This window comes from Stenotrophomonas sp. (assembly GCF_059505245.1).
This window is the reverse complement of record NZ_JCACKF010000042.1, coordinates 261,564-306,670: the sequence shown is the minus strand read 5'-3', so window position 1 is coordinate 306,670 and position 45,107 is coordinate 261,564. Positions and strand designations below refer to the sequence as shown.

Sequence of the window (45,107 nt, the reverse complement as noted above, 5' to 3'; positions counted from 1 at the left end):
GGGGGGTGGGGGGGGTTGGCGGGGAGGCGTAAACCCCAGCCGGGGGGGCTGGGCCGGGCCACCATGCGGGCGCCCCCCCCCCCCCCCCCCCCCACCCCGCCTTCGACAGTTTCCCGGTGACGGTTGGTGGGTGTCGACCTTGCTCGACACGGTAGATCCACGCCATGCGTGGATGAGATCTCTCGGATCGAAGTGGGGCAGGGCACGTGGTATGCCGCTTTTGCTCTTGCTCTTCTTTTTTCTTTCCGTGGCGGGCGGAACCGCCGGAATGTGTCGGAGGCCGGGCGGTTGGGGATGACGGGGGTGTCCGCGGCATGGATGCCGCGGCCAAGCCCCCACGGACGGGTTTACGGCGTCCCCCGCCATCCCCACCCGCCCGGCCAAGCCCACCAATCCAACCGGGCTTTCCGCGACCAACCCCAAACAAACTCCCGCCACGAGGGGCTGCGCCGTTGGCTGAAAATCCATGTAACCGCTTACAAGGAAACGGATTTTTGCCGCAACGGGTATCATGACCGGCTGACTTCACACAGGAGCCACCCGCTCATGCGCCGCAAGATCGTCGCCGGAAACTGGAAGCTGCATGGCAGCCGTCAATTCGCCAATGAACTGCTGGGGCAGGTGGCCGCCGGGCTGCCGCTGGAGGGGGTGGACGTGGTGATCCTGCCGCCGCTGCCGTACCTGGGCGAGCTGGTCGAGGACTTCGGCGAGACCGGCCTGGCCTTCGGCGCGCAGGACGTGAGCAGCAACGAGAAGGGCGCCTATACCGGCGAGGTCTGCGCGGCCATGCTGGTCGAGGTCGGGGCCCGCTATGGCCTGGTCGGGCATTCCGAGCGCCGCCAGTACCACCATGAAAGCAGCGAGCTGGTCGCGCGCAAGTTCGCCGCCGCCCAGCATGCCGGCCTGGTGCCGGTGCTGTGCGTGGGCGAGACCCTGGAGCAGCGCGAGGCCGGGCAGACCGAAGCGGTCATCGCCAGCCAGCTGGCGCCGGTGCTTGAACTGGTCGGCGCGGCCGGCTTTGCCAAGGCCGTGGTCGCCTACGAGCCGGTCTGGGCCATCGGTACCGGCCGTACCGCTACAAAGGAGCAGGCACAGCAGGTGCACGCGTTCATCCGTGGCGAAGTTGCGCGCTTCGATGCTAGAATTGCTGATTCACTGCCCATTGTTTACGGCGGTAGCGTGAAGCCCGACAATGCCGGGGAACTGTTCGCGCAGCCGGATGTCGATGGTGGGCTGGTCGGCGGCGCCTCCCTGGTGGCCGCGGACTTCCTGGCCATCGCACGGGCGGCGGCCGCGAACTAATCCTAGAAGTATTGTCCGAGGGCGGTTTCCAATGCTGATGTTGATCCTCAATGTCGTCTACGTGCTGGTCGCTGTGGCCATGATCGCGCTGATCCTGATGCAGCGCGGCTCGGGTGCGGCGGCGGGTTCGGGCTTTGGTGCCGGCGCCTCGGGCACGGTGTTCGGTGCGCGTGGCGCCTCGAACTTCCTGTCCAAGTCGACCAAGTGGCTGGCCGTCGTGTTCTTCGGCATCAGTCTCTTCATGGCCTGGTATGCCGGTCACGGCACCCGTCCGGCGGCCGACCAGGACCTGGGCCTGATGTCCGCCCCGGCGGCCAGCGCGCCGGCGGCTCCGGCGGGCGAACTGCCGGCCGTTCCGAAGGCCGATCCGGTCCCGGCCGCCCCGGTTCCGGCGGCGAATGTGCCGGCTCAGGCGGAATCTTCGGTTTCTGGTGAAGAAAAGCCTTCGGAAGGCTCCCAGAAACACTGAAGCCGGTTACAATACGCGTCGCATCGGGAAGATAGTCTGATGTGATCGTTTGCCCAGGTGGCGGAATTGGTAGACGCACTACCTTGAGGTGGTAGCGACGCAAGTCGTAGGGGTTCGAGTCCCCTCTTGGGCACCATTTGTAAGTAAAGCGGGTTCGTCTGGCGCGCAAGGCGCCGGGCAGGTTCCCGTCCACTCCCCCATGCCAAAGCGCCTGCAGGCGCGGCGGCAGAGGCAAGAGAGAATCGCTGTGCTGGCCGAATATTTGCCTTCTCTGCTGTTTCTGATCGTTGCCACCGGTATCGGCATTACGCTGATGCTGGTTGGTCGATTCCTCGGTCCCCGCCGCCCCGATCTGGAAAAGCTGTCGCCGTACGAGTGCGGCTTCGAGGCCTTCGAAGACGCGCGCATGAAGTTCGACGTGCGCTACTACCTGATCGCGATCCAGTTCATCGTCTTCGACCTGGAAATCATCTTCATCGTGCCGTGGACCCAGGTCTTCATGGAGCTGGGCGCCCGTTCGCTCATCACCATGGGGCTGTTCGTCGGCATGCTGTTCCTCGGTTTCATTTACGTCTGGAAGAAGGGAGCGCTGGAATGGGAGTGATTCAGACTCTCGATGGCCTCATGAACAACCCGTCGCCGGAAGGCCGGGTTGATGACATCCTGCGGCCGGAAGGCGACAACCCGCTGCTGGAAAAGGGCTTCGTCACCACCAGCGTCGACGCACTGCTGAACTGGGCGCGCACCGGCTCGATGTGGCCGATGACCTTCGGCCTGGCCTGCTGCGCGGTCGAGATGATGCACGCCGGCGCCGCGCGCCTGGACCTTGACCGTTACGGCGTGGTGTTCCGCCCGTCGCCGCGTCAGTCCGACGTGATGATCGTGGCCGGTACCCTGGTCAACAAGATGGCCCCGGCGCTGCGCAAGGTCTACGACCAGATGCCGGACCCGAAGTGGGTCATCTCGATGGGTAGCTGCGCCAACGGCGGTGGCTATTACCACTACTCCTATTCTGTCGTGCGCGGCTGTGATCGCGTGGTGCCGGTGGACGTCTACGTCCCGGGCTGCCCGCCGACCGCCGAGGCGCTGGTGTACGGGATCCTGCAGCTGCAGAAGAAGATCTGGCGTACACAGACCATCGCCCGCTGACCCCTTCACCTGACAAGAGCGCGCCAAGCCCCCATGGCAGAGCAAGCATCCTTCATCGACCGACTCTCCGCACGTTTCGCTGGTGCGAAGGTCATCGTGGTCGAACCCCGCGGCGAAGTGACGCTGGAAGTGCCTGCCGCCGAGTGGCACGCCACCGCCCTGGCGCTGCGTGACGAGTTTGGTTTCGAGCAGGCCGTGGATCTGTGCGGCGTCGACTACCTCGGTTATGGCTCCGACGAATGGGACACCGCCGACGTGTCCTCGCAGGGCTTCAGCCGTGGCGTCGAAGGCAAGGCCCAGGGCCGCTTCGCGTGGGGCGAGTTCCCCACCGAGGAAAACGGTGCCGACGGTGCCCGCCCGCAGCACATGCCGACCCAGCGTTTCGCCGTGGTCGCCCAGCTGCGTTCGTACCAGCACAACCTGATGATGCACCTGCGCTGCTTCGCCCCTGACGAAGCGCTGCCGGTGGTGTCCTCGCTGACCAGCGTGTGGCCGGGCCTGAACTGGTTCGAGCGCGAAGCGTTCGACCTGTACGGCGTGATCTTCGAAGGCCACCCGGACCTGCGCCGGATCCTGACCGACTACGGTTTCGTCGGCCATCCGTTCCGCAAGGACTTCCCGCTGATCGGCAATGTCGAAGTCCGCTACGACGAAGAAAAGAAGCGCGTGATCTACGAACCGGTCACCTCGGTGGAGCCGCGTGTCGGCGTGCCGCGCGTGATCCGTGACGACGCCCGTCTGCAGACCGCAGCCGGTGAGCGCGCGCAGGAGGCAGTGAAGTGAGCCACGTACACCAGGCCGGCGAAGCGTTCGCCAGCAACGCCGCCGAAAGCCGGCAGGAAATCCGCAACTACACCATGAACTTCGGCCCGCAGCATCCGGCCGCTCACGGTGTGCTGCGCCTGATCCTGGAAATGGACGGCGAAACCATCATGCGTGCCGACCCGCACGTGGGTCTGCTGCACCGTGGCACCGAGAAGCTGGCCGAGTCCAAGCCGTTCAACCAGTCGATCGGCTACATGGATCGCCTCGACTACGTGTCGATGATGTGCAACGAGCACGCCTACGTGCGCGCGATCGAGACCCTGATGGGCATCGAGGCGCCGGAGCGTGCGCAGTACATCCGCACCATGTACGACGAGATCACCCGCATCCTCAACCACCTGATGTGGCTGGGCTCCAACGCGCTCGACCTGGGTGCGATGGCCGTGATGCTGTATGCCTTCCGTGAGCGCGAAGAGCTGATGGACTGCTATGAAGCGGTCTCCGGCGCGCGCATGCACGCGGCGTACTACCGCCCGGGCGGTGTCTACCGCGACCTGCCGGACCACATGCCGAAGTACAAGGAATCGCGCTGGCACAAGGGCAAGGCGCTGAAGCAGCTCAATGCTTCGCGCGAAGGCTCGCTGCTGGACTTCCTGGAGAACTTCACCGTCGAGTTCCCCAAGCGCATCGACGAATACGAAACCCTGCTGACCGACAACCGCATCTGGAAGCAGCGTACCGTCGGCATCGGCGTGGTCACTCCGGAACTGGCGCACCAGTGGGGCATGACCGGCGTGATGCTGCGTGGCTCGGGCGTGGCCTGGGACCTGCGCAAGAAGCGCCCGTACGCCAAGTACGATGCTGTCGATTTCGACATCCCGCTGGGCAAGGAAGGCGACTGCTACGACCGCTACCTGGTCCGCGTCGCCGAAATGCGCGAATCCAACCGCATCATCAAGCAGTGCGTGGCGTGGCTGAAGGCCAACCCCGGCCCGGTCATGGTCAAGAACTTCAAGGTCGCTCCGCCCAAGCGCGAGGACATGAAGGACGACATGGAAGCGCTGATCCACCACTTCAAGCTGTTCAGCGAAGGCTATTGCGTACCGGCGGGTGAAACCTATGCGGCCGTGGAAGCGCCCAAGGGCGAATTCGGCTGCTACCTAGTCTCCGATGGCGCCAACAAGCCCTTCCGCGTGCACCTGCGCGCACCGGGCTTCGCCCACCTGTCCTCGATCGATTCGATCGTGCGCGGCCACATGCTGGCCGACGTGGTGGCGATGATCGGTACCTATGACCTGGTGTTCGGCGAGGTTGACCGGTAATGCCGTCCGCCACGCCAACGCCCGCTGCAGGCAGCCGGCGCAAGCCGGCGCCGCAGTTTCTGGAATTTCACGTTATGCATTTCGCTGAGGTCGGCCGATGAAGGCGACAGGTAATTTCGAGGCGGCGCGCGACGTCGACCCGATGGTGGTGCTGAGCGACAAGACCCGCGCTCACATCGATCACTGGCTGTCCAAGTTCCCGCCGGACCGCAAGCGCTCTGCCGTGCTGCAGGGCCTGCATGCGGCCCAGGAGCAGAACCAGGGCTGGCTGACCGACGAGCTGATCGCCGCCGTCGCCAAGTACCTCGACCTGCCGCCGGTGTGGGCCTACGAGGTCGCCAGCTTCTACTCGATGTTCGAGACCGAGAAGGTGGGCCGCAACAACGTGGCCATCTGCACCAACATCAGCTGCTGGCTCAATGGCGCCGAGGACATCGTCCGCCATTGCGAGAAGAAGCTGGGCATCAAGCACGGTGAATCGACCCCGGACGGCCGCGTCTACCTCAAGCGCGAGGAAGAGTGCCTGGCCGGTTGTGGCGGCGCGCCGATGATGGTCATCAACGGTCACTACCATGAGCGTCTGACCCTGGAAAAGGTCGACGAGCTGCTGGACGGGCTGGAGTAAGGGCATGGCACATCACCACGAATCCAAGGGTCCGGTCGGCCCCGCGCCGCTGCCGCACCAGGTGGTTTACACCACCCTGCATTACGACACCCCGTGGTCGTACGAAAGCTACCTGAAGACCGGTGGCTACGCCGCCCTGCGCAAGATCCTCGAAGAGAAGATCCCGCCGGAGCAGGTCATCGAGATGGTCAAGGCCTCGGGCCTGCGCGGCCGCGGCGGCGCAGGCTTCCCGACCGGCCTGAAGTGGTCCTTCATGCCCAAGGGCAACATGCAGAAGTACATCCTCTGCAACTCGGACGAATCCGAGCCGGGCACCTGCAAGGACCGCGACATCCTGCGCTACAACCCGCATTCGGTGGTGGAAGGCATGGCGATCGCCTGCTACGCCACCGGTTCGACCGTGGGTTACAACTACCTGCGCGGTGAGTTCCACCACGAGCCGTTCGAGCACTTCGAGCAGGCCCTGGCCGACGCCTATGCGAACGGCTGGCTGGGCAAGAACATCCTCGGCAGCGGCGTAGACATCGACATCTACGGTGCGCTGGGCGCCGGCGCGTACATCTGCGGCGAAGAAACCGCGCTGATGGAATCGCTGGAAGGCAAGAAGGGCCAGCCGCGCTACAAGCCGCCGTTCCCGGCCAATTTCGGCCTGTATGGCAAGCCGTCGACGATCAACAACACCGAAACCTACGGTTCGGTGCCGGCGATCATCCGCAACGGTCCGGAGTGGTTCAAGGGCCTGAGCCTGACCGCCAACGGCGGTCCGAAGTGCTTCTCGGTGTCCGGCTGCGTGCAGAACGGCGGCAACTTCGAAGTGCCGCTCGGCACCAAATTCCACGACCTGCTGGAAATGGCCGGTGGCCTGCGTCCGGGCCGCACGCTGAAGGGCGCGATCCCGGGCGGCGTGTCGATGCCGGTGCTGACCGCGGCCGAGCTGGAGGACCTGCCGATGGACTACGACACCATCCGTGCACTGGGCTCCGGCCTGGGTTCGGGCGCGATCGTGGTGCTCGACGACAGCGTCTGCTGCGTCAAGTTCGCCTGCCGCATCAGCCAGTTCTTCCACAAGGAATCCTGCGGCCAGTGCACCCCGTGCCGTGAAGGTACCGGCTGGATGCACCGCGTGCTGGAGCGCATCGTCGCCGGCAAGGCCACGATGGAAGACCTGCACCAGCTGAAGGCGGTGGCGGGGCAGATCGAAGGCCACACCATCTGTGCGTTCGGTGAAGCGGCTGCATGGCCCATCCAGGGCTTCCTGCGCCAGTTCTGGGACGAATTCGAGTACTACATCGTCAACGGTCATTCGATGGTTGACGGCAAGAAGGTGGAGGCAGCCGCCGCATGAGCGCGCAACCCGTAAACCCGAACGTGCCACCGGATCACGTGACCATCGAGATCGATGGCAAGTCGCTGGTCGTGCCCAAGGGTTCGATGATCATCCAGGCGGCCGACAAGGCCGGTATTCCGATTCCGCGCTTCTGCTACCACGAGAAGCTGCCGATCGCCGCCAACTGCCGCATGTGCCTGGTGGACGTGGAGAAGTCGCCGAAGCCGGCGCCGGCCTGCGCCACCCCGGTGATGGACGGCATGAAGGTCGCCACCCGTAGCGAGAAGGCACTGAAGTTCCAGCGCTCGGTGATGGAGTTCCTGCTCATCAACCACCCGCTGGACTGCCCGATCTGCGATCAGGGCGGCGAGTGCGAGCTGCAGGACGTCTCGTTGGGCTATGGCCGTTCGGTCAGCCGCTTCAACGAGCGCAAGCGCGTGGTGCCGGACGAGGACATGGGCCCGCTGGTCGCCACCGAGATGACCCGCTGCATCCAGTGCACCCGCTGCGTCCGCTTCACCGCCGACGTTGCCGGTACCTACGAACTGGGTGGCATGTACCGCGGTGAGAACCTGCAGATCGGCACCTTCGACGGCAAGCCGCTGACCACCGAGCTGTCCGGCAACGTCGTCGACGTCTGCCCGGTCGGCGCGCTGACCAACAAGGTGTTCCAGTTCCGCGCCCGTCCGTGGGAACTGACCGCGCGCGAATCGCTGGGCTACCACGACGCGATGGGTTCGAACCTGTTCCTGCACGTGCGTCGCGGTGAAGTGCTGCGCACCGTGCCGCGCGACAACGAAGCCGTGAACGAGTGCTGGCTGTCCGACCGTGACCGCTACTCGCACCAGGGCCTGTACAGCGAAGACCGTGCGGTCAAGCCGCTGCGCAAGGTCAATGGCGAGTGGAAGGAAGTGAGCTGGGCTGAAGGCCTGGCCGCGGCCGCCGAGATCCTCAAGGCCAACCAGGGCGACAACCTGGGCGTGCTGGTGCACCCGTCCACCTCGAACGAGGAAGGCGCGTTGCTGGCCCGCCTGGCCAAGGGCCTGAGCACGGGCAACATCGACCACCGCATCAACAACCGCGATTTCTCCGACGCCGCAACCGCCGAAGTGTTCGGCCTGCCGCTGGCCGAAATCGAGGGCGCTGACCGCATCGTCGTTCTGGGCAGCAACATCCGCCACGAACTGCCGCTGCTGCACGCCCGCCTGCGCAAGGCGCAGACCACCAAGGGCGCGAAGATCCATGTCGTCAACCCGGTGGACTTCGACTTCGCCTTCAGCATCGCCGGCAAGCAGATCGTCGCACCGTCGAAGTTCGTCGACGCGCTGGCCAACGCCGAGCTGCGTTCGGCAGTGCAGGGCGGCAACAACACCGTGCTGATCGTCGGTGGCATCGCCGAAAACCACCCGCAGGCTGCCGCGATCCGCGCTGCTGCGCGTGAGTTCGCCGCCGCCACCGGTGCCAAGCTGTGCCGCATCCCGCAGGGCGCCAACGCCGTTGGCCTGACCCGCGCCGGTGTGCTGCCGGCTGGCAAGGACGTCGCCGCGATGCTGGCGCAGCCGCGCCAGGCCTATGTGGTGTACGGCCTTGAGCCGGGCCTGGACTTCGCCGATGCACCTGCCGCGCGCAAGGCGCTGGCCGGTGCCCAGGTGGTGGCTTTCAGCCAGTTCGCCTGTGCCTCGACCCGCGACGTCGCCGACGTGATCCTGCCGATCGGTGCGCTGCCGGAAATCGACGCCACCCTGACCAACCTCGATGGTCGCGAGCAGTCGGCCCGTGCCGGCGGCAAGCTGCCGGGCGAGGCCCGTGAAGGCTGGCGCGTGCTGCGCGCCCTGGGCGGCGAGCTGGCCGTGGCCGGTTTCGACTTCACCGACCTGGCCGGCCTGCGCGCCAGCCTGGCCCCGGTACCGGTCACCGTTGCCGCTTCGGCGCAGCCGGTGGTTGCCGGCGAAGGCCTGGAAGTGGCTTCGACCGCCGCGATCTACCGCACCGATGCGGTGGTCCGTCGCGCGCCGGCACTGCAGTCGCATCCGCTCAACAACGCCCCGCGCATCGTGCTGAACGCTGAAGATGCCGCTCGCCTGCAGCTGCAGGAAGGGCAGATGGCCAAGGTCGGCACCGATGCCGGCAAGGCCACCCTGCCGGTGGTGGTCGACGCCCGCGTCGCTGCGGGTTCGGTCTGGATTGAATCGGGCCACGGCGCGACCGCGCCGCTGGGTGCCGCTCGCGTAACGGTGGTGGCTGCATGAACGAATTGCTGTTGAACGCGGTCGACCCGCTGCACCAGTGGCTGCTGGGCCTCGGTGACATCGGCGCGCTGATCTGGATCATCCTGAAGATCCTGGTGATCACCGTTCCGGTGATCATTTCGGTGGCCTTCTACGTGGTCTGGGAACGCAAGCTGATCGGCTGGATGCATGTCCGCCACGGCCCGATGTACGTGGGCATGGGCATCTTCCAGGCCTTCGCCGACGTCTTCAAGCTGCTGTTCAAGGAAGTGGTCCAGCCGAGCAGCGCCAACAAGGCGATCTACCTGCTGGCCCCGCTGATCACCCTGGCCCCGGCCTTCGCGGCCTGGTCGGTGGTGCCCTTCGATTCGCAGATCGTGCTGTCCAATGCCAATGCCGGCCTGCTGTACCTGCTGGCGATGACCTCGCTGGGCATCTACGGCATCATCCTGGCCGGTTGGGCGTCCAACTCGAAGTATGCGTTCCTGGGTGCGATGCGCGCCTCGGCGCAGATGATCAGCTACGAAATCGCCATGGGCTTCGCCCTGGTCGGCGTGATGATCGCCTCGGGCAGCCTGAACCTGAGCAACATCGTGATGGCGCAGGCCGGCAGTTCCGGCTTCTTCGACTGGTTCCTGCTGCCGCTGTTCCCGCTGTTCGTCATCTACTGGGTCTCGGGCGTGGCTGAAACCAACCGCGCGCCGTTCGACGTGGTGGAAGGCGAATCGGAAATCGTCGCCGGCCACATGGTCGAATACTCCGGCGGTGCCTTCGCCCTGTTCTTCCTGGCCGAATACGCGAACATGATCCTGATCAGCTTCCTGATCTCGATCTTCTTCCTCGGCGGCTGGCTGAGCCCGGTCCAGGGCTGGGTCAACTTCGGCGATGTCTCGCCGCTGGTCGACTGGATCTGGAAGGGGGGCGCGCCGTGGCTGTTCGTCAAGGTGTTCTTCTTCGCCAGTGCCTACATCTGGTTCCGTGCCAGCTTCCCGCGCTTCCGCTACGACCAGATCATGCGCCTGGGCTGGAAGGTCTTCATCCCGCTGGCCATTCTGTGGATCGCGGTTACCGCCGTCATGGTGTTCTTCGGCGTGATTCAAAAGGGCGTCTAAAGTGATGAACAGGATTACCCATTACTTCAAGAGCCTGCTGCTGCTCGAACTGCTGGCGGGCCTCTGGCTGACGCTGAAGTACAGCTTCAAGCCGAAGTACACGATGATGTACCCGATGGAGAAGTTCCCGCAGTCGCCGCGCTTCCGTGGCCTGCATGCGCTGCGCCGTTATCCCAACGGCGAAGAGCGCTGCATCGCCTGCAAGCTGTGCGAAGCGGTGTGCCCGGCGCTGGCCATCACCATCGACTCGGCCAAGCGCGAGGACGGCACCCGCCGCACCACGCGTTATGACATCGACCTGTTCAAGTGCATCTTCTGTGGCTTCTGTGAGGAAAGCTGCCCGGTGGACTCGATCGTCGAAACCCACATCCTCGAGTACCACTTCGAGAATCGTGGCGAAAACATCGTTACCAAGCCGCAGCTGCTGGCCCTGGGCGACCGTCTCGAAAACGAGATCGCCGAGCGTCGCGCCGCCGATGCCGCTTACCGCTGAGGTCGAGAGATGGATTGGGTAAATATCGCTTTCTGGGTGTTCGCCATCGCGGCAACGGTTTCGGCCGGTGCGGTGATCAGCGTGCGCAACCCTGTTCACGCCGTGCTCTGCCTGGTGCTGACCTTCTTCTCCATCGCCTGCGTGTGGCTGCTGGTGGGCGCCGAGTTCCTCGGTGTGGCGCTGGTGCTGGTCTACGTCGGTGCGGTGATGGTGCTGTTCCTGTTCGTGGTGATGATGCTGGACATCGACCCCACCAAGCTGCGTGAGGGCTGGGTGCGCTACCTGCCGGTTGGCCTGATTGTCGCGGTCGCGATGCTGGCGCAGATGCTGATCCTGATCGGGGTCAAGGCGCGTTCGGTCACGCCGTTCCCGGCCGACAACGCCGCTGCGGTCGCCGCCGACAGCTCCAACATCACCTGGCTGGCACGCACGCTGTTCACCGAGTACCTGCTGCCGTTCGAGTTCGCCGCCGTCATCCTGACCGTGGCCGTGGTTGCCGCCGTGATGCTGACCCTGCGTCGCCGTACCGGCGTGAAGAGCCAGAACCCGGGCCAGCAGACCATGGTCAAGGCCGGCCAGCGCCTGCGCATGGTCAAGATGGGTGCCGAAGCACCGGTCGTGCACAGCAACAGCAAGCCGGTCGCCGGCGAGGAGACCCAGCCGTGATCACCCTTGGCCATATCCTCGCGCTGGGCGCGGTGCTGTTCGCCATCAGCCTGGCCGGTATCTTCCTCAACCGGAAGAACGTCATCGTCCTGCTGATGTCGATCGAGCTGATGCTGCTGTCGGTGAACATCAATTTCGTCGGCTTCTCGCGTCAGCTGGGCGATCCGTCCGGCCAGCTGTTCGTGTTCTTCATCCTGACCGTCGCCGCCGCGGAAGCCGCCATCGGCCTGGCGATCCTGGTGACCCTGTTCCGTACACGCCGCACGATCAATGTCGGCGAAGTCGATTCGTTGAAGGGCTGATCCACAGATGGAAATCACTCTCTCCAAGAGTCTGTTGATCGCAGTGGTGCTCGCACCGCTGTTCGGCAGCATCATCGCCGGCCTGTTCGGTCGCCAGGTCAAGCGCTTCGGCGCGCAGACCATCACCATCCTCGGCGTCGCGGTGGCCTGCGGCCTGTCGATGTATACGCTCTACCAGCTGCTGTGGGGCGGGGCGCAGCCGTTCAACCAGAACATCTACACGTTCTTCGAAGTCGGCCAGTACTCGGCCCACGTCGGCTTCATGGTCGACAAGCTGACCGCGATGATGATGGTGGTGGTGACCTTCGTGTCGCTGCTGGTCCACATCTACACGATCGGCTACATGCAGGACGATCCGGGCTACCAGCGGTTCTTCAGCTACATCTCGCTGTTCACCTTCTCGATGCTCACCCTGGTGATGAGCAACAACTTCCTGCAGCTGTTCTTCGGCTGGGAAGCGGTGGGCCTGGTGTCGTACCTGCTGATCGGCTTCTGGTTCAAGCGCCCGACCGCGATCTTCGCCAACATGAAGGCGTTCCTGGTCAACCGCGTCGGTGACTTCGGCTTCCTGCTGGGCATCGCCGGCGTGCTGTGGGTGTTCGGCACCCTGGACTACTCGCAGGTGTTCTCGCAGGCCGGCATGCTGGCCGACCCGCGCGCCCAGCTGCAGATCTGGGACGGCACGCTGCTGGGCATGCAGCTGCTGAACGAGCCGGTGATCTGGTCGATCGCCACCGTCATCTGCATCTGCCTGTTCATCGGTGCCATGGGCAAGTCGGCCCAGGTCCCGCTGCACGTGTGGCTGCCGGACTCGATGGAAGGCCCGACCCCGATCTCGGCACTGATCCACGCCGCGACGATGGTGACCGCCGGTATCTTCATGGTCACCCGCATGTCGCCGCTGTTCGAGCTGTCGCAGACCGCGCTGAACTTCGTGCTGTTCATCGGCGCCACCACCGCGTTCTTCACTGGCCTGATCGGCATCGTGCAGAACGACATCAAGCGCGTGGTCGCGTACTCGACCCTGTCGCAGCTGGGCTACATGACGGTTGCACTGGGCGTGTCGGCCTATTCGGCTGCCGTGTTCCACCTGATGACCCACGCCTTCTTCAAGGCCCTGCTGTTCCTGGGCGCCGGCTCGGTCATCATCGCGATGCACCACGAGCAGGACATGCGCAAGATGGGCGGCCTGCGCAAGTACATGCCGATCACCTTCATCACCATGTGGATCGGTACCCTGGCGCTGGTCGGCACGCCGTTCTTCTCCGGCTTCTACTCGAAGGACACCATCATCGAGGCGGCCGAGCTGCACGCGCACCTGTCCAACAGCTGGGTGGCCACCTATGGCTACTGGGCGGTGCTGGGTGGCGTGATCGTCACCAGCTTCTACAGCTTCCGCCTGCTGTTCCTGACCTTCCACGGCAAGGAGCGTTTCCGCGACGCGCATGACGATCACGGCCACGGCCATGACGATCACCACGCCGCCGACGCCCACCACGGCGATGCACACCATGGTGATGGCCACGACGACCACGGCCATGGCCACGGCCCGCACGAGCCGCACGAAACCCCGTGGGTGGTGACCCTGCCGCTGATCCTGCTGGCCATCCCGTCGATCGCCATCGGTTTCTTCAGCATCGGCCCGATGCTGTACGGCACCGACTGGGCCGGCAACCACCCGCACGATGCCATCAAGGGCCAGGCGCACACGTTCTTCACCGGCATCGTCGACTTCTACGATCCGGCCAAGAACACCATCGGCTTCCTGGGTGAGGAGTTCCATGGCCCGGTCGCCTTCGCGCTGCATGGCATGATGGCTCCGGCGTTCATGCTGACCGTTGCGGGCTTCCTGCTGGCCGCACTGTTCTACCTGTGGAAGCCGGACCTGTCGGGCAAGGCCCGCAAGACCTTTGCTCCGCTGGTGTCGGTGCTTGAAAACAAGTACGGCTTCGACAAGCTGTGGATCGATGGCTTTGCCGGTGGCAGCGTCAAGCTGGGCAAGGTCTCGCGCTGGATCGACAGCAACATCGTCGACGGCGTGGTCAATCTCTCGGCACGTGTTGTGGACGTCGCAGCCGGCGTGCTGCGTCGTACCCAATCCGGTTTCCTCTATCACTACGCCTTCGCGATGATCATCGGCCTGATTGCCCTGCTGGGCGTGCTGATGCATTACCTGCGTTGATGACCTGTACGGAATAAGAAGACGTGTCGAACTGGCCTCTACTCAGTGTCCTCATCTGGCTGCCGATCATCGGTGGTGCCCTGATCCTTGCGATCCGTGATGCGCAGACCGCCCGCTGGGCGTCGCTGGGCGTAGCGGTGCTGACCTTCGTGGCGAGCCTCTCGCTGCTGAGCGGCTACAACGCAGGCGTCGATGGTCTGCAGTTCGTCGAGACCCATGCCTGGATCCCGGCGTACAAGATCGGCTACAACCTGGGCGTGGACGGCATTGCCGTGGCGCTGATCCTGCTGACCACCCTGGTCAGCGTGCTTGCCCTGATCGGCGCCTGGAGCGCCATCGACAAGCGCGTGAACCAGTACGTGGCGGCCTTCCTGATCCTGGAAGGTGTCACCGTCGGCATCTTCGCCGCGACGGACGCGATGCTGTTCTACGTGTTCTTCGAAGCGATGCTGATCCCGATGTTCCTGATCATCGGTGTCTGGGGCGGTCCGCGCCGCATCTACGCCGCGCTGAAGTTCTTCCTGTACACCTTCCTCGGCTCGGTGCTGATGCTGGTGGCGCTGATCTACCTGTACATGAAGGGCGGCAGCTTCCAGCTGGCCGACCTGTACGCGCTGCCGCTGTCGGCCAAGGAGCAGACCTGGATCTTCTTCGCCTTCCTGATCGCCTTCGCGGTCAAGGTGCCGATGTTCCCGGTCCACACCTGGCTGCCGGACGCCCACGTGGAAGCGCCGACCGCCGGTTCGGTGATCCTGGCCGCGATCGCCCTGAAGATCGGTGGCTACGGCTTCCTGCGCTTCAACCTGCCGATCGTCCCGGACGCGTCGCAGGAGTGGGCCTGGCTGGTGATCGCACTGTCGCTGATCGCGGTGATCTACGTCGGCCTGGTCGCCCTGGTGCAGGACGACATGAAGAAGCTGATCGCCTATTCGTCGATCGCGCACATGGGCTTTGTCACCCTGGGCACCTTCATCGCCCTGTGGCTGGTGCGCGAAGCCGGCAACGCCGATGCCGCCCGCCTGGGCCTGCAGGGCGCCATGGTGCAGATGATCTCGCACGGCTTCGTGTCCGGCGCGATGTTCTCCTGCGTCGGCGTGCTGTACGACCGCATGCACAGCCGCCGCATCGCCGATTACGGCGGCGTGGTCAACGTGATGCCGTGGTTCGCCACCTTCGCGATGCTGTTCTTCATGGCCAACGCGGGCCTGCCGGGTACCAGCGGTTTCGTTGGCGAGTTCATGGTCATCCTCTCGGCCTTCCAGCGTAATCCGTGGATCGCCCTGGGCGCGGCCACCACCTTGATCATCGGCGCCGCCTACACCCTGTGGCTGTACAAGCGCATCTTCTTCGGTGAAGTGGCCAACAGCCATGTTGCCGAACTGAAGGACATCAACGGCCGCGAATGGCTGGTGCTGGGCGTGTTCGCCATCGGCGTGCTGGCCCTGGGCATCTACCCCAAGCCGCTGACCGACCTGATGGAGCCCTCGATCGCGAAGCTGGCGATGCAGATCGCATCCAGCAAGCTGCTGTAATTCCAGGATTTGATGATGACCACCTCGCCGCTGCTGCCATTGACCGCCGCTGACCTGCCACCGCTCGCTCCCGAGCTGGTGCTGATCGGCAGTGCCTTCGCCCTGATGATCCTCGACCTGTTCGTCAGCAACCGGAACAAGATCGTCACCCACCTGTTCTCGCTCGCTGCGCTGGCCGTGGTGCTGTTCATGCTGGCCACCGGCGTGGGCGGGCAGGGGGAGGTCTTCCATGGCATGTTCGTGCGCGATACCGCCGCGGACGTGATGAAGACCGGGATCGTGCTGCTCAGCGGCCTGACCCTGGTCTACGGCTGGCGCTACCTGCGTGATCGCGACCTGTTCCAGGGCGAGATCCCGGTGCTGATCCTGTTCGGCACCGCCGGCATGATGATCCTGGTCTCGGCCGGCAGCCTGCTGATGGTCTACCTGGGCCTGGAACTGCTGGCGCTGTGCTCCTACGCCCTGGTCGCCAGCAACCGCGAAAGCGGCCTGGCGTCGGAAGCGGCGATGAAGTACATCGTGCTGGGTTCGCTGGCCTCGGGCCTGCTGCTCTACGGCATGTCGCTGATCTACGGCGCCACCGGCAGCCTGCACCTGGATGTGATCCGCGAGGCCATCCCGCACTCGGAAGAGCGCGTGCTGCTGATCACCGGTGCGGTGTTCATGATCGCCGGCGTCGCCTTCAAGCTGGGTGCCGCGCCGTTCCACATGTGGCTGCCGGACGTGTACCAGGGTGCCCCGGCACCGATCGCACTGTTCATCAGCTCGGCGCCGAAGCTGGCCGCGTTCGGCATGGCCTACCGCCTGCTGGAAATGGGCGTGGGTCCGCTGTCGACCGAACTGCAGCTGCTGATTGCCGGCCTGGCCGCGGTATCGCTGGTCATCGGCAACCTGATGGCCATCGCGCAGAGCAACCTCAAGCGCATGCTGGCGTTCTCCACCGTCTCGCACATCGGCTTCCTGCTGATGGGCATCGCCGGTGGCGGTTCGCAGGGCTACGCCGCCGCGCTGTTCTACGCGCTGGCCTACGCGATCATGTCCACCGCCGCCTTCGGCGCGATCATCGCGCTGTCGCGTGCCGGCTTTGAAGCCGAGAACATCGAGGACTTCAAGGGCCTGAACGCCCGCAACCCGTGGATGGCCGGCCTGGTGCTGTGCATCATGGCGTCGCTGGCCGGCATCCCGCCGTTCCTGGGCTTCTGGACCAAGCTGGCGGTGCTGGGCGCGGCCGTCAACGGCGGCCTGCTGTGGCTGGCCATCCTCGGCGTGCTGTGCGCCGTGGTCGGCTGCTTCTACTACCTGCGCGTCATCAAGGTCATGTACTTCGATGAGCCGGTGGGCGAGGCCATGCCGCGCAGAAACGACCGCGTGCTGGGCGTGGTGCTGGGCGTGAATGCCCTGGCGCTGCTCGCGCTGGGCCTGGCCTGGAACCCGATCATGGTCTGGTGCCAGCAGGCATTTGCGCATCTTGCATGAAAGTTGACACAAAGCTGCGCGATTCGTGTAATATGCGCAGCCTGAGTTGTCACTGCAGCGGTTCAGCCAGAACATCGTTGCGGTAGTCCTCCTCGAAAGAGCAGGGCAGCAGTTCAAACACTTCCGGTGCGGGGTGGAGCAGTCTGGCAGCTCGTCGGGCTCATAACCCGAAGGTCGCAGGTTCAAATCCTGCCCCCGCTACCAACGTCGGATCGGCGCCAACCGGTTCGATGAATGAGGGAAAGCTTGCATTTTTCGCAGCAATGCCTCATGATTCCGCTTCTGATGCGGGGTGGAGCAGTCTGGCAGCTCGTCGGGCTCATAACCCGAAGGTCGCAGGTTCAAATCCTGCCCCCGCTACCAAGTAAAGAGATCGCCTTCGAAGTCCTGCTTCGAGGGCGTTTTTCTTTGGGGCCTGCGTTGTTTCTGCGTGATCGGGGTCAGATCCCTTATCCACGGGAAAAGGGATCTGACCCGGGTCCGCACCTTGCACCAGCGCGGTGCAGTCGCTATCATCAGCGGCCTAGCAGTACCCCTGAAGGCGGCCTCCCAGCGGGAGTCCGGACCCGGAAGGAGGGCCGCAACCGGCAGGCAATGCAGGTTGCAACCGGAATCCAGTCACCGGAGTCTTTCCGGAAAAGGGGCCCAACGGGCCCTTTGTCGTTTCCGGGGCGTCACGTTTCCACGCCGGCCAAGGCCGGCACCCAACCATAGAGATCAAGGCAGGCTGTGAGCGACAAGGCAACCGACATCGCGAATCTGCTCGCCCCGACCGTTGTGTCGCTGGGCCTGGAGCTGCTGGGCGTTGAGTATCTGCCGGCCCCCGGCGGTGCGACCCTGCGCCTTTACATCGACGTGCCGCTGGCTGAACAGCCCGAGCGCATCATCAATGTCGACGACTGCGAGCGGGTCAGCCGCGAAGTGTCGGCGCAGCTGGACGTCGAGGACCCGATCAGCGGCAATTACACGCTGGAAGTGTCCTCGCCGGGCGTCGACCGTCCTCTGTTCAGCCTGGAGCAGTTCGGCCGTCACCTCGGCGAATCGGCCAAGGTCACGCTGAAGCTGCCGCAGGACAACCGTCGTCGCCTGCAGGGTCGTATCGAGGCGACCGACGAGGCGGCGGGGACCATCACTTTCATCGTCGACAAGGCCGAAGTGGTCGTGTCGGCCGACAACATCGACAAGGCACGGATCATGCCCGACTGGGTGGCGCTGGGGCTGGCCCCGAGCAAGCCGACCGGTCCGGCACCGAAGCGTCCGAAGCCGAACACGAATTCTTCTTCCAACGAGCCGGCGGCAAAGAAGCCGCGCGCGGAGTGAGCCAATGAGCAAGGAACTGTTGCTGGTAGTCGACGCAGTCGCCAACGAGAAGGGCGTGCCGCGTGAAGTGATCTTCGATGCCATCGAGGCCGCCCTGGCCTCGGCAGCGAAGAAGCGCTATCCCGACGAGGAAGTGCTGACCCGCGTGGTCATCGACCACAAGGACGGCAGCTACGAAACCTTCCGCCGCTGGGAAGTGGTGGCCGATGACGTGGTCATGGAATCGCCGGACCGCCAGATCCGCCTGATGGATGCCGTCGATGAAGCCGAAGGCGTCGAGGTCGGCGACTACATCGAAGAGCAGATCGAGAACCCGGATTTCGGCCGCATCGCTGCCCAGGCCGCCAAGCAGGTCATCGTCCAGCGCGTGCGCGAAGCCGAGCGCCAGCAGGTCGTGGATGCGTGGAAGGATCGCGTGGGTGAGCTGATCACTGGCGTGGTCAAGCGCGCCGAGCGCGGCAACATCTATGTCGACCTCGGTGGCAACGCCGAAGGCTTCATCCCGAAGGACAAGGGCATCCCGCGCGACGTGCTGCGCGCCGGTGACCGCGTGCGCGGCTACCTGGCCGAAGTGCGCTCGGAGCCGCGTGGCCCGCAGCTGTTCATCAGCCGTGCCGCCCCGGAATTCATGATCGAGCTGTTCAAGCTGGAAGTGCCGGAAGTCGGCCAGGGCCTGGTGGAAATCAAGGCCTGTGCACGTGACCCGGGCGACCGCGCCAAGATCGCCGTGCTGGCCCACGACCAGCGCACCGATCCGATCGGCGCCTGCATCGGCATGCGCGGTTCGCGCGTGCAGGCCGTGTCCAACGAGCTCAATGGCGAGCGCGTGGACATCGTGCTGTGGAACGACAACCCCGCCAACTTCGTCATCAACGCGATGGCGCCGGCCGAAGTGCAGTCGATCATCGTCGATGAAGACAAGCACTCGATGGACCTGGCCGTTGCCGAAGACCGCCTGGCCCAGGCGATCGGCAAGGGCGGCCAGAACGTGCGCCTGGCCAGCCGCCTGACCGGCTGGCAGCTCAACGTGATGACCCAGGACCAGGTCACCGCCAAGTCGGAAGCCGAGCAGGCTGCGGCCCGCCAGCTGTTCATGGACAAGCTGGAAGTGGACGAGGAAATCGCCGGCATCCTGGTCAGCGAAGGCTTCGGCACCGTCGAGGAAATCGCATATGTCCCGGTCGGCGAACTGCTGGCCGTGGAAGGTTTCGACGAGGACATCGTCGAAGAGCTGCGCGCTCGTGCCCGCGATGCGCTGCTCAATGAGGCCCTGGCAGTCGAGGAAGGCCTTGAAGACGGCCAGCCGGCGCAGGACCTGCTGTCCCTGAAGGGCATGGACGAAGCCACCGCATACGCGCTGGCCGGCCACGGCGTGCGTACCAGCGAGGATCTGTCCGACCTGGCCGCCGACGAGGTCATGGACTTCGGCATCGAAGGACTGGATCAGGCGCGCGCCGCTGCGCTGATCCTGGCCGCCCGTGCCGAGGAGATCGCCCGACTGGAACGCGGCGAATGAGCCGGCAATGAACAGGGCCCTGAGCCGCTCAGGGCGTAGAATCCGCGCCACCTCCACATGCGGGGGGGCGCCCACAAGATCATAGGATCCGAATGTCGCAGCAAACCACCATCCGCAAGCTTGCCGAACTGGTCAACACGCCGGTCGAAAAACTGCTGGAACAGCTGGCCGGTGCCGGCATGAAGTTCAGCGGTCCCGACCAGGTCGTGACCAGCTCCGAGAAGGTGAAGCTCCTGGGCTTCCTTCGTCGTTCGCACGGCAAGCCCGAGCAGGCCCCGGAAGAGACCGATCAGTCTGCGAAGAAGATCACGCTCAACCGCCGGAAGCAGCAGGAAGTGACGGTCAATTCCGGTCGCAGCAAGACGACCGTGAATGTCGAGGTGCGCCAGAAGCGTACCTACGTCAAGGATGGTGCTCGCGCCATGACCCCGGACGAAGAGCGCGCCGACATCCTGCGCAAGCTGGAAGAGTCGCGTGCCCGCAACCTTGCCGAACAGCAGGCCCTGGCCGAGAAGGATCGTCTGCGCGACGAAGCCATCGTCCGTGCCCGTGAGGAAGAGGCCGCCGCCAAGGAACGCGCCGAGGCCGAGAAGAAGGCTGCCGAGGAAGCTGCGGCTGCCGCCAAGGCGGCCGAGACGCTGGCTGCCAGCAAGCCCAAGCGTGCTCCGATCGATGAAACCGCGCCGCGCCCGCCGCGCACCCCGGCCGCAGCCCCGGCTGCGCCGCGTGGTGCACCGCCGCCGCCGCGCAACGACGACCGCAACAACCGCAGCGCGCCGCGCAACGAGCGTGGCCCGGGTGACCGTTTCGCTGGCCAGATGCACCTGTCGGCCGCCGACCGTGCGCGTCGTGGCAACAGCAACAACAGCAACACCCGGGGTCGTCCGGGCGGGCGCAACCAGGCCGGTGGCCGTCGCGACATGTCGCGCGGTGGCAACAATGCCGGCCCGCACGCCTTCGAGCGTCCGACTGCACCGGTGGTGCGTGAAGTGGCGATCGGCGACACCATCACCGTGGCCGACCTGGCGCAGAAGCTGGCGCTGAAGGGCGGCGAGGTGGTCAAGGCGCTGTTCAAGATGGGCGTGATGGCGACCATCACCCAGTCCATCGACCACGACACCGCCGCGCTGGTGACCGAAGAACTCGGCCACAAGGCGATCCGCGCCAACGACAACGACGCCGAAGACGCACTGCTGGCCTCGACCGGTGAAAACCAGGGCGAAGCCACCCAGCGTCCGCCGGTGGTCACCATCATGGGCCACGTCGACCACGGCAAGACCTCGCTGCTGGATTACATCCGCCGCACCAAGGTCGCCACCGGCGAAGCGGGTGGCATCACCCAGCACATCGGCGCTTACCACGTCGATACGCCGAAGGGCGTGATCAGCTTCCTGGACACCCCGGGCCACGCCGCCTTCACCTCGATGCGTGCGCGCGGCGCCAAGCTGACCGACATCGTGGTGCTGGTCGTGGCCGCCGATGACGGCGTCATGCCGCAGACCAAGGAAGCGATCCAGCACGCCCGTTCGGCGGGTGTGCCGCTGATCGTGGCGATCAACAAGATCGACAAGTCCGACGCGGATCCGATGCGGGTCAAGAACGAACTGCTGTCCGAGCAGGTCGTGGCCGAAGACTTCGGTGGTGACACCCAGATGGTGGAGATCTCGGCCAAGACCGGCCTGGGCATCGACGACCTGCTGGACGCCATCTCGATCCAGGCCGAACTGCTGGAACTGAAGGCGGTCGATGAAGGACGCGCCTCGGGCGTGGTGATCGAATCGTCGCTGGACAAGGGCCGCGGCCCGGTCGCGACGGTGCTGGTGCAGCAGGGCCGCCTGAAGAAGGGCGACTACCTGGTGTGCGGCATCCAGTACGGCCGCGTGCGTGCGCTGTTCGACGAAACCGGCAAGCAGCCGGAGTTCGCCGGCCCGTCCATCCCGGTGCAGGTCCTGGGCCTGTCCGGCGTGCCGGAAGCTGGTGACGACTTCGTGGTCGTCGAGGACGAGCGCCTGGCCAAGGACGTTGCCCAGCAGCGCGAGACCAAGCGCCGTGAATCGCGCCTGGTGGCCACCGCTGGCAGCCGCATGGAAGACATCATGGCGACCCTGGGCAAGGGCGAGGGCCAGCAGGTCCTCAACCTGGTCATCAAGGCCGACGTGCAGGGTTCGGTGCAGGCGCTGAGCCAGGCACTGGTCGCGCTGTCCAACGAAGACATCCGCATCAACGTGATCCACTCCGGCGTGGGTGGCATCACCGAGTCGGACGCCAACTCGGCCGCCGCTTCGAAGGCCACCGTCATCGGCTTCAACGTGCGTGCGGACGCTTCGGCCCGTCGCATCATCGAATCCAATGGTGTCGACCTGCGTTACTTCTCGATCATCTATGACGTGATCGACCAGGTGAAGCAGGTGGCCTCCGGTCTGCTGGGCGTGGAGATCCGCGAAGAGATCATCGGTATCGCCGAGGTCCGCGACGTCTTCCGCAGCTCGAAGCTGGGTGCCGTCGCCGGCTGCATGGTCATCGAGGGTGTGGTCAAGCGCAACAAGCCGATCCGCGTCCTGCGCGACAGCGTGGTGATCTTCGAGGGCGAGCTGGAATCGCTGCGTCGCTTCAAGGAGAACGTCGAGGAAGTCCGCAACGGTACCGAATGCGGTATCGCGGTGAAGGCCTACAACGACGTCAAGCCGGGTGACCAGATCGAGTGCTTCGAACGTATCGAAGTGCCGCGCACCCTGTAATGCTGCAAGGTGGCCCGGCCAACGGTCGGGCCCCACCATGTACCTGTAGCGCCCGACCGTTGGTCGGGCGACAATCGAATCAAAGGTAGTGCCCGACCGTTGGTCGGACGACAACTGAACCAAGAGCTCCTCGTGCCCAAGACTTTCCATCGAACCGACCGTGTCTCCGCCCAGCTGCGCCGTGAACTCGGCACCCTGGTGCACAACGCCGTGCGCGAGCACGGGTTGCCCTCGGTGAGCGTGTCCGACGTGGAAATCACCCGCGACATGGCCCATGCCAAGGTGTTCGTCACCGCGCTGATGCCGGAACGTTCGGCTGAAGCCGTGGCCGGCCTGAAGGAACTGGGCTACCGCCTGCGCATGGACCTGGCCCGCGCGATGAAGCTGCGCCACGTGCCGGAGCTGCATTTCCACTACGATGACTCGGTCGACCGTGGTGAGCACATCGACAACATCCTGCGCGACCTGCCCGACACGCTGGCCGCCGAGAAGCGTCGCGAGAGCGACGAAGAATAACCGCGCGACGCCGGGCATGCCCGGCGTTGCTGCATTCCGGCTGCGCGATGTCTGATGCAGGCCGCGCTGCGGCAGCCGAGCATGGCCCGTCTCAACACTTTCCTGTCATGACCCGAATTCAGTTCCGTCGCCTGGATGGCATCCTGCTGCTCGACAAGTCGACCGGCATGAGCTCCAACGCCGCCCTGCAGGTGGCGCGCCGCCTGTTCCGCGCCGAGAAGGGCGGCCATACCGGCAGCCTCGACCCGCTGGCCACCGGCCTGCTGCCGCTGTGTTTCGGCGAGGCGACCAAGATCGCCGGCCTGCTGCTGGGTTCGGCCAAGGCCTACGACGCCGAGATCGTGCTCGGCCAGACCACCGATACCGACGATGCCGAAGGCCAGGTACTGCTGCAGCGCCCGGTGCCGGCGATCAGTGCCCAGGCCCTGCAGGCTGCGCTGGCGCCGCTGACCGGCACCATCCGCCAGCGTGCCCCGATCTATTCGGCGCTGAAGCAGGGCGGTGAACCGCTGTATGTGAAGGCCCGCCGCGGTGACGTCATCGAAGCGCCCGAGCGCGAGGTGCAGGTACACGCCATCGAGGTGCTGGAGCAGCAGCCGGAACGGCTGCGGCTGCGCGTGACCTGTGGTTCCGGCACCTATATCCGCAGCCTGGCCCGCGACCTCGGCGAACGCCTGGGCTGTGGCGCCCACATCAGCGCGCTGCGCCGGCTCTGGGTCGAGCCGTTCCGCGAGCCTGCCATGGTCACCCTGGACCAGCTGCGGGCGATGGTCGAGGCCGGTGACGAGGCTGGCATGGACGCGTTGCTGCTGCCGCTGGCGGCCGGCCTGGCTGAATACCCGAGGGTCGACCTGGACGCCGACCAGGCCCACCGGTTCTGCGTGGGCCAGCGCCAGCGCGACCTGTCCTGGCCGCGCGGCCTGGTGGCCGTGTTCGGTCCGGACGATGCTGTCCAGGGCCTGGGCCAGGTCGACGAGAGTGGCCTGCTGGCCCCGCAGCGCCGTTTCAACCTCTGACCGGGGCCTGCCGGTTCAGTCCCGGTCCTTGTCCCGGACGCCCCCGGCCGTTACAATTTCGCGGCCGTTTTCCGGCAACCTGCCTCGCGCAGGTTTCATCCTCGTAGTCCACGGCGAGCCTGGCGGTGCGCGAAGCGCGTTCCTGCCGGCCACGCATCACAGAGAAAAAAGAAATGTCGATCGACACCCAGAAGGTCATTGAAGACAACAAGCGCAGCGCGGCTGACACCGGCTCCCCGGAAGTCCAGGTTGCACTGCTGACCGCCCGCATCGAACTGCTGACCGGCCACTTCAAGACCCACAAGAAGGACCACCACAGCCGCCGCGGCCTGCTGCAGATGGTCAACCGCCGTCGCAGCCTGCTCGACTACCTGAAGAAGAAGGACGTCGAGCGCTACAAGGCCCTGATCGAGAAGCTTGGCCTGCGTCGCTAAGCAACGAATCCCCCGCGGCGCAGCGATGCGCCGCGGTTTTGTTTTGTAGTACCGCAATCCCCGATTCAGGCCGGAACGATCCGGCCACCCGCTGGCGGCAAGGGTCGCCGACGGTCCAAATTCGCAGACAGCATCCCCAAGGACACCCTCCGTGGCAAAAATCACCAAAACCTTCCAGTACGGCAAGCACACCGTCACGCTTGAGACCGGCGAAGTCGCCCGTCAGGCCAGCGGCGCCGTCATCGTCAAGATGGACGACACCGTACTGCTGGTCACCGCCGTCGCCGCCAAGAGCGCGCGCGAAGGCCAGGACTTCTTCCCGCTGACCGTCGATTATCAGGAAAAGTTCTACGCCGGCGGCCGTATCCCGGGTGGTTTCTTCAAGCGCGAAGGCCGTGCGACCGAGAAGGAAACCCTGATCTCGCGTCTGATCGACCGTCCGATCCGCCCGCTGTTCCCGGAAGACTACAAGAACGAAGTGCAGATCATCGCCACGGTGATGTCGCTGAACCCGGACGTGGACGGTGACATCCCGGCCCTGATCGGTGCTTCGGCTGCCCTGGCCCTGGCTGGCACCCCGTTCATGGGTCCGATCGGCGCGGCCAAGGTCGGTTACAAGAACGGCGAGTACATCCTGAACCCGACCGTCAGCGAACTGGCTGACTCGCAGCTGGAGCTGGTCGTCGCCGGTACCTCCAACGCCGTGCTGATGGTTGAATCCGAAGCCGCGCTGCTGTCCGAAGAAGTGATGCTGGGCGCCGTGACCTTCGGTCACCGCGAAATGCAGAAGGTCATCAACGCGATCAACGAGCTGACCGTCGAAGCCGGCACCAAGCCGTCGACCTGGGAAGCCCCGGCCAAGAACGAAGCGCTGATCTCCGCCCTGAAGGAAGCCATCGGCCCGCGCCTGGGCGAAGCCTTCCAGGTGCGTGACAAGCTGCAGCGCCGCGACGCCATCTCGGCGATCAAGAAGGACGTGTTCGAAGCCCTGGCTGGCCGCGTGGCCGCTGAAGGCTGGAACCCGGCCGAGCTGTCGAAGGAATTCGGCGAACTGGAATACCGCACCATGCGTGACTCGGTGCTGGACACCAAGGTCCGTATCGACGGTCGTGCGCTGGACACCGTCCGCCCGATCACCGTGAAGACCGGCGTGCTGCCGCGTACCCACGGTTCCTCGCTGTTCACCCGTGGCGAAACCCAGGCCATCGTGACCATCACCCTGGGCACCGCCCGTGACGGCCAGGTCATTGACGCCGTTGCCGGTGAGTACAAGGAAAACTTCCTGTTCCACTACAACTTCCCTCCGTTCTCGGTGGGTGAGTGCGGCCGCATGATGGGCCCGAAGCGCCGCGAAATCGGCCACGGTCGCCTGGCCAAGCGCGGCGTGCTGGCTGTCATGCCGTCGCTGGAATCCTTCCCGTACACCATCCGCGTCGTCTCGGAAATCACCGAGTCGAACGGTTCCTCGTCGATGGCATCGGTCTGCGGCTCGTCGCTGGCCCTGATGGACGCCGGCGTGCCGGTGAAGGCGCCGGTGGCCGGTATCGCCATGGGCCTGGTCAAGGAAGGCGAGCGCTTCGTCGTCCTGTCCGACATCCTGGGTGACGAAGATCACCTGGGCGACATGGACTTCAAGGTGGCCGGTACCGCTGAGGGCATTTCCGCCCTGCAGATGGACATCAAGATCGAAGGCATCACCGAAGAGATCATGAAGCAGGCTCTGCAGCAGGCCAAGGCTGGTCGTCTGCACATCCTGGGCGAAATGGCCCACGGCCTGACCGCTCCGCGTGAAGAGCTGTCGGACTACGCGCCGCGCCTGCTGACCATCAAGATCCACCCGGACAAGATCCGCGAAGTGATCGGCAAGGGTGGCTCGACCATCCAGGCCATCACCAAGGAAACCGGCACCCAGATCGACATCCAGGATGACGGCACCATCGTCATCGCTTCGGTCAATGCCATCGCTGCCCAGGCCGCCAAGGCCCGCATCGAGCAGATCACCTCGGACGTCGAGCCGGGCCGCATCTACGAAGGCAAGGTCGCCAAGATCATGGACTTCGGTGCGTTCGTCACGATCCTGCCGGGCAAGGACGGTCTGGTCCACGTGTCGCAGATCTCCAGCGATCGCGTCGAGAAGGTCGGCGACGTGCTGAAGGAAGGCGATGTGGTCAAGGTCAAGGTGCTGGAAGTCGACAAGCAGGGCCGTATCCGCCTGTCGATGAAGGCCGTGGAAGAAGGCGACGCCGCCAGCGCCGAGTAATCGACCTCCGGTCGATTACGGTAGGTGTCAACCTTGGTTGACACGCTTCTGGAATCGCTGAATTGAAAAAGCGGGCTTCGGCCCGCTTTTTCTTTGCCTTGATGTCATGCAGTGCCGCTCATCCAGGTCGCTGCATGTCCTGCTGCAGTGCGTGAGCGCCGCCACGTGGCCATCGTTCTGTCACGGTTGCGCGGATCACGGCTGTCCACGGGACGACATGCCGCGACAACCGTCCCACAGCCACATCGGTTTGCTAACGTGGCGGCGCCTTCGAACCGGGAGATCCCATGTTCCGCCAGACCGTGGCCGTCCTTGCCGTGCTGATTGCCGGTGCCGTGCCCATCGCTGCGCGCGCCGCGCCGGCGCCGCCGCCGATCTTCGGTGCCTACTACCCCGGCGGCTCGGCCGAGCGCTATCCGGTGTCGAGCATTCCCGCCGAGCGCCTGACCCATCTGTTCTATGCGTTCTCCACCATCGAGGACGGCCGCTGCGCGGTCGGCGCGGAAGCGCCGAAGAACTTCGCCGCGCTGGCCGAGCTCAAGAAGGCGCATCCGCACCTGCACACGCTGATTTCGATCGGTGGCTGGGGTGCGGGTGGGTTCTCCGATGCAGCGTTGACCGAGGCCAGCCGCAAGCGCCTGGTGGACTCATGCATGGCACTGTTCTTCGATCACCATGCTGGCAGCTTCGATGGCGTGGATATCGACTGGGAGTTCCCGGTCAGTGGCGGGCCGAAGGAGCTGGCGCATCGCCCGCAGGATCGCGCCAACCTGACCAGGCTCGCGCAGGCGTTCCGCGTGGCACTCGACGCGCACGGGCGCAAGGTGGGGCAGCCAATGCTGCTGACCGCCGCGCTGGCCGCCGGTCGCCTGCAGACCGATGGCCCCTATGATCCGGCGGCGAGCTACGACCTGCCGGCGCTGGCCAAGGTGTTCGATTTCATCAACCTGATGAGCTACGACATGGGCACCGGCTTCTCATCGGTGTCGACCTTCAATGCGCCCCTGCATGAAGTGCCGGCCGATCCGCTGGCGCCGGAGCTGCGGCGCTGGAACAACGTGGCCGGCGCGGTGCAGTACTACCGCGAGCACGGTGTGCCGGCCGACAAGCTGGTGCTGGGCGTGCCGTTCTATGGGCGCGGCTTCAAGGTCACCGGCGATGCGCCGGATGGCCTGTATCAGCCCTACAGCGCACCGGCCGACGCCGGCGACTGGCGGGTGATCAAGGCGCGCTATCTCGACCAGCCGGGTTGGGTGAGGCACTGGCAGCCGCAGGCGCAGAGCCCGTGGCTGTACAACGCCGTGCAGAAGATCTTCATCAGCTATGAAGACCCGCGCTCGATCGGCCTGCGTGCCCGGTTCGCCCGCGAGCAGGGCCTGGCCGGGGTGTTCATGTGGGAGCTGACCGGCGACGACGAGCAGGCCAGCCTGCTCAACGCGATGCTCGGCCCGTGGCAGAAGGCGCGCATCGGCGATTGAGTCACTGATGGCGCCGGGCCATGCACGGCGCCAGGCGGCAACGCCATCGACCCGACACCGCACATTGCGACGACGCCGGCGGCGCTACGCTTTGGGCATGATCCATCTCGAACGCCTGGACCACCTGGTCCTCACCGTGGCCGACATCGAACGCAGCTGTGACTTCTACCAGCGCGTGCTCGGCATGCAGGTCGTGCGCTTCGGCGCTGGCCGTACCGCGCTGCAGTTCGGCCAGCAGAAGATCAACCTGCATCCGGCCAGCGCGCCACTGCAGCCGCATGCGCTGCGACCCACGCCGGGCAGTGCCGATCTGTGCCTGGTCACGCATACGGCAATGGTCGATGTGCTGGCGCACCTGCAGGCGCAGGCCATCGTGGTGGAGGAGGGGCCGGCCACACGTACCGGTGCGCTGGGACCGATCGAATCGGTGTACTTCCGCGACCCGGATGGCAACCTGATCGAAGTGAGTCGTTACCCGGGCGAAGAACACCCGCAGCGGTAGCGCCGGGCCATGCCCGGCGAAGACTCAGTTGGCCCAGACGCTGTTGGGGTCGCCGTTGCGGGCGCGGCGCTGGCTGGCGACGGCCAGGCGAGCGAAGCCGAAGGCCATGGCCAGCGCGATGGCATCGACCCAGAACAGCGGCCAATGGCCACGCGCGGCGGCGCGCCACAGCCAGTCACCATTGAGTGCGCCGTGCAGGACCGGCACCAGTGCAGTGCTGAGCGCTGCGGCCCACAGCAGCTCGCGCGCCGCCTGCGCGGGGCGGCGCAGTGCAGCCCACAGCGCACAGGCTGCCCAGCTGCCGAAGCAGGCCCAGCGGATGCCGTGGTCGACCGCCGACGGTGCCAACCGCTCCAGCACCAGCGCGGTGATGAAAGCGACCGAGATCGCCACGCACAGGCCGATGCACACGCCGACCGTGGCCCGCGCCATGTTCACCCCGGCGCGTGGCTGTTGCGGCTGGCGACGCTTGCGCCGCGACTCGATCCACAACAGGTTGCCGGAGTAGAACAGGAACGCACCGCCGAGGCCGAGCAGGAAGTACAGCCAGACCACCACGCCGTTGCCGAACTCGCCGAAGTGCAGGGCATAGGCGGCGCTGAGCGTGGCGTGGTTGGCATCGCGCTGGCCCGGCAGCTGGGAGGCCAGGACGTTGCCGGTGGCCACGTCCAGGGCCACCGAACCGAGCGGCCCGAGTGTGCCGGTGGATTCGCCCGTGATCTCGATCGTGGCGTTGGCATCGCCGGCGTTGGCCAGCTTCAGGTAGGCCGGCTCGAAGTTGGCCACGCCCTGTGCGCGGGCTACTTCAAGCGCGCGCGCATGCAGCAGGCGCAGGCTGCCCGGCGGTGCCGGGATGCCACTGGCGTCGCGCACCGGCGCGGTGTCCATTGCAGTCGGTACCGCCTGCAGGGCCTTGCCGTCGTAGATCAGTGGATTGAGCAGGGCCATCTGCACGAACACCAGGCAGAGCAGGGCGCCAGTGACCGCGAACATCAGGTGGAAGGGCAGGCTGAGCACGCCGATCACGTTGTGCGCGTCCTGCCACAGTTGTTTCAGGTTGCGGCCCGGACGCAGCGCGAACAGGTCGCCGAACAGCTTCGGCAGGTGGATCACCAGGCCGCTCAGCAGCGCCATGCCATACAGCAGGCTGACGATGCCCATCACGTAGATGCCGGCCACCGGCAGGCCGAGGCTGTAGTGCAGTTCGTTGACCAGTTCGGCCAGCCCGGTCTGTGGCGGCGTCGGGCTGCCGGCGATCTGGCCCGGCCAGGCATAGCGCCAGCTGCCGTCGTCGGCCTGCCAGTAGGCCAGGGGTTGCGGATGTTCGGCGCCGGGGAACGTCATGCCGACGTGGCGGCGGGCCTCCGGGTGTGCCGCCAGCACGTCTTCCAGCAGGTACTGCGCGTCGTCCAGGCCCGCCGGTAACGCGGTGGCTGCACCGGGCGTCTGCCACAGCGGCAGGTCGTGGTGGAACAGGGTCAGCGCACCCGCGTAGAAGGCCACGAACAGGCCGAAGCCGGCAACCAGGCCGACCCAGGTGTGCAGGGTGGTGAACGTACGCAGGGTCTGCGAGCTGAACTTCATGGGGTGAGTCTCATTGCACCGCGCCGGTCAGGCGCAGCAGCGTCAGCACGGCGAAGCCGGCCGCAGCGCTGCCGGCCAGTGTCACCCAGGCGCGCAGCGCGCTGCGGAAGCTGAACGCCCACAGGGCAGCCAGCATCCACAGCGGGATGAACGTGATCAGGCTGGGCACCAGCGCGTTCTGCCAGGGGCCCGGCGGCAACCACGTCACCAGCCCGGTCGCGGCCGCGGCCAGCAAGAAGCCGGCCACGATGCCGGCGAAGGCGCGCGGCCACATCAGGGCGACTCCGTGCCCGGGCGATGCCAGGCGGCCAGTGCCGGCAGCAGCATCGCGGCCAGCATCCAGGTGCACAGCATCGCCACCAGGCCAGCGGCAAAGCCGAGTTCGGCCATCCACAGCCACAATGCGGCCGCGGCGGCGACCAGGCCGATCTGGCGGCCGAGGCGGCCGGCGCGGCGCAGGCGGGGCCAGCGGCAGTGCGGCGAGGCGGCATAGAAGGCCAGTGCCGAGAACATCGCCGCCAGCATGCCCAGGCTGCAGAAGCCCAGCGTGGAAAGGCCGACGGTGATCATTGCGGGCGGCCGCCATGGCAGCGGGCCAGCGAACGCGGGGCACGGGCGGGGCCGGCGGGAGCCGGTCGGAGCGGGTGGCGCATCACGAGGTCCTGGGGGGAAGCGGGCAGGCTGGCACGGGGCGGGCTGCGCGGACATGGTAATCATTGCGTTTTCACGCCGCCAGCGAGGACCATTCAGCGGACCGTACGGTAGGCCTTGGGCTTTCCGGTGTGCTGGTTTAAGATCGTCGCAGAACCCTGACTGGAACAAGGTGGCCCGCGCCCAGCGCCGGCCGAGCGTGCGACATGAGCACTACCACCGCCCACTGTTGACCTGCCCCCGAAGGCCCTGTGTTCCAGGCGCCCTCGCGGCGCTTTTTTATTGCCCGGGCAATGGCCCGGGAACGCTTTCCAGCCCGCCCAGCGGGCCCCGCACGAAGCCAATGCGATGATCAACATTACCCTTCCCGACGGCAGCCGCCGCGAGTTCGAAAACCCCGTCAGCGTCATGGACGTCGCCCAGTCGATCGGTGCCGGCCTGGCCAAGGCCACCATCGCCGGCTCGGTCGATGGCGTGCTGGTCGATGCCAGTGACGTCATCGACCACGATGCCAGCCTGCGCATCATCACCGCCAAGGACGAGGAGGGCGTGGAGATCATCCGCCACTCCTGCGCCCATCTGGTCGGCCACGCCGTCAAGCAGCTGTACCCGGACGTGAAGATGGTGATCGGCCCGGTGATCGCCGAGGGCTTCTACTACGACATCTATTCCGAGCGCCCGTTCACCCCGGACGACATGGCCGCGATCGAGAAGCGCATGGGTGAGCTGATCGCCCAGGATTACGACGTCATCAAGAAGATGACGCCGCGCGCCGAAGTGATCGAGATCTTCAAGGCCCGTGGCGAGGACTACAAGCTGCGCCTGATCGAGGACATGTCCGACGACATCCAGGCGATGGGCATGTACTACCACCAGGAATACGTGGACATGTGCCGCGGCCCGCACGTGCCGAACACGCGCTTCCTGAAGGCCTTCAAGCTGACCCGCATCTCCGGCGCCTACTGGCGCGGCGATGCGCAGAACGAACAGCTGCAGCGCATCTACGGCACCGCCTGGGCCGACAAGAAGCAGCTCGAGGCGTACATCAAGCGCATCGAGGAAGCCGAGATGCGCGACCACCGCCGCATCGGCAAGCAGCAGGACCTGTTCCACCTGCAGGAAGAGGCGCCGGGCCTGGTGTTCTGGCACCCGAAGGGCTGGGCGTTGTGGCAGGTGGTCGAGCAGTACATGCGCAAGGTCTACCGCAGCAGCGGCTACGGCGAAGTGCGCTGCCCGCAGATCCTGGACGTGAGCCTGTGGAAGAAGTCCGGCCACTGGGACAACTACCAGGACAACATGTTCTTCACCGAGTCGGAGAAGCGCACCTACGCGGTCAAGCCGATGAACTGCCCGGGCCACATCCAGGTGTTCAACCAGGGCCTGCACAGCTACCGCGACCTGCCGATCCGCTACGGTGAGTTCGGTTCCTGCCACCGCAACGAGCCGTCCGGCGCGCTGCACGGCATCCTGCGCGTGCGTGGTTTCACCCAGGACGACGGCCATGTGTTCTGCACCGAGAGCCAGATCGAATCGGAAGTGACCGCGTTCCACCAGCAGGCGCTGGCGGTCTACCAGCACTTCGGCTTCGACGAGATCCAGATCAAGATCGCGCTGCGTCCGGAATCGCGCCTGGGCGACGACGCCACCTGGGACAAGGCCGAGGGCGCACTGCGTTCGGCGCTGTCCGCCTGTGGCGTGGAATGGCAGGAGCTGCCGGGCGAGGGCGCCTTCTACGGCCCGAAGATCGAGTACCACCTGAAGGACGCCATCGGCCGTACCTGGCAGCTGGGCACCATGCAGGTCGACTTCATGATGCCGGGCCGCCTCGGCGCCGAGTACGTGGATGAGAACAGCCAGAAGAAGCATCCGGTCATGCTGCACCGCGCCATCGTCGGCTCGATGGAGCGCTTCCTGGGCATCCTGATCGAGCACCATGCCGGCCAGTTCCCGGCCTGGCTGGCGCCGACCCAGGTGGTGGTGGCCAACATCACCGACGCCCAGGCCGACTACGTCTCGGGCGTGACCAAAACCCTTGCGGAGCAAGGCTTCCGCGTCAGCTCGGATTTGCGTAACGAGAAGATCGGCTATAAAATCCGCGAGCATACGTTGCAGCGCGTGCCCTACCTGCTGGTCATTGGTGACCGCGAGAAGGAAAATGGGGCTGTGGCGGTGCGTACGCGTTCTGGCGAAGACCTGGGCAGCATGAGCCTGCAGGCCTTCATCGAGCGGCTCCAGGCCGAGGGCGCGTAAGCAAAGGTCCGGTCCGGGGGCACAGGCACCCGGACCGGTTCGATACCCTTGGGAGAACGTAATATCAGCACCCCTGACAACAAACAGAACCGCAAGAATCAGGAAATCCGTGTGCCGCGCGTCCGCGTGATCGGCAGTGACGGAGAAATGATCGGCGTGTTGTCGCGCGACGAAGCGCTGTCCATGGCCGAAGATGAAGGCCTGGACCTGGTCGAAATCCAGCCGCAGGCCGATCCGCCGGTCTGCAAGATCATGGACTTCGGCAAGTTCAAGTTCGAAGCGCAGAAGAAGGCCAGCGAGGCCAAGAAGAAGACCAAGCAGGTCGAGATCAAGGAAGTGAAGTTCCGTCCGGTCACGGACGAGGGCGACTACCAGATCAAGCTGCGCAAGATGCGCGGGTTCCTTGAAGAAGGCGACAAGATCAAGGTCAACATCCGTTTCCGTGGCCGTGAAATGAGCCACCAGGAACTGGGTCGCGAAATGGCCAACCGGATCGAGACCGATCTGGGCGAGGACATCGTCATTGAATCCCGTCCGCGCCTGGAAGGGCGTCAGATGGTCATGATGATCGCGCCGAAGAAGAAGACCTGAGGCCTGACGGGCCGCCTTCCGGGGCGCCTGGCTGAATGGTTCAGGGTAAGGGGACGCCACTGGCGTCCCTTTGCTTTTGCAGGATGCCGGTGAAATGCCGGCGCAAGGGGTGCTGGGGCTGGTGGCAAGGCGGTTTTGCCTGTATCATGCCCGGCTCGACCCACCCAGGACGGGTCGTACGCCGATCATGGCAGGACGGAAAGAGCGGCCCAGGCCGCCGCCAGATCAGTCAGAAACCAGGGTCAAATCCCATCAAGGACATTGCAATGCCCAAGATCAAGACCAACCGGGCAGCGGCCAAGCGTTTCCGCAAGACCGCCTCGGGCAAGTACAAGTGCGGCCACGCCAACCGTAGCCACATCCTCACGAAGAAAGCGACCAAGCGTAAGCGTAATCTGCGTCAGACGGGCCATGTCCGTGCAGAAGACGCAGGCCGTCTGGACCGCATGCTCCCTTACCTCTGAGGAACTGAAAAATGGCACGAGTTAAGCGTGGCGTACAGGCGCGTCGCCGCCACAAGAAGATTCTGGATCTCGCCAAGGGCTATTACAACGCCCGCCGCAAGGTCTTCCGCGTCGCCAAGCAGGCGGTCATCAAGGCACAGCAGTACGCCTACATCGGCCGTAAGCAGAAGAAGCGCAACTTCCGTTCGCTGTGGATCACCCGTATCAATGCGGCTGCCCGCATCAACGGCCTGAGCTACAGCCGCTTCATGAACGGTCTGCTGAAGGCCGGCATCACCCTGGACCGCAAGGTCCTGGCTGACATCGCCGTGCACGACGCAGCCGGTTTTGCTGCGCTGGCCGAAAAGGCCAAGGGCGCGCTGGCGGCATAAGTCCTTCCCGATGCCGTAACCGTTCATCCGGAACGGTGTCAGGTCAAGGCAATGCATGGGGAAGGGCGCAAGTCCTTCCCCATTCTTTTTTGGGTCCCGGCGAGGCCATGGCGGCAGCGCGGGGACGGCGGTGGCGACAGGGGTCGGCCCTTCGCGCATCGCGATGGCAGATCGACTGGAGTTCCGGCCCCCCATGAGCGACATCCAATCCCTCACCACCCAGGCGCTGGCCGATGTGGCCGCCGCACAGAGCCCCGACGTGCTGGAACAGCTGCGCGTGGCCCTGCTTGGCAAGAGTGGCAGCATCACCTCGCAGCTCAAGCAGCTCGGCGCCCTGCCGGCCGACGAGCGCAAGGCCGCCGGTGAGGCGATCAACCAGGCCCGCGACGCGCTGACCCGCGCGCTCGGCGAGCGCAAGGCGCTGCTGGAAGATGCGGCACTGGATGCACGCCTGGCCGCCGAAGCCATCGACATCACCCTGCCGGGTCGCAACGGCGACCGCGCCGGCCTGCATCCGATCACCCGCACCCTGGAGCGCATCACCGGCATCTTCGGCCGGCTGGGCTACGAGCTGTCGGAAGGGCCGGAGATCGAGGACGACTGGCACAACTTCGAGGCGCTGAACTTCCCGCCGCACCATCCGGCGCGCGCCATGCACGACACCTTCTACTTCGGCGACGGCCGCCTGCTGCGCACGCACACCTCCGGCGTGCAGGTGCGCTACATGGGTGACCACGCGCCGCCGCTGCGCATGATCGCCGCCGGCAAGGTGTACCGCAGCGACAGCGACCAGACCCATTCGCCGATGTTCCATCAGGTGGAAGGCCTGCTGGTGGACGAGCATTCGACCTTCGCCGACCTGAAGGGCACGCTGGCCGAGTTCGTGCGCGCCTTCTTCGAGCGCGATTTCGAGATGCGCTTCCGCCCCAGCTATTTCCCGTTCGTTGAGCCGGGCGCGGAAGTGGACATCGCCTGGCAGCAGCCCGATGGCAGCACCCGCTGGCTGGAAGTGCTCGGCTGCGGCATGGTCCATCCGAACGTGCTGCGCAACGTCGGCATCGATCCGGAGCGCTACACCGGCTTCGCCTTCGGCATGGGCGTGGAGCGCTTTGCAATGCTGCGCTACGGCGTCAACGACCTGCGTGCGTTCTTCGAGAACGACGTGCGGTTCCTGAAACAGTTCGCGTAAGCCGCAACCGTGTAGGGCCGAGCCATGCTCGGCTGCTCCCAAATTCGCAGGCCCAGGCGCATGCGCCGGGCCCACCAGGATGACACCATGAAATTCTCCGAAAACTGGCTGCGCAGCCACGTCCCGACCGGCGCTTCGCGCGATGAACTGAGTGCAGTGCTGACCGCCATCGGCCTGGAAGTGGAAGACGTGACCGCGCTGGGCGAAGGCCTCGACCACGTGGTCGTGGCACGCATCGTCGACGCGGTGCGCCATCCGGAAGCGGATCGCCTGCAGGTGTGCAGGGTTGATGCCGGGCAGGGCGAACTGCTGCAGATCGTGTGCGGCGCCCCGAACGCGCGCCCGGGCCTGGTCGCGCCGCTGGCGATGGTCGGTGCGCAGATCGGCGAGCTGAAGATCAAGCCGGCCAAGCTGCGTGGCGTCGAGTCCAACGGCATGCTGTGCTCGGCCAAGGAACTGGGCCTGGACAACGATGCTTCCGGCCTGCTGGAACTGCCCGACGACGCACCGGTCGGCCAGACCCTGGTCGAGTACCTGGGCCTGCCGGATGCCAGCATCGAGATCAAGCTGACCCCGAACCGCGCCGACTGCTTCAGCCTGCGCGGCATCGCCTACGACGTCGCCGCCGCCACCCGCAGTGAAGTGCTGGACTTCGCTGCCGACGCCATTCCGGCAGTCGGCAGCCGTGAGCTGGGCATCCAGCTCGACGCCGGCGCCGAAGCGCCGCGTTACCTGGGCCGTGTCATCGAAGGCGTCAATGCTGCCGCCAGGACCCCGTTGTGGATGGCCGAGCGCCTGCGCCGCAGTGGCGTGCGTCCGGTCTCGCTGCTGGTCGACATCACCCAGTATGTGATGCTGGAGCTGGGCCAGCCGATGCACGCCTACGACCTGGGCACCCTGCAGGGCAGCATCGCCGTACGCCGTTCGCGCGCGGGCGAGACGCTGAAGCTGCTGGACGGCCGCGATGCTGCGCTGGACGACAGCTTCCTGGTGGTCACCGACGCTGACCGCGCGGTCGGCCTGGCCGGCCTGATGGGCGGCTTCGACACCCGCGTCACCGACGCGACCACCGCCGTGTTCCTGGAAGCGGCGCACTTCGCGCCGGCCGCGATCATGGGTCGTGGCCGCAAGCTTGGCCTGCACACCGATGCCGGCCATCGCTTCGAGCGCGGCGTCGATCCGGCGCTGCCGCGCACCGCGATCGAGTACGCCACCCGCCTGGTGCTGGACCTGGCCGGCGGTACCCCGGCACCGGTCACCGAGGCCGTGCGTGAAGCCGATCTGCCGCAGCCGGCGACCATCGTGCTGCGCCGCGCCCGCATCACCCGCGTGCTCGGCATCACCATCGACGATGCGGAAGTCGAGCGCATCCTGCGCGCGCTGGGCATGGACGTGGTCGCCGCCGCCGACGGCTGGCAGGTGGTCGCGCCGAGCCGCCGCTTCGACATCGCCATCGAAGAAGACCTGATCGAAGAGCTGGCCCGCATCCACGGTTACGAGCAGATCCCGACCACGCTGCCGGGCGGTGCCTCGCGCGTGGCGATGCCGAGCGAGACCCAGCTGGAGGCGCTGAGCGTGCGCCGCCAGCTGATCGCCCGTGACCAGCAGGAAACCGTCAATTTCGCCTTCGTCGACGACGCGCTGCTGACCCAGTGGCAGCTGCGCGACGGCCTGGTGCCGCTGGCCAACCCGCTGTCGGCCGAACTGGCGGTGATGCGCCCGTCGCTGCTGCCGGGCCTGGTCGCCACGTTGGGCCGCAACGCCGCCCGCCAGTTGGGCCGCGTGCGTCTGTTCGAGCTCGGCCGCGTGTTCGCCCAGCAGGCCGGAGACGGCCAGCCGGCACCGCTGGAAACCCCGCGCGTGGCCGCTGCGGTCTGCGGTGAGGCGCAGGCGGTGCAGTGGGGCCTGCCGACCCGCAAGGTCGACTTCCATGACCTGAAGGGCGACCTGGAATCGCTGGCGGCCGCCAGTGGCGCGCAACTGGAGTTCCGCCCGTCCGTCCGCGCCTACGGCCACCCGGCGCGTTCGGCCGAGGTGTTCCGCGATGGCGTGGCGATCGGCTGGATCGGCCAGATCCACCCGCGCCTGACCCGGGCGATGGATATCGAAGCCGACGTCTACGCCTTCGAGCTGGACCTGGAGCCGCTGACCGCCCGCCGACTGCCGCGCGCCGGCGAACTGTCGCGCTTCCCGGCGGTGCGTCGCGACCTGGCGTTCCTGGTGCCTGAACAGGTGGCCTGGGCCGATCTGGCGGCCACCGTCCGCCAGGCCGCCGGCCCGCTGCTGCGCGACCTGAACCTGTTCGACCGTTACGTCGGCCAGGGCGTCGAGCCGGGATTCAAGAGTCTCGCTATGGGCTTGATTTTGCAGGACAAGTCGCGCACTCTGACGGACCGCGACGTGGATGCGGTGGTGGCCGAGGCGGTCACTGCCATCGAGCGTGAACACCACGCCCGGATCCGCGGCTGAGCGGGCAGCACTCGGGGGTAGCAGGCAATGGCATTGACCAAGGCGGAGATGGCGGAAAAGCTGTTCGACGAAGTCGGTCTGAACAAGCGGGAAGCCAAGGAATTCGTCGACGCGTTTTTCGATGTGCTGCGTGAAGCATTGGAACAGGGACGTCAGGTGAAGCTGTCGGGCTTCGGTAATTTCGATCTGCGGCGCAAGAACCAGCGCCCGGGTCGCAACCCCAAGACCGGCGAGGAAATTCCGATTTCCGCCCGTACGGTGGTCACCTTCCGTCCGGGCCAGAAGCTCAAGGAGAGGGTGGAAGCTTATGCTGGATCCGGGCAGTAACCGCGAACTACCGCCGATCCCGGCCAAGCGCTACTTCACCATCGGTGAAGTCAGTGAGCTGTGCGACGTCAAGCCGCATGTCCTGCGCTACTGGGAAACCGAGTTTCCCAGCCTTGAGCCGGCCAAGCGCCGAGGCAACCGCCGCTACTACCAGCGCCACGACGTGCTGATGGTGCGGCAGATCCGCAGCCTGCTGTACGAACAGGGCTACACGATCGGTGGTGCACGCCTGCGTCTGGACGGCCCCGATGCCCGCGAGGAATCGGCGCTGAGCAACCAGATCATCAAGCAGGTGCGCATGGAGCTGGAAGAAGTGCTGCAGTTGCTGCGCCGCTGATCCCATTTCCATCGTAATCCGCTATACTTCACGGCCCGCCGCAGTGGCGGGCACATCGCAGCATCAGTCGGGGCGTAGCGCAGCCTGGTAGCGCATCTGCCTGGGGGGCAGAGGGTCGTCGGTTCGAATCCGGCCGTCCCGACCACTGTGATGAATCAAGAAGCCCGCGCAGCGATGCGTGGGCTTTTTTGTGCGTGCGGTGTATGCTGCGCGCCACTCGTACTACCGCGGCTGCTGAACCCGGTACTCACGAGAACACATCATGGATTCTGCAAGAAACCGTGCCTGGCGTCGCAGCCAGGCTCGCAACCGTGGTGGCGACCGCGCCACGACCGCCTACAGCTACAAGCCCGAGAAGAACTGGAAGCTGCTGTATACGCGCGATGCCAAGCTCGCGCGCGCACGCCAGCTGGGCTTCACTTATCCGGTCCTCAGCGCCCGCCAACTGCAGGAACAGGAATGATCAACCTGCTGTTCGTCTGCAGCCGCAACCAGCTGCGCAGCCCGACCGCCGAAGCCATGTGGCGACGGCGACCCGGCTTCGCTGCGCTGTCGGCCGGCACCAGCCCGCATGCACGACGCCCCATCGGCCCGGCGGATATCCGCTGGGCCGATGTCATTTTCGTGATGGAGGCCAAGCACCAGCATCGCCTGCAGGCCGCGTATGCGCGCCTGCTGGAATACAAGCGCCTGCATTGCCTGGATATCCCCGACGACTATCGCTGCATGGATCCGCTGTTGATGGACCTGCTGGACGCCAAGGTGGCCACGTATCTCGATCAGCTGCCGGCAAAGCGGTAGAGCAGCTCCGGATCGCCTTCGTCCAATCCGTGCACGATGCCGCTGTCGATGAAACCCGAAGCGGCGAGCAGGCGTTGCATGCCGGTATTGGAAGCATTGGTCGAAGTGAACAGCCTGCCGTGGCCGTGCAGCGCGATGGCATGGCGCAGCAGGGCGGCGCCGACGCCCTGGCTGCGTTGTTCGCGCGCCACCATCAGCATCTCGACGAAGGCTTCGCCGAAGAAGTGATGGTGGATGACCAGGTAACCGGCCAGCTGACCGGCCCATTCGGCCACGTGCATGCCACCATTGGCCTGCCAGTCGCTGATCTGCCGTGCGCGTTGCGGATCGTGGACCGCAACGCTGTCGAGCGCGATCAACGCGGAAACGTCGGCGGGCATTGCCTCGCGGATGTGCAACATCGTCGAGGAGGGATCGGGCGGCACCATCGAAGGCTCCTGGGCTGGGTACGCCCAGTCTATCGATCGCGTCGGCCGTGTCTGCGCATCCGCCACAGCCAGCGTGTGGTCGGCAGTCAATACACACGGAACTCGGCACGGCAGCCGTCGCTGACCCACACGCCGCGGCGGTCCCAGCCCCAGTTGCGATCCTCGACGCACGGTGTCACCGACTTCTGCTTGACCAGGCGTACCTCGTGGCGCACACGGATGCGGCATTCCTTCTCCTTCTGCTCGTAGGACTCGCAGACCAGGCGCTCGCCATCGTCATCGCGGTCACGGTCACGGTCCCGGCCGCGCCCCGGCCAGCGGCCGCGTCCCTGTCCGTCGGCCACGAACTCGGCGCGACAACCGTCGGTGACCCAGAGCATGCGGCGGCTCTGGCCCCAGTTCTGGTCCTCTACGCAGCGAGTGACCGACAGCTGCCTGGCCAGGCGCATGCGGCCTTCGATCGGGCACTGCTGGGTCTTGTTGAACTGCGATTCGCAGCGCAGCGGCGCAATGGGATCGCTGTCGTAATCCTGGGCGGCCACCGTGGTGGCGGCCAGCAGCAGGGCCAGGGTGGGGAGGGCAATCGGCAGCAGCAGGCGATGGGTCATGGGGGGGGCCTCGGCAGGGGAACGGGCCGCAAGAATGGACCAGCCCGGGGCCATCGGAACGGATCGTTCCGGCGTTGGCTCAGTGGGGATTTAGTAGTGTGCACCGGCCCATGCAGAGCCTTACATCCCTTATCATCGCGGCACATCCGATCGCATCGGCTTACACCTTCTTACATCTCTCCCACGCTTGCCGGCCCAGCCTGTGGCTGCCGTCACTGGCGTGCAGCCGGCGTGTGGAGGAGGATGCGCGGACCACGACGACCACAGGGGGTTGCGTTGATCAGCAGTACCGTCATTCATCGCTCGGCTGGCGCAGAGGCCGGGCAGGTGCGTGTCCTGGACACCACGTTCAAGGGCAAGCATGTGTTCATTGCGTGGGGCCTGCGCGGGCCGGAACTGGCCCGCAGCGCGGACCCGCCCACCACCGTGGCTGCGCGCAAGGCGCTGCATGCCGTGGCCGGCCACAGCGAGGGACCGCGCAGCCCGGAAGTGTTCATCGCCAACCAGTCGGCGGTGGCGATTACCGTCTATCGGCTGCTGACCGAGGCGCGTTCGGGCGATGCCATCTTCTTCCTGTGTGATTCGCAGGCCGTGGTCGACTGGTTGATCACCGCACTGGAAGTGCAGGGCGAAGGCTGACAGCGCGCAGGGTCAGGCCAGTGCCGCATCCACCGCCGCCAGGGCGTGCAGGGTGGTGGTGTCGTACAGCGGCACCGGGCTGTCCTCGGCGCGGACCAGCAACATGATTTCGGTACAGCCGAGGATGATCGCTTCGGCGCCGCGTGCGACCAGGCGCGCGATCACGCCGGCGTATGCCTGCCGCGAATGCTCGCTGACCACGCCGCAGATCAGCTCCTGGTAGATGATGTCGTGCACGCTGCGGCGATCATCGGCCTCCGGAACCAGTACCTCCAGCCCGAAGCGGTCCTGCAGCCGGTCGCGGTAGAACGCCTGCTCCATGGTGAAGGCGGTGCCGAGCAGTCCCACCTTGCGGATGCCGGCCTGCAGGATCGCCGCGGCGGTCGGGTCCGCGATATGCAGCAGGGGCAGCGGGCATCCGGCTTCGATCCGGCCGGCCAGCGTGTGCATGGTGTTGGTGCAGATCACCAGCAGCTCGGCGCCACCGGCCTGCAGCCGCCGTGCAGCATCGAGCATGTGGTTGCCCAGCAGATCCCATTGGCCGTCGTGCTGCAGCTGCTTGATGCCGGCGAAATCCACCGACCACAGCAGCAGTTGCGCCGAATGTGCACCACCGAGGCGATGCCGCACCGCCTCGTTGATGAGCCGGTAGTACTGCGCCGAGCTTTCCCAGCTCATGCCGCCGATCAGGCCAAGGGTCTTCATGCACTGCTCCAAGCCAGAGACGGCCATTGCAGCACAGATGGCAGTGGCGCTGCCGTGCACGGGCGCCGGCATCTGTAACCGTCGCATCCACCGCCCGCTGTATGTGCCGCGTCCTGCATGGGTGCCCTATGCTGGTGCCGTCTTCTGAAGTGGAAACCGGCAATGGCCCTGCATACCTGGTGGTGGTTCCTGGCCACGGTCTTCGTGCTGTGCGGGACGCCCGGGCCGAACATGCTGCACATCCTCGGGCGCAGCGTCGGGCTGGGGTTCCGTGGCAGCGTGCCGGCCATGGCCGGCTGCCTGCTGGCGATGCTGCTGGTGCTGGCCGCATCCGCTGCGGGCCTGAGCGCGTTGCTGCACTCCTCGCCGATGCTGTTCGAAGTGCTGCGCTATCTCGGTGTGGCCTACCTGGCCTGGCTTGGCATCAAGGCGTGGCGTGACAGTTGCCGCCCGGCACCCGCGGTGGCCGATGCTGCCGAGGTCACACTGGCGCCGGTACATGGCGCAGCGACGGTATTCCGTGGCGGCCTGTGGGTTGGCTTGAGCAACCCCAAGCTGTTGTTGTTCGCCGCGGCGTTCCTGCCGCAGTTCGTTGATCCGTCGCGTAGCCAGGCCGTGCAGTACAGCGTGCTGGTGGCGACCTTCGCGGCCTGCGAACTGTTCTGGTACGTGATGTACGCCGCCGGTGGCCACGGCCTGCGTCGTTGGCTTGCAAAGCCATTCGCACGGCGCTGGTTCGAGCGGCTGGTGGGAAGCGTGTTCCTGGCCTTCGCGGTGGCGCTGCTGCGCTTCCGGCCGCGCTGATTCACGCCGCACACGCGGCCTTTTCACGATTGCCGCATCGGCTGCGGCCTAGCCTGATCACACCGTTTGCGTTCCCTGCGGGGTAAGGACTGACATGATCAAGTGGGCCATCATTTTCGCCATCATCGGCATCATCGCCGGCGTGCTGGGCTTCGGCGGCATCGCCGGTGCCGCTGTGGGCATCGCCAAATTCCTGTTCTGGGCCGGCATCATCATTGCCGTGGTGCTGTTCCTGATCGGCATGAGCGTGGCGAAGAAGGTCAGCTAGCACCTGTCGCGCAGCAGCGCGTTCAGTGCGCGCTGCTGCGCGAGAACAGGTTGATCACCAGCACGCCGGCGCAGATCAGCGCGATGCCGGCCAGCGCAGCTGCATCCAGCCGCTGCTTGAACACCACCAGGCCGATCAGCGAGATCAGCACGATGCCGACGCCGGACCAGATCGCATAGGCGATGCCGGTCGGCACCGACTTCATGGTGACCGACAGCAGGTAGAAGCACAGCCCGTAGCCGACCAGCGCGCCCAGTGTCGGCCACAGCCGGCTCATGCCGTCCGAGGCCTTAAGCAGCGACGTGGCAATCACTTCCAGCACGATGGCGGCGGCCAGGTAGATATAGGGGTTCATCGCGGGCTCCGGGTCACTGCGGGTCGCACAGCTTGAGGGCCTGCTCGGCCATCGCCAGCGCATTGAGGCGCTCTGCTTCGTCCAGCGGCCGACCATAGGCGGTGGCCCAATAGCCATCGGCCGCGCAGCGTGCCGCGTACAGGCGCGGATCGCCGGCTTCGCCGGGGAACTCGGCCAGCATCGCGCGCTTCCAGTCGCGCCAGTGCGCCAGCAGGGCCGGCTCCATCAGGTTGCCCAGGGTCAGGCCGATGTCGTTGTCCTGTTCCTGCTGCAGCAGGTGCTCGAAGTTGGCCCGCACATAGGCGCGGCTGAAGCAGCCGTGGCCGGGCGTGCCGTCCTGCAGGAGCGCGCGCACACGCGCCTCGAATTCGCCGATGAGTGCGCCGATGGCTTCATCGACCAGTGCCTGCTTGCTGCTGAAATGGTGGAACAACGCGCCCTTGCTGACCCCGGCCACGCGCGCGACATCCTGCACGGTCAGTGCCGCCAGCCCGTGCTGGCCAATCACGGCAATGGTGGCGTGCAGCAATGACTGGCGCACGCTGTCGGGCGCTTTGCGCCGCGAGCGGGGAGGGGGGGAGGACATGATGGGAAGAAACCGACTGGACGGTATGATTGTAGCGCAGCCGGATCGCGTCACCGGCGCGACCATCGGCCACCGCCCGGTGGGAGCCGGATCAATCGTCGATGCGTGCGAAACGCGCCTGCGGGCCGTGTTTGCCTGGGACCTGCTCGACGAACATCGGGTAGGGGCGTACCCACAGGCCACCTTCGCCGTAGAGTGCGCGGTACAGCACCAATGGTTCCAGCGTCTCGCTGCTGCGGACGATGTCGATCACTTCGTATTCGCCGCCCTTGAAGTGGCGATACCGGCCACGGGCGAGGTCGGGCAGGGGACTCAGCTCAGCCATGACGGGTCGTGCTCACTTGCGCGCCGGGCTGGCGGGCGTGGCGCAGTACGCGTCGATCGCCTCGGCGCTGTTGGCCAGGCCGTGTGCCTGTGCCAGCTCCCAGGGCCGCTCGCAGCGCTGGCTGTGCTCGCACCACTGGTAGCCGGCCGAGCCGATGCAGCCGTGCGCGTCGCGATCGCCGCCTACCTTGGGCATGGTGGTCGAAGGCTTGCCGTCGGCACGCGGGGCTGCATTGTCCGGGCTCGCGCATGCGGCCAGAACCAGCAGCGCTGGAATCAGAAGAAGCACCTTCATGCGCGAGCTCCGTGCGTAAAGCAACATTTTCTGTCGCAAATAGCCCGTCAGCAAGCGCTCAATGCACGGCGGCGCGGACCAACTCTTCGATCAGAATCAGATAGCTGGCCACGAAATAGAACTTCAGCAACGTCGAACGCTGGTGCGAGAAGAAGGTGCGCATGTGGAAGGGGCCCCTGTTGATGATGGTAGTGTGAAGCCCGGCTGACTCCGTGACAAGGATCACGGAATGAACGAGCTAAACGGACTCAGGGATGTGATGAGGGCGGGGTTCTGACGCACTGGCGCGGACTTTTCGTACAAATCTGATAGGCCATTCCGGAGGCGGTCG

General features: G+C 65.7%; 48 protein-coding genes and 4 tRNA genes. 42 read left to right on the top strand and 10 right to left on the bottom strand.

Annotated features, from left to right (window positions below; all coding sequences use genetic code 11):
- Positions 1-546: 546 nt before the first annotated feature.
- From tpiA to AC5JLE_RS17050, 28 genes are all read left to right on the top strand, one after another.
- Positions 547-1,302, top strand: a complete 756-nt coding sequence (gene tpiA, locus AC5JLE_RS17185) for a triose-phosphate isomerase (RefSeq protein ID WP_053495921.1) — start codon at positions 547-549, stop codon at positions 1,300-1,302.
- Positions 1,303-1,333: 31 nt separating this feature from the next.
- Entirely contained in the window at positions 1,334-1,771 is a 438-nt protein-coding gene (secG, locus tag AC5JLE_RS17180; protein ID WP_014647871.1) for a preprotein translocase subunit SecG, read from the top strand.
- 51 nt (positions 1,772-1,822) lie between these two features.
- Positions 1,823-1,907, top strand: a tRNA-Leu gene (locus AC5JLE_RS17175).
- A gap of 111 nt (positions 1,908-2,018) precedes the next feature.
- Positions 2,019-2,375 (top strand): NADH-quinone oxidoreductase subunit A, encoded by a 357-nt coding sequence (locus AC5JLE_RS17170; protein ID WP_008265012.1) that lies wholly within the window; start codon positions 2,019-2,021, stop codon positions 2,373-2,375.
- On the top strand, positions 2,366-2,920 hold the full coding sequence (locus AC5JLE_RS17165) for a NuoB/complex I 20 kDa subunit family protein (RefSeq protein WP_005417936.1): 555 nt from the start codon (positions 2,366-2,368) through the stop codon (positions 2,918-2,920). Before AC5JLE_RS17170 ends, AC5JLE_RS17165 begins: the two co-directional genes overlap by 10 nt.
- A gap of 33 nt (positions 2,921-2,953) precedes the next feature.
- Positions 2,954-3,703 carry an NADH-quinone oxidoreductase subunit C gene (locus tag AC5JLE_RS17160; RefSeq protein ID WP_014647869.1) on the top strand — a complete coding sequence of 250 codons (750 nt, stop codon included), beginning with the start codon at positions 2,954-2,956 and terminating at the stop codon, positions 3,701-3,703.
- On the top strand, positions 3,700-5,007 hold the full coding sequence (locus AC5JLE_RS17155; protein ID WP_032957439.1) for an NADH-quinone oxidoreductase subunit D: 1,308 nt from the start codon (positions 3,700-3,702) through the stop codon (positions 5,005-5,007). Before AC5JLE_RS17160 ends, AC5JLE_RS17155 begins: the two co-directional genes overlap by 4 nt.
- Before the next feature lie 97 nt (positions 5,008-5,104).
- Complete coding sequence (gene nuoE, locus AC5JLE_RS17150; protein WP_014647867.1) at positions 5,105-5,632, top strand: NADH-quinone oxidoreductase subunit NuoE; 528 nt, start codon at positions 5,105-5,107, stop codon at positions 5,630-5,632.
- A gap of 4 nt (positions 5,633-5,636) precedes the next feature.
- On the top strand, positions 5,637-6,977 hold the full coding sequence (nuoF, locus tag AC5JLE_RS17145) for an NADH-quinone oxidoreductase subunit NuoF (protein WP_014647866.1): 1,341 nt from the start codon (positions 5,637-5,639) through the stop codon (positions 6,975-6,977).
- Positions 6,974-9,208: an NADH-quinone oxidoreductase subunit NuoG gene (gene nuoG / locus AC5JLE_RS17140; protein WP_241884336.1), complete on the top strand. Its 2,235-nt coding sequence runs from the start codon at positions 6,974-6,976 to the stop codon at positions 9,206-9,208. The genes nuoF and nuoG overlap by 4 nt, the downstream gene beginning before the upstream one ends.
- Positions 9,205-10,299: an NADH-quinone oxidoreductase subunit NuoH gene (nuoH, locus tag AC5JLE_RS17135; RefSeq protein ID WP_006458641.1), complete on the top strand. Its 1,095-nt coding sequence runs from the start codon at positions 9,205-9,207 to the stop codon at positions 10,297-10,299. The genes nuoG and nuoH overlap by 4 nt, the downstream gene beginning before the upstream one ends.
- A gap of 4 nt (positions 10,300-10,303) precedes the next feature.
- Positions 10,304-10,792, top strand: a complete 489-nt coding sequence (gene nuoI / locus AC5JLE_RS17130; protein ID WP_005410456.1) for an NADH-quinone oxidoreductase subunit NuoI — start codon at positions 10,304-10,306, stop codon at positions 10,790-10,792.
- A 9-nt stretch (positions 10,793-10,801) separates the two neighbouring features.
- Entirely contained in the window at positions 10,802-11,458 is a 657-nt protein-coding gene (locus AC5JLE_RS17125; protein ID WP_014647864.1) for an NADH-quinone oxidoreductase subunit J, read from the top strand.
- Positions 11,455-11,760, top strand: coding sequence for an NADH-quinone oxidoreductase subunit NuoK (gene nuoK, locus AC5JLE_RS17120; protein ID WP_005417921.1), 306 nt, complete (start codon positions 11,455-11,457; stop codon positions 11,758-11,760). The genes AC5JLE_RS17125 and nuoK overlap by 4 nt, the downstream gene beginning before the upstream one ends.
- 7 nt (positions 11,761-11,767) lie before the next feature.
- A complete protein-coding gene (gene nuoL, locus AC5JLE_RS17115; protein WP_262217047.1) occupies positions 11,768-13,942 on the top strand; it encodes an NADH-quinone oxidoreductase subunit L in 2,175 nt (724 codons plus the stop codon).
- Positions 13,943-13,965: 23 nt separating this feature from the next.
- Positions 13,966-15,474, top strand: a complete 1,509-nt coding sequence (locus AC5JLE_RS17110; protein WP_019660580.1) for an NADH-quinone oxidoreductase subunit M — start codon at positions 13,966-13,968, stop codon at positions 15,472-15,474.
- Positions 15,475-15,489: 15 nt separating this feature from the next.
- Positions 15,490-16,950: an NADH-quinone oxidoreductase subunit NuoN gene (gene nuoN / locus AC5JLE_RS17105; RefSeq protein WP_262217045.1), complete on the top strand. Its 1,461-nt coding sequence runs from the start codon at positions 15,490-15,492 to the stop codon at positions 16,948-16,950.
- Between the two features lie 127 nt (positions 16,951-17,077).
- A tRNA-Met gene (locus AC5JLE_RS17100) sits at positions 17,078-17,154 on the top strand.
- Between the two features lie 82 nt (positions 17,155-17,236).
- A tRNA-Met gene (locus AC5JLE_RS17095) sits at positions 17,237-17,313 on the top strand.
- A gap of 366 nt (positions 17,314-17,679) precedes the next feature.
- On the top strand, positions 17,680-18,270 hold the full coding sequence (rimP, locus tag AC5JLE_RS17090) for a ribosome maturation factor RimP (RefSeq protein WP_014647860.1): 591 nt from the start codon (positions 17,680-17,682) through the stop codon (positions 18,268-18,270).
- 4 nt (positions 18,271-18,274) lie between these two features.
- The gene (nusA, locus tag AC5JLE_RS17085; RefSeq protein ID WP_014647859.1) at positions 18,275-19,786 is read left to right on the top strand and encodes a transcription termination factor NusA; all 1,512 of its coding nucleotides are present in this window, start codon (positions 18,275-18,277) and stop codon (positions 19,784-19,786) included.
- A gap of 92 nt (positions 19,787-19,878) precedes the next feature.
- The gene (gene infB, locus AC5JLE_RS17080; RefSeq protein ID WP_014647858.1) at positions 19,879-22,524 is read left to right on the top strand and encodes a translation initiation factor IF-2; all 2,646 of its coding nucleotides are present in this window, start codon (positions 19,879-19,881) and stop codon (positions 22,522-22,524) included.
- Positions 22,525-22,656: 132 nt separating this feature from the next.
- Positions 22,657-23,040 carry a 30S ribosome-binding factor RbfA gene (gene rbfA, locus AC5JLE_RS17075; protein WP_005410447.1) on the top strand — a complete coding sequence of 128 codons (384 nt, stop codon included), beginning with the start codon at positions 22,657-22,659 and terminating at the stop codon, positions 23,038-23,040.
- A 107-nt stretch (positions 23,041-23,147) separates the two neighbouring features.
- Complete coding sequence (gene truB / locus AC5JLE_RS17070; RefSeq protein ID WP_014647857.1) at positions 23,148-24,056, top strand: tRNA pseudouridine(55) synthase TruB; 909 nt, start codon at positions 23,148-23,150, stop codon at positions 24,054-24,056.
- 173 nt (positions 24,057-24,229) lie between these two features.
- Positions 24,230-24,490 (top strand): 30S ribosomal protein S15, encoded by a 261-nt coding sequence (gene rpsO / locus AC5JLE_RS17065; protein ID WP_005417886.1) that lies wholly within the window; start codon positions 24,230-24,232, stop codon positions 24,488-24,490.
- 151 nt (positions 24,491-24,641) lie between these two features.
- On the top strand, positions 24,642-26,750 hold the full coding sequence (pnp, locus tag AC5JLE_RS17060; RefSeq protein ID WP_049405012.1) for a polyribonucleotide nucleotidyltransferase: 2,109 nt from the start codon (positions 24,642-24,644) through the stop codon (positions 26,748-26,750).
- Positions 26,751-27,037: 287 nt separating this feature from the next.
- Entirely contained in the window at positions 27,038-28,228 is a 1,191-nt protein-coding gene (locus AC5JLE_RS17055) for a glycosyl hydrolase family 18 protein (RefSeq protein WP_197561160.1), read from the top strand.
- A 97-nt stretch (positions 28,229-28,325) separates the two neighbouring features.
- Positions 28,326-28,730: a VOC family protein gene (locus tag AC5JLE_RS17050; protein WP_032957457.1), complete on the top strand. Its 405-nt coding sequence runs from the start codon at positions 28,326-28,328 to the stop codon at positions 28,728-28,730.
- Positions 28,731-28,754: 24 nt separating this feature from the next.
- On the opposite strand, the gene AC5JLE_RS17045 is transcribed toward AC5JLE_RS17050, so the two are convergent.
- The 3 genes from AC5JLE_RS17045 to AC5JLE_RS17035 are packed head-to-tail and all read right to left on the bottom strand — an operon-like array spanning position 28,755 to position 30,884.
- Positions 28,755-30,314, bottom strand: coding sequence for a PepSY-associated TM helix domain-containing protein (locus AC5JLE_RS17045; RefSeq protein WP_053495090.1), 1,560 nt, complete (start codon positions 30,312-30,314; stop codon positions 28,755-28,757).
- Between the two features lie 10 nt (positions 30,315-30,324).
- Complete coding sequence (locus AC5JLE_RS17040; protein WP_032957460.1) at positions 30,325-30,588, bottom strand: hypothetical protein; 264 nt, start codon at positions 30,586-30,588, stop codon at positions 30,325-30,327.
- Positions 30,588-30,884, bottom strand: coding sequence for a hypothetical protein (locus AC5JLE_RS17035; RefSeq protein WP_005410439.1), 297 nt, complete (start codon positions 30,882-30,884; stop codon positions 30,588-30,590). Before AC5JLE_RS17035 ends, AC5JLE_RS17040 begins: the two co-directional genes overlap by 1 nt.
- Positions 30,885-31,313: 429 nt before the next feature.
- On the opposite strand from AC5JLE_RS17035, the gene thrS reads away from it, so the two are divergent.
- The 11 genes from thrS to AC5JLE_RS16980 all read left to right on the top strand — a co-directional run bounded on the left by thrS (position 31,314) and on the right by AC5JLE_RS16980 (position 39,764).
- Positions 31,314-33,215: a threonine--tRNA ligase gene (gene thrS / locus AC5JLE_RS17030; RefSeq protein ID WP_032957627.1), complete on the top strand. Its 1,902-nt coding sequence runs from the start codon at positions 31,314-31,316 to the stop codon at positions 33,213-33,215.
- A gap of 48 nt (positions 33,216-33,263) precedes the next feature.
- On the top strand, positions 33,264-33,806 hold the full coding sequence (infC, locus tag AC5JLE_RS17025) for a translation initiation factor IF-3 (protein ID WP_079222586.1): 543 nt from the start codon (positions 33,264-33,266) through the stop codon (positions 33,804-33,806).
- A gap of 266 nt (positions 33,807-34,072) precedes the next feature.
- Positions 34,073-34,270, top strand: a complete 198-nt coding sequence (gene rpmI, locus AC5JLE_RS17020; protein ID WP_005410436.1) for a 50S ribosomal protein L35 — start codon at positions 34,073-34,075, stop codon at positions 34,268-34,270.
- Positions 34,271-34,281: 11 nt separating this feature from the next.
- Complete coding sequence (gene rplT, locus AC5JLE_RS17015) at positions 34,282-34,641, top strand: 50S ribosomal protein L20 (protein WP_005410435.1); 360 nt, start codon at positions 34,282-34,284, stop codon at positions 34,639-34,641.
- A 193-nt stretch (positions 34,642-34,834) separates the two neighbouring features.
- Positions 34,835-35,830 carry a phenylalanine--tRNA ligase subunit alpha gene (locus tag AC5JLE_RS17010; protein WP_005417865.1) on the top strand — a complete coding sequence of 332 codons (996 nt, stop codon included), beginning with the start codon at positions 34,835-34,837 and terminating at the stop codon, positions 35,828-35,830.
- Positions 35,831-35,917: 87 nt separating this feature from the next.
- The gene (gene pheT / locus AC5JLE_RS17005; RefSeq protein WP_262217044.1) at positions 35,918-38,299 is read left to right on the top strand and encodes a phenylalanine--tRNA ligase subunit beta; all 2,382 of its coding nucleotides are present in this window, start codon (positions 35,918-35,920) and stop codon (positions 38,297-38,299) included.
- A 27-nt stretch (positions 38,300-38,326) separates the two neighbouring features.
- Complete coding sequence (locus tag AC5JLE_RS17000; RefSeq protein ID WP_005410432.1) at positions 38,327-38,626, top strand: integration host factor subunit alpha; 300 nt, start codon at positions 38,327-38,329, stop codon at positions 38,624-38,626.
- Positions 38,607-38,963, top strand: a complete 357-nt coding sequence (locus AC5JLE_RS16995) for a MerR family transcriptional regulator (RefSeq protein ID WP_005410431.1) — start codon at positions 38,607-38,609, stop codon at positions 38,961-38,963. Before AC5JLE_RS17000 ends, AC5JLE_RS16995 begins: the two co-directional genes overlap by 20 nt.
- Positions 38,964-39,031: 68 nt before the next feature.
- Positions 39,032-39,108, top strand: a tRNA-Pro gene (locus AC5JLE_RS16990).
- A 117-nt stretch (positions 39,109-39,225) separates the two neighbouring features.
- On the top strand, positions 39,226-39,426 hold the full coding sequence (locus AC5JLE_RS16985) for a hypothetical protein (protein ID WP_014647847.1): 201 nt from the start codon (positions 39,226-39,228) through the stop codon (positions 39,424-39,426).
- Positions 39,423-39,764: a low molecular weight protein tyrosine phosphatase family protein gene (locus AC5JLE_RS16980; RefSeq protein WP_262217043.1), complete on the top strand. Its 342-nt coding sequence runs from the start codon at positions 39,423-39,425 to the stop codon at positions 39,762-39,764. The genes AC5JLE_RS16985 and AC5JLE_RS16980 overlap by 4 nt, the downstream gene beginning before the upstream one ends.
- Here AC5JLE_RS16980 and AC5JLE_RS16975 read toward each other — a convergent pair.
- Positions 39,743-40,192: a GNAT family N-acetyltransferase gene (locus tag AC5JLE_RS16975; RefSeq protein ID WP_049405017.1), complete on the bottom strand. Its 450-nt coding sequence runs from the start codon at positions 40,190-40,192 to the stop codon at positions 39,743-39,745. The two genes, AC5JLE_RS16980 and AC5JLE_RS16975, sit on opposite strands and share 22 nt — an antisense overlap.
- An 86-nt stretch (positions 40,193-40,278) precedes the next feature.
- Positions 40,279-40,800 carry a DUF3011 domain-containing protein gene (locus tag AC5JLE_RS16970; protein WP_180834953.1) on the bottom strand — a complete coding sequence of 174 codons (522 nt, stop codon included), beginning with the start codon at positions 40,798-40,800 and terminating at the stop codon, positions 40,279-40,281.
- Between the two features lie 243 nt (positions 40,801-41,043).
- On the opposite strand from AC5JLE_RS16970, the gene AC5JLE_RS16965 reads away from it, so the two are divergent.
- On the top strand, positions 41,044-41,439 hold the full coding sequence (locus tag AC5JLE_RS16965) for a hypothetical protein (RefSeq protein WP_321210777.1): 396 nt from the start codon (positions 41,044-41,046) through the stop codon (positions 41,437-41,439).
- A 12-nt stretch (positions 41,440-41,451) separates the two neighbouring features.
- On the opposite strand, the gene AC5JLE_RS16960 is transcribed toward AC5JLE_RS16965, so the two are convergent.
- Entirely contained in the window at positions 41,452-42,144 is a 693-nt protein-coding gene (locus tag AC5JLE_RS16960; RefSeq protein WP_262217039.1) for an aspartate/glutamate racemase family protein, read from the bottom strand.
- A 162-nt stretch (positions 42,145-42,306) separates the two neighbouring features.
- Here AC5JLE_RS16960 and AC5JLE_RS16955 point away from each other — a divergent pair, with 162 nt between their 5' ends.
- Both AC5JLE_RS16955 and AC5JLE_RS16950 read left to right on the top strand, forming a co-directional pair.
- Positions 42,307-42,948: a LysE family translocator gene (locus AC5JLE_RS16955; protein ID WP_014647842.1), complete on the top strand. Its 642-nt coding sequence runs from the start codon at positions 42,307-42,309 to the stop codon at positions 42,946-42,948.
- 94 nt (positions 42,949-43,042) lie between these two features.
- On the top strand, positions 43,043-43,216 hold the full coding sequence (locus AC5JLE_RS16950; protein ID WP_005417836.1) for a DUF1328 domain-containing protein: 174 nt from the start codon (positions 43,043-43,045) through the stop codon (positions 43,214-43,216).
- Between the two features lie 22 nt (positions 43,217-43,238).
- On the opposite strand, the gene AC5JLE_RS16945 is transcribed toward AC5JLE_RS16950, so the two are convergent.
- The 4 genes from AC5JLE_RS16945 to AC5JLE_RS16930 form a co-directional block, all read right to left on the bottom strand.
- Entirely contained in the window at positions 43,239-43,571 is a 333-nt protein-coding gene (locus tag AC5JLE_RS16945; RefSeq protein ID WP_014647841.1) for an SMR family transporter, read from the bottom strand.
- Between the two features lie 13 nt (positions 43,572-43,584).
- Positions 43,585-44,157, bottom strand: coding sequence for a TetR/AcrR family transcriptional regulator (locus AC5JLE_RS16940; protein WP_046431777.1), 573 nt, complete (start codon positions 44,155-44,157; stop codon positions 43,585-43,587).
- A gap of 91 nt (positions 44,158-44,248) precedes the next feature.
- A complete protein-coding gene (locus tag AC5JLE_RS16935) occupies positions 44,249-44,482 on the bottom strand; it encodes a DUF1653 domain-containing protein (RefSeq protein WP_014647839.1) in 234 nt (77 codons plus the stop codon).
- 12 nt (positions 44,483-44,494) lie between these two features.
- On the bottom strand, positions 44,495-44,776 hold the full coding sequence (locus tag AC5JLE_RS16930) for a hypothetical protein (RefSeq protein WP_014647838.1): 282 nt from the start codon (positions 44,774-44,776) through the stop codon (positions 44,495-44,497).
- Positions 44,777-45,107 lie beyond the last annotated feature (331 nt).

What these genes read in the sequence shown, in the direction of transcription:
- nuoN (WP_262217045.1), top strand. Translation starts at nt 15,490, where the DNA reads ATGACCACCTCGCCGCTGCTGCCATTGACCGCCGCTGACCTGCCACCG.
- AC5JLE_RS17045 (WP_053495090.1), bottom strand. Translation starts at nt 30,314, where the DNA reads ATGAAGTTCAGCTCGCAGACCCTGCGTACGTTCACCACCCTGCACACC.
- AC5JLE_RS17125 (WP_014647864.1), top strand. Translation starts at nt 10,802, where the DNA reads ATGGATTGGGTAAATATCGCTTTCTGGGTGTTCGCCATCGCGGCAACG.
- nuoE (WP_014647867.1), top strand. Translation starts at nt 5,105, where the DNA reads ATGAAGGCGACAGGTAATTTCGAGGCGGCGCGCGACGTCGACCCGATG.
- AC5JLE_RS17035 (WP_005410439.1), bottom strand. Translation starts at nt 30,884, where the DNA reads ATGATCACCGTCGGCCTTTCCACGCTGGGCTTCTGCAGCCTGGGCATG.
- AC5JLE_RS16980 (WP_262217043.1), top strand. Translation starts at nt 39,423, where the DNA reads ATGATCAACCTGCTGTTCGTCTGCAGCCGCAACCAGCTGCGCAGCCCG.
- tpiA (WP_053495921.1), top strand. Translation starts at nt 547, where the DNA reads ATGCGCCGCAAGATCGTCGCCGGAAACTGGAAGCTGCATGGCAGCCGT.
- AC5JLE_RS17040 (WP_032957460.1), bottom strand. Translation starts at nt 30,588, where the DNA reads ATGTGGCCGCGCGCCTTCGCCGGCATCGTGGCCGGCTTCTTGCTGGCC.
- AC5JLE_RS17010 (WP_005417865.1), top strand. Translation starts at nt 34,835, where the DNA reads ATGAGCGACATCCAATCCCTCACCACCCAGGCGCTGGCCGATGTGGCC.
- nuoH (WP_006458641.1), top strand. Translation starts at nt 9,205, where the DNA reads ATGAACGAATTGCTGTTGAACGCGGTCGACCCGCTGCACCAGTGGCTG.
- AC5JLE_RS16935 (WP_014647839.1), bottom strand. Translation starts at nt 44,482, where the DNA reads ATGGCTGAGCTGAGTCCCCTGCCCGACCTCGCCCGTGGCCGGTATCGC.
- AC5JLE_RS16995 (WP_005410431.1), top strand. Translation starts at nt 38,607, where the DNA reads ATGCTGGATCCGGGCAGTAACCGCGAACTACCGCCGATCCCGGCCAAG.
- thrS (WP_032957627.1), top strand. Translation starts at nt 31,314, where the DNA reads ATGATCAACATTACCCTTCCCGACGGCAGCCGCCGCGAGTTCGAAAAC.
- AC5JLE_RS16965 (WP_321210777.1), top strand. Translation starts at nt 41,044, where the DNA reads ATGCGCGGACCACGACGACCACAGGGGGTTGCGTTGATCAGCAGTACC.
- AC5JLE_RS16970 (WP_180834953.1), bottom strand. Translation starts at nt 40,800, where the DNA reads ATGACCCATCGCCTGCTGCTGCCGATTGCCCTCCCCACCCTGGCCCTG.
- nuoI (WP_005410456.1), top strand. Translation starts at nt 10,304, where the DNA reads ATGAACAGGATTACCCATTACTTCAAGAGCCTGCTGCTGCTCGAACTG.
- AC5JLE_RS17050 (WP_032957457.1), top strand. Translation starts at nt 28,326, where the DNA reads ATGATCCATCTCGAACGCCTGGACCACCTGGTCCTCACCGTGGCCGAC.
- rplT (WP_005410435.1), top strand. Translation starts at nt 34,282, where the DNA reads ATGGCACGAGTTAAGCGTGGCGTACAGGCGCGTCGCCGCCACAAGAAG.
- pheT (WP_262217044.1), top strand. Translation starts at nt 35,918, where the DNA reads ATGAAATTCTCCGAAAACTGGCTGCGCAGCCACGTCCCGACCGGCGCT.
- infB (WP_014647858.1), top strand. Translation starts at nt 19,879, where the DNA reads ATGTCGCAGCAAACCACCATCCGCAAGCTTGCCGAACTGGTCAACACG.
- AC5JLE_RS16945 (WP_014647841.1), bottom strand. Translation starts at nt 43,571, where the DNA reads ATGAACCCCTATATCTACCTGGCCGCCGCCATCGTGCTGGAAGTGATT.
- AC5JLE_RS17055 (WP_197561160.1), top strand. Translation starts at nt 27,038, where the DNA reads ATGTTCCGCCAGACCGTGGCCGTCCTTGCCGTGCTGATTGCCGGTGCC.
- AC5JLE_RS16930 (WP_014647838.1), bottom strand. Translation starts at nt 44,776, where the DNA reads ATGAAGGTGCTTCTTCTGATTCCAGCGCTGCTGGTTCTGGCCGCATGC.
- AC5JLE_RS16975 (WP_049405017.1), bottom strand. Translation starts at nt 40,192, where the DNA reads ATGGTGCCGCCCGATCCCTCCTCGACGATGTTGCACATCCGCGAGGCA.
- nusA (WP_014647859.1), top strand. Translation starts at nt 18,275, where the DNA reads ATGAGCAAGGAACTGTTGCTGGTAGTCGACGCAGTCGCCAACGAGAAG.
- rpmI (WP_005410436.1), top strand. Translation starts at nt 34,073, where the DNA reads ATGCCCAAGATCAAGACCAACCGGGCAGCGGCCAAGCGTTTCCGCAAG.
- secG (WP_014647871.1), top strand. Translation starts at nt 1,334, where the DNA reads ATGCTGATGTTGATCCTCAATGTCGTCTACGTGCTGGTCGCTGTGGCC.
- AC5JLE_RS16950 (WP_005417836.1), top strand. Translation starts at nt 43,043, where the DNA reads ATGATCAAGTGGGCCATCATTTTCGCCATCATCGGCATCATCGCCGGC.
- AC5JLE_RS17000 (WP_005410432.1), top strand. Translation starts at nt 38,327, where the DNA reads ATGGCATTGACCAAGGCGGAGATGGCGGAAAAGCTGTTCGACGAAGTC.
- nuoL (WP_262217047.1), top strand. Translation starts at nt 11,768, where the DNA reads ATGGAAATCACTCTCTCCAAGAGTCTGTTGATCGCAGTGGTGCTCGCA.
- AC5JLE_RS17160 (WP_014647869.1), top strand. Translation starts at nt 2,954, where the DNA reads ATGGCAGAGCAAGCATCCTTCATCGACCGACTCTCCGCACGTTTCGCT.
- AC5JLE_RS16955 (WP_014647842.1), top strand. Translation starts at nt 42,307, where the DNA reads ATGGCCCTGCATACCTGGTGGTGGTTCCTGGCCACGGTCTTCGTGCTG.
- nuoF (WP_014647866.1), top strand. Translation starts at nt 5,637, where the DNA reads ATGGCACATCACCACGAATCCAAGGGTCCGGTCGGCCCCGCGCCGCTG.
- rpsO (WP_005417886.1), top strand. Translation starts at nt 24,230, where the DNA reads ATGTCGATCGACACCCAGAAGGTCATTGAAGACAACAAGCGCAGCGCG.
- AC5JLE_RS16940 (WP_046431777.1), bottom strand. Translation starts at nt 44,157, where the DNA reads ATGTCCTCCCCCCCTCCCCGCTCGCGGCGCAAAGCGCCCGACAGCGTG.
- AC5JLE_RS17165 (WP_005417936.1), top strand. Translation starts at nt 2,366, where the DNA reads ATGGGAGTGATTCAGACTCTCGATGGCCTCATGAACAACCCGTCGCCG.
- truB (WP_014647857.1), top strand. Translation starts at nt 23,148, where the DNA reads ATGACCCGAATTCAGTTCCGTCGCCTGGATGGCATCCTGCTGCTCGAC.
- nuoG (WP_241884336.1), top strand. Translation starts at nt 6,974, where the DNA reads ATGAGCGCGCAACCCGTAAACCCGAACGTGCCACCGGATCACGTGACC.
- AC5JLE_RS16985 (WP_014647847.1), top strand. Translation starts at nt 39,226, where the DNA reads ATGGATTCTGCAAGAAACCGTGCCTGGCGTCGCAGCCAGGCTCGCAAC.
- AC5JLE_RS16960 (WP_262217039.1), bottom strand. Translation starts at nt 42,144, where the DNA reads ATGAAGACCCTTGGCCTGATCGGCGGCATGAGCTGGGAAAGCTCGGCG.